The 57,671-nt window shown below is 70.8% G+C and carries 38 protein-coding genes, 19 tRNA genes and 1 pseudogene (2 of these 58 running past the window's edge); 17 read left to right on the top strand and 41 right to left on the bottom strand.

Annotation, left to right across the window (positions count from 1 at the left end; all coding sequences use genetic code 11):
• Window positions 1–327, bottom strand: the 5' portion of a protein-coding gene (locus AB0M36_RS17540; RefSeq protein WP_364158341.1) for a PadR family transcriptional regulator. 216 nt of this gene lie to the left of the window's left edge; only the first 327 of its 543 coding nucleotides appear in the window; it begins with the start codon at window positions 325–327; the stop codon falls past the left edge of the window.
• A gap of 33 nt (window positions 328–360) precedes the next feature.
• Here AB0M36_RS17540 and coaD point away from each other — a divergent pair, with 33 nt between their 5' ends.
• The 3 genes from coaD to AB0M36_RS17525 are packed head-to-tail and all read left to right on the top strand — an operon-like array spanning window position 361 to window position 3,110.
• Window positions 361–798 (top strand): pantetheine-phosphate adenylyltransferase, encoded by a 438-nt coding sequence (gene coaD, locus AB0M36_RS17535; RefSeq protein WP_364158338.1) that lies wholly within the window; start codon window positions 361–363, stop codon window positions 796–798.
• A 40-nt stretch (window positions 799–838) separates the two neighbouring features.
• Complete coding sequence (locus AB0M36_RS17530) at window positions 839–1,483, top strand: M23 family metallopeptidase (protein WP_364158335.1); 645 nt, start codon at window positions 839–841, stop codon at window positions 1,481–1,483.
• A 49-nt stretch (window positions 1,484–1,532) separates the two neighbouring features.
• A complete protein-coding gene (locus tag AB0M36_RS17525) occupies window positions 1,533–3,110 on the top strand; it encodes an FMN-binding glutamate synthase family protein (RefSeq protein ID WP_364158332.1) in 1,578 nt (525 codons plus the stop codon).
• Window positions 3,111–3,136: 26 nt separating this feature from the next.
• On the opposite strand, the gene AB0M36_RS17520 is transcribed toward AB0M36_RS17525, so the two are convergent.
• From AB0M36_RS17520 to AB0M36_RS17350, 35 genes and pseudogenes are all read right to left on the bottom strand, one after another.
• The gene (locus AB0M36_RS17520) at window positions 3,137–3,475 is read right to left on the bottom strand and encodes an STAS domain-containing protein (protein WP_364158329.1); all 339 of its coding nucleotides are present in this window, start codon (window positions 3,473–3,475) and stop codon (window positions 3,137–3,139) included.
• A 383-nt stretch (window positions 3,476–3,858) separates the two neighbouring features.
• Window positions 3,859–3,931, bottom strand: a tRNA-Arg gene (locus AB0M36_RS17515).
• Between the two features lie 18 nt (window positions 3,932–3,949).
• Entirely contained in the window at window positions 3,950–4,477 is a 528-nt protein-coding gene (locus AB0M36_RS17510) for a hypothetical protein (RefSeq protein WP_364158326.1), read from the bottom strand.
• A 36-nt stretch (window positions 4,478–4,513) separates the two neighbouring features.
• Complete coding sequence (locus AB0M36_RS17505) at window positions 4,514–4,990, bottom strand: macro domain-containing protein (protein ID WP_364158323.1); 477 nt, start codon at window positions 4,988–4,990, stop codon at window positions 4,514–4,516.
• Between the two features lie 57 nt (window positions 4,991–5,047).
• Window positions 5,048–5,128 (bottom strand) — tRNA-Tyr (locus AB0M36_RS17500).
• Window positions 5,129–5,183: 55 nt separating this feature from the next.
• A tRNA-Val gene (locus AB0M36_RS17495) sits at window positions 5,184–5,257 on the bottom strand.
• A 61-nt stretch (window positions 5,258–5,318) separates the two neighbouring features.
• Window positions 5,319–5,404: transfer RNA gene (locus tag AB0M36_RS17490), tRNA-Ser, on the bottom strand.
• 3 nt (window positions 5,405–5,407) lie between these two features.
• Window positions 5,408–5,480, bottom strand: a tRNA-Asn gene (locus AB0M36_RS17485).
• 70 nt (window positions 5,481–5,550) lie between these two features.
• Window positions 5,551–5,624 (bottom strand) — tRNA-Val (locus tag AB0M36_RS17480).
• A 2-nt stretch (window positions 5,625–5,626) separates the two neighbouring features.
• Window positions 5,627–5,702 (bottom strand) — tRNA-Met (locus AB0M36_RS17475).
• A 2-nt stretch (window positions 5,703–5,704) separates the two neighbouring features.
• Window positions 5,705–5,777: transfer RNA gene (locus tag AB0M36_RS17470), tRNA-Lys, on the bottom strand.
• A gap of 6 nt (window positions 5,778–5,783) precedes the next feature.
• A tRNA-Arg gene (locus AB0M36_RS17465) sits at window positions 5,784–5,857 on the bottom strand.
• Between the two features lie 48 nt (window positions 5,858–5,905).
• Window positions 5,906–5,980, bottom strand: a tRNA-Lys gene (locus AB0M36_RS17460).
• A 1-nt stretch (window position 5,981) separates the two neighbouring features.
• Window positions 5,982–6,069: transfer RNA gene (locus tag AB0M36_RS17455), tRNA-Ser, on the bottom strand.
• 8 nt (window positions 6,070–6,077) lie between these two features.
• Window positions 6,078–6,166 (bottom strand) — tRNA-Ser (locus AB0M36_RS17450).
• A 42-nt stretch (window positions 6,167–6,208) separates the two neighbouring features.
• A tRNA-Arg gene (locus AB0M36_RS17445) sits at window positions 6,209–6,281 on the bottom strand.
• Window position 6,282: 1 nt separating this feature from the next.
• Window positions 6,283–6,359 (bottom strand) — tRNA-Ile (locus AB0M36_RS17440).
• Between the two features lie 24 nt (window positions 6,360–6,383).
• Window positions 6,384–6,456, bottom strand: a tRNA-Ala gene (locus AB0M36_RS17435).
• A gap of 14 nt (window positions 6,457–6,470) precedes the next feature.
• Window positions 6,471–6,545, bottom strand: a tRNA-Leu gene (locus AB0M36_RS17430).
• Window positions 6,546–6,569: 24 nt separating this feature from the next.
• Window positions 6,570–6,642 (bottom strand) — tRNA-Thr (locus AB0M36_RS17425).
• A 22-nt stretch (window positions 6,643–6,664) separates the two neighbouring features.
• Window positions 6,665–6,734, bottom strand: a tRNA-Thr gene (locus tag AB0M36_RS17420).
• 6 nt (window positions 6,735–6,740) lie between these two features.
• Window positions 6,741–6,813 (bottom strand) — tRNA-Leu (locus tag AB0M36_RS17415).
• Window positions 6,814–7,414: 601 nt separating this feature from the next.
• Window positions 7,415–8,188, bottom strand: a complete 774-nt coding sequence (locus AB0M36_RS17410; protein WP_364158320.1) for an alpha/beta fold hydrolase — start codon at window positions 8,186–8,188, stop codon at window positions 7,415–7,417.
• 18 nt (window positions 8,189–8,206) lie between these two features.
• On the bottom strand, window positions 8,207–15,136 hold the full coding sequence (locus AB0M36_RS17405) for an amino acid adenylation domain-containing protein (protein WP_364158317.1): 6,930 nt from the start codon (window positions 15,134–15,136) through the stop codon (window positions 8,207–8,209).
• Window positions 15,133–20,022 (bottom strand): amino acid adenylation domain-containing protein, encoded by a 4,890-nt coding sequence (locus AB0M36_RS17400; RefSeq protein ID WP_364158314.1) that lies wholly within the window; start codon window positions 20,020–20,022, stop codon window positions 15,133–15,135. The genes AB0M36_RS17405 and AB0M36_RS17400 overlap by 4 nt, the downstream gene beginning before the upstream one ends.
• The gene (locus tag AB0M36_RS17395) at window positions 20,019–23,681 is read right to left on the bottom strand and encodes an ATP-binding cassette domain-containing protein (RefSeq protein WP_364158312.1); all 3,663 of its coding nucleotides are present in this window, start codon (window positions 23,679–23,681) and stop codon (window positions 20,019–20,021) included. The genes AB0M36_RS17400 and AB0M36_RS17395 overlap by 4 nt, the downstream gene beginning before the upstream one ends.
• A 17-nt stretch (window positions 23,682–23,698) precedes the next feature.
• A complete protein-coding gene (locus tag AB0M36_RS17390; RefSeq protein WP_364158309.1) occupies window positions 23,699–24,250 on the bottom strand; it encodes a DUF6817 domain-containing protein in 552 nt (183 codons plus the stop codon).
• Complete coding sequence (locus AB0M36_RS17385; protein WP_364158306.1) at window positions 24,250–25,212, bottom strand: TauD/TfdA family dioxygenase; 963 nt, start codon at window positions 25,210–25,212, stop codon at window positions 24,250–24,252. Before AB0M36_RS17385 ends, AB0M36_RS17390 begins: the two co-directional genes overlap by 1 nt.
• A gap of 34 nt (window positions 25,213–25,246) precedes the next feature.
• Entirely contained in the window at window positions 25,247–32,956 is a 7,710-nt protein-coding gene (locus AB0M36_RS17380; protein ID WP_364158303.1) for an amino acid adenylation domain-containing protein, read from the bottom strand.
• Entirely contained in the window at window positions 32,953–33,168 is a 216-nt protein-coding gene (locus tag AB0M36_RS17375) for an MbtH family protein (RefSeq protein ID WP_364158300.1), read from the bottom strand. Before AB0M36_RS17375 ends, AB0M36_RS17380 begins: the two co-directional genes overlap by 4 nt.
• Window positions 33,169–33,782: 614 nt before the next feature.
• The gene (locus AB0M36_RS17370) at window positions 33,783–35,099 is read right to left on the bottom strand and encodes a VCBS repeat-containing protein (RefSeq protein WP_364158297.1); all 1,317 of its coding nucleotides are present in this window, start codon (window positions 35,097–35,099) and stop codon (window positions 33,783–33,785) included.
• Between the two features lie 409 nt (window positions 35,100–35,508).
• On the bottom strand, window positions 35,509–36,165 hold the full coding sequence (locus tag AB0M36_RS17365; protein WP_364158294.1) for a DUF305 domain-containing protein: 657 nt from the start codon (window positions 36,163–36,165) through the stop codon (window positions 35,509–35,511).
• Window positions 36,166–36,271: 106 nt separating this feature from the next.
• On the bottom strand, window positions 36,272–38,323 hold the full coding sequence (locus tag AB0M36_RS17360) for a P-loop NTPase fold protein (protein WP_364158786.1): 2,052 nt from the start codon (window positions 38,321–38,323) through the stop codon (window positions 36,272–36,274).
• Window positions 38,324–38,404: 81 nt separating this feature from the next.
• Window positions 38,405–39,205 (bottom strand): annotated as a pseudogene (locus AB0M36_RS17355) (serine/threonine-protein kinase); the annotation flags it as partial.
• 116 nt (window positions 39,206–39,321) lie between these two features.
• Window positions 39,322–39,720 carry a cupin domain-containing protein gene (locus AB0M36_RS17350; protein ID WP_364158291.1) on the bottom strand — a complete coding sequence of 133 codons (399 nt, stop codon included), beginning with the start codon at window positions 39,718–39,720 and terminating at the stop codon, window positions 39,322–39,324.
• Between the two features lie 51 nt (window positions 39,721–39,771).
• Here AB0M36_RS17350 and AB0M36_RS17345 point away from each other — a divergent pair, with 51 nt between their 5' ends.
• Window positions 39,772–40,746, top strand: a complete 975-nt coding sequence (locus AB0M36_RS17345; protein ID WP_364158288.1) for a helix-turn-helix domain-containing protein — start codon at window positions 39,772–39,774, stop codon at window positions 40,744–40,746.
• An 87-nt stretch (window positions 40,747–40,833) separates the two neighbouring features.
• Here AB0M36_RS17345 and AB0M36_RS17340 read toward each other — a convergent pair whose 3' ends face one another.
• Window positions 40,834–41,421, bottom strand: a complete 588-nt coding sequence (locus AB0M36_RS17340; RefSeq protein ID WP_364158285.1) for a TetR/AcrR family transcriptional regulator — start codon at window positions 41,419–41,421, stop codon at window positions 40,834–40,836.
• A 102-nt stretch (window positions 41,422–41,523) separates the two neighbouring features.
• Between AB0M36_RS17340 and AB0M36_RS17335 the strand changes: the two genes are divergently transcribed.
• The 4 genes from AB0M36_RS17335 to AB0M36_RS17320 all read left to right on the top strand — a co-directional run bounded on the left by AB0M36_RS17335 (window position 41,524) and on the right by AB0M36_RS17320 (window position 45,110).
• Window positions 41,524–41,994, top strand: a complete 471-nt coding sequence (locus AB0M36_RS17335) for a GNAT family N-acetyltransferase (RefSeq protein ID WP_364158282.1) — start codon at window positions 41,524–41,526, stop codon at window positions 41,992–41,994.
• Window positions 41,995–42,080: 86 nt separating this feature from the next.
• Complete coding sequence (locus AB0M36_RS17330) at window positions 42,081–42,764, top strand: GNAT family N-acetyltransferase (protein ID WP_364158279.1); 684 nt, start codon at window positions 42,081–42,083, stop codon at window positions 42,762–42,764.
• A gap of 145 nt (window positions 42,765–42,909) precedes the next feature.
• On the top strand, window positions 42,910–44,508 hold the full coding sequence (locus tag AB0M36_RS17325) for an MFS transporter (RefSeq protein WP_364158276.1): 1,599 nt from the start codon (window positions 42,910–42,912) through the stop codon (window positions 44,506–44,508).
• Window positions 44,509–44,687: 179 nt separating this feature from the next.
• A complete protein-coding gene (locus tag AB0M36_RS17320) occupies window positions 44,688–45,110 on the top strand; it encodes a hypothetical protein (protein WP_364158273.1) in 423 nt (140 codons plus the stop codon).
• Here AB0M36_RS17320 and AB0M36_RS17315 read toward each other — a convergent pair.
• Window positions 45,107–45,970 (bottom strand): aldo/keto reductase, encoded by an 864-nt coding sequence (locus AB0M36_RS17315; RefSeq protein WP_364158270.1) that lies wholly within the window; start codon window positions 45,968–45,970, stop codon window positions 45,107–45,109. The two genes, AB0M36_RS17320 and AB0M36_RS17315, sit on opposite strands and share 4 nt — an antisense overlap.
• Before the next feature lies 1 nt (window position 45,971).
• Window positions 45,972–46,868, bottom strand: coding sequence for an NAD-dependent epimerase/dehydratase family protein (locus tag AB0M36_RS17310; protein WP_364158267.1), 897 nt, complete (start codon window positions 46,866–46,868; stop codon window positions 45,972–45,974).
• 78 nt (window positions 46,869–46,946) lie between these two features.
• Between AB0M36_RS17310 and AB0M36_RS17305 the strand changes: the two genes are divergently transcribed.
• The 8 genes from AB0M36_RS17305 to AB0M36_RS17270 all read left to right on the top strand — a co-directional run bounded on the left by AB0M36_RS17305 (window position 46,947) and on the right by AB0M36_RS17270 (window position 55,492).
• Window positions 46,947–47,840: a LysR substrate-binding domain-containing protein gene (locus tag AB0M36_RS17305; RefSeq protein WP_364158265.1), complete on the top strand. Its 894-nt coding sequence runs from the start codon at window positions 46,947–46,949 to the stop codon at window positions 47,838–47,840.
• 9 nt (window positions 47,841–47,849) lie between these two features.
• On the top strand, window positions 47,850–48,860 hold the full coding sequence (locus tag AB0M36_RS17300; RefSeq protein WP_364158262.1) for an AraC family transcriptional regulator ligand-binding domain-containing protein: 1,011 nt from the start codon (window positions 47,850–47,852) through the stop codon (window positions 48,858–48,860).
• Between the two features lie 71 nt (window positions 48,861–48,931).
• On the top strand, window positions 48,932–50,197 hold the full coding sequence (locus tag AB0M36_RS17295) for an acyl-CoA dehydrogenase family protein (protein ID WP_364158259.1): 1,266 nt from the start codon (window positions 48,932–48,934) through the stop codon (window positions 50,195–50,197).
• Entirely contained in the window at window positions 50,194–51,006 is an 813-nt protein-coding gene (locus AB0M36_RS17290) for an SDR family NAD(P)-dependent oxidoreductase (RefSeq protein WP_364158256.1), read from the top strand. Before AB0M36_RS17295 ends, AB0M36_RS17290 begins: the two co-directional genes overlap by 4 nt.
• The gene (locus AB0M36_RS17285) at window positions 51,003–51,749 is read left to right on the top strand and encodes an SDR family oxidoreductase (protein WP_364158254.1); all 747 of its coding nucleotides are present in this window, start codon (window positions 51,003–51,005) and stop codon (window positions 51,747–51,749) included. Before AB0M36_RS17290 ends, AB0M36_RS17285 begins: the two co-directional genes overlap by 4 nt.
• A complete protein-coding gene (locus AB0M36_RS17280; RefSeq protein WP_364158252.1) occupies window positions 51,746–52,876 on the top strand; it encodes a phosphotransferase family protein in 1,131 nt (376 codons plus the stop codon). The genes AB0M36_RS17285 and AB0M36_RS17280 overlap by 4 nt, the downstream gene beginning before the upstream one ends.
• Window positions 52,873–53,886 (top strand): NADP-dependent oxidoreductase, encoded by a 1,014-nt coding sequence (locus AB0M36_RS17275; protein WP_364158250.1) that lies wholly within the window; start codon window positions 52,873–52,875, stop codon window positions 53,884–53,886. Before AB0M36_RS17280 ends, AB0M36_RS17275 begins: the two co-directional genes overlap by 4 nt.
• An 85-nt stretch (window positions 53,887–53,971) precedes the next feature.
• Window positions 53,972–55,492: an AMP-binding protein gene (locus tag AB0M36_RS17270; protein WP_364158247.1), complete on the top strand. Its 1,521-nt coding sequence runs from the start codon at window positions 53,972–53,974 to the stop codon at window positions 55,490–55,492.
• Window positions 55,493–55,575: 83 nt separating this feature from the next.
• Here the strand turns inward: AB0M36_RS17270 and AB0M36_RS17265 are convergent, their stop codons facing one another.
• Window positions 55,576–56,022, bottom strand: coding sequence for a hypothetical protein (locus tag AB0M36_RS17265; RefSeq protein WP_364158244.1), 447 nt, complete (start codon window positions 56,020–56,022; stop codon window positions 55,576–55,578).
• A 374-nt stretch (window positions 56,023–56,396) separates the two neighbouring features.
• Between AB0M36_RS17265 and AB0M36_RS17260 the strand changes: the two genes are divergently transcribed.
• Window positions 56,397–56,657 carry a hypothetical protein gene (locus tag AB0M36_RS17260; protein WP_364158241.1) on the top strand — a complete coding sequence of 87 codons (261 nt, stop codon included), beginning with the start codon at window positions 56,397–56,399 and terminating at the stop codon, window positions 56,655–56,657.
• A gap of 194 nt (window positions 56,658–56,851) precedes the next feature.
• Here the strand turns inward: AB0M36_RS17260 and AB0M36_RS17255 are convergent, their stop codons facing one another.
• On the bottom strand, window positions 56,852–57,671 hold the end of the coding sequence (locus AB0M36_RS17255; RefSeq protein ID WP_364158238.1) for a phospholipase A2. The gene runs 3,572 nt beyond the window's last position; only the last 820 of its 4,392 coding nucleotides appear in the window; the start codon falls outside the window, past its right edge; it ends in the stop codon at window positions 56,852–56,854.

The following is a 57,671-nucleotide window of genomic DNA, read 5'->3' as shown; positions in this document are numbered from 1 at the left end:
CAGGGACAGGTTGGCGACGCCGACCAACAGTGGATGCGGGACGGGCCGCGCCTCGGCGACGAAGGCCAGCGCGTTGCGTGCCGCAACCTCGCGGCCCTCGGCGGTGGCATGGAAGACGCGGCGGGACTTCGCGGCGGCCGGAGCCTGCGGGACATGGAGCAGGCCGCGCTGCTCCAGCTTGGTGAGCAGGTAGTAGATCGAGGAGAACCCGATATCGGTCCACTGCCGTATGCCGCGCTGCTCGATCACCTGCTCCAGGTCGTACCCGTGCTGCGGCCGCTCGATGACCAGTCCCAACACAGTCAGCTCAGCGGGGGTCAACGTCACCTGCATACTCTAGCACTAGGATAGTATGTGCCGATGACTCAAGCTTCTGACGGCGGGCTCGGCTCGGCCCGAGCGGTCTACCCCGGGACGTTCGATCCCTTCACACCGGGTCACTTCGACCTCGTCGACCGGTCGCGCCGCATGTTTGAGCACGTCACCGTCCTGGTCGCCGTCAACGACGGCAAACGGCCGTCCCAGACGACTGCCGCGCGGGCGACGGAGATCCAACGCCTGCTGCCAGCGGAGTGGGAAAATGTCTCGGTGGCCGCTTGGCACGGGTTGACCGTGGATTACTGCCGACACCACGGTTTCGGGGTGATTGTCCGCGGAGTCAGGAACTCCACCGATTGCCACCGCGAGTTCGAACTCGCGGCGATGAATGAGGCACTGGGCGTGACGACGCTGTTCCTACCCACCCGGCCGGAACTGGCAGCGATGTCGTCCACCGCGGTACGGGCTCTGCGACTCTGACTTGATCTCGGCATTGTCGGGATATGCCATCGTGGGGACGGTGACAGCTCGTCCACGCACCTGGGTACGCCGCAGCACCGTCCTCGCGATCCTGGGAGTCGGCCTGATCGCCGCCGCCACGATCATCGTGCCGATGCTGCTGCCACCGGGGCCTCGCCCCGCCTTCCAGCTTCCGGTGCCGTGCGGCGAGACCTGGACGCTCGGCACCTACCCGGGACACGGCGACAACGACGTGGACCTGTTTCCCGACAAGGGCGAGGCGTGGGGTCGTCCGGTACTCGCGTCCGCCCCGGGCACCGTCACCGACGCCGGGATCAACGGGACCCTGGGCGGGCGCACTCCGGACAACCCGGACGGCCCTCGCGGCCGGGGCGGCGGCTACTGGGTCAGGATCGATCACGGCCGCAGGTGGGAAACGCAGTACCTTCACATGCTCGAACCGCCGCTGGTGCGCGAAGGACAGCACGTGCGGCGAGGAGAACAGCTCGGCCGCGTCGGCAGCACGGGCGATTCCGGCGCACCGCATCTGCACTACGAACAGCACAGAGGCTTCGAAAAGGTCGAGACCTACTTCGACGGCGCGCCCTCGGGAATCACTCGCGACGACCGGGAGTATTCGGTCTCTCGTCAGAGCAACAACTGCGACGCGGGCGCCAGCAAAACCGACCAGCACGCCCCGGCTTGAGGGACGCCTCGGCGTTTAGCCGCCCGGTGCGGCGGCAATATCATCCGGCATGAGGCGGGGCATCGGTGCGGCCACGGTAGCCGCAGTGTCGGCGCTGGCGGTGGTCGCCGTCCGTGATCTCCTGCAGCGCAACCATGCCCTGCTGCGGAACTTCCCGGTCATCGGTCACGGCCGGTACTTCATCGAGGCGATCGGCCCCGAGCTGCGGCAGTACGTGGTGGCCGGCAACAACGAGGAGCGGCCGTTCACCCGCGACCAGCGACGCTGGGTTTACGCGTCGGCGAAGAAAGAGAACAACTACTTCGGCTTCGGTACGGACAACGACATCGAGTACACCTCCGGATATCCGATCATCAAGCACCGTACGTTCGGACGGGCGGTGCCCCGGTCCACGCCGGCGTCCGGGTATGAGGCGTCCGTACCGTGTGCGAAGGTTCTCGGGGCGGCGCGCGGCCGGGAGCGGGCGTTTCGGCCGGACTCGGTCGTCAACATCTCCGGCATGAGCTACGGCTCGCTGTCCGGCAACGCGATCGAGGCGCTCAACCGAGGCGCGGCGCTGGCCGGCTGCCTGCAGAACACCGGGGAGGGCGGGCTGTCGCCGTACCATCGGCACGGTGGTGATCTGGTCTTTCAGATCGGGACCGCGTACTTCGGCTGCCGCGACGAGCACGGCCGGTTCGACCTCCAGCGGCTCAAGGACCTGGTGGCCGACGCTCCGGTCCGGGCGCTGGAGATCAAGCTCAGCCAGGGCGCCAAGCCCAGCCTCGGAGGGCTGCTTCCGGGCGCGAAGGTGTCCGCGGAGATCGCCGCCACCCGCGGTATCCCGCAGGGCGTCGACTGCGTGAGCCCCTCTCGACACGCCGAGTTCTCCGACACCGACAGTCTGCTCGACTGGGTGGAGCTGCTCGCCGCGGAGACCGGCCTGCCGGTCGGCATCAAGTCCGCCGTCGGCGACCTCGACTTCTGGGACGAGCTGACCTCGCTGATGACCACGACCGGGCGCGGCGTCGACTTCGTGACGGTCGACGGCGGCGAGGGCGGCACCGGCGCGGCACCCCTGATCTTCACCGACACGGTCTCCCTGCCGTTTCAGGTCGGCTTCGCCCGCGTGTACGCGATGTTCGCCGAACGCGGCCTGCACGAGCAGGTCGTCTTCATCGGCGCCGGCAAGCTCGGGCTGCCCGACAACGCCGTGGTCGCGTTCGCGCTCGGCTGCGACATGGTCAACGTGGCCCGCGAGGCGATGCTGGCGATCGGTTGCATCCAGGCACAGAAGTGCCACACCGACACCTGCCCGACCGGCGTCGCCACCCAGAACCGCTGGCTCACCCGAGGGCTGGACCCCGCGCTCAAATCCGTACGCGCCGCCAACTACGTCAAGACGCTGCGCCGGGACCTCCTCAAGGTCGCCGAGGCATGCGGCGTCGAACACCCCGGCCTGATCGGCACCGGCTCGGTGGAGATCCTCGACGGTCGCACCGCGGCCACCGGCCTGGACCAGGTGTACGGCTACCGGCCCGACTGGGGCCTGCCATCCGAGGCGGACCGGGAGGCCATTGCCGAACTCATGCGGGCCACCGAGCCGCAGGGCGGCAGCGCCCCACCGTCACGGTCGGCGCAAACCTAGGCGCGCATGTCCGTGACCTGCGACCGCTAGTGACCACGGTTCGAGTTCGCCACGGTGGCGACGGTGAAGAGACCGGGCCGGACGATCCGCAGGAGCCATTCCACATGCGGTTGCGGGTTGCATATCCGCCAGGACGCCCCGTGTGACAGGGCCAGTTGTTGACCGCATCCAAGGACGCGAGCACCGGCCGAGTCACAGAAACCGAGGGCGGAGAGGTCGACGACGACATGCCGAGGCTTGCTTTCGGAGAAGGCGTCGAGCAGAGCATCCAGGACGATCATGCGGTTCGCCGCATCGAGTTCACCGGAGACAACGACCGTCAGCACGTCGGCTGTCACGGCCACGATCGCGAACAGTCTCGGCATCACCGACTGTCGACAGTCCCACGCTCGAAGCGTCGTCATGGAGTTCGGCTCACGTAGCGGTGTGTTATCCCTCCGCAGGCGGGGGAAGCCGGCCCCGGCACTGCGACAGACAAGTGGGCTGACTGCTCATCCATGACCACGGAGTTCTCCTTGCGACGGACTAGCCCATCACGACAAGCCCCCGCAGCGACAACTCTTGTCTCATCGGTCCGGCCGGTCAACGGCAGACATGACGAAAAACCCCATCGATGACGCTAACCGTCCGATCGACCAAGGTGGGAGGGTGAAAGGTAGACATCGCCGACAAGGGGCGGCGGGCTTCAGCAGATGGCATGCACTCCGGCGGCCTCCAAAATGTCCGCGCGCGGTGCGAGACGGATAAGCGCCCCCGGCTGGACTCGAACCAGCGACCTCGACGCTCGGAACGTCGCGCTCTCTCCACTGAGCTACGAAGGCAGAGACCCACCACAGCGATCAGCCGCGGTGAACATGCCGGGCGGCGAACGCCTCGGCGGCATCCAGGTCCTCCGGCTGAAGGCCCCGCCGGGAAGACGGGGCAATAAGCAGCGCCCGCCCGTCGGCGGTCAACTCTCGGAAGACCGGACCGTCGAGGGGTATGGCCTCGTCGTCCGCCCAGATCAGTGCCCGGTCGGCAGCGAGGACCTGGCGGGCGGCGGCCAGCTTCCACGGGTGCGACGCGGCGCCGCGAGGCGCCGGGTCGGGTGCCGGCGCTCGGACCAGGGGCGGCAGGTGCCACAGCCGTTCCAGCAGGTGGGCCTCGGAACACCAGGTGGTGCACCAGCGCAGCTCCACCGTTCCGTCGGCGTGCAGATGCCGGAGCCGGTCGACGAGCGCCGGCGCCCACCGTAGCTGGTAGTCGTAGTGGTCGCGCGGCGAGTAGACGTGCGCCCGGCGGGGTGCGGCGTGCCAGCCGGGACGGGTGGCGTTGACGACGCCGTCGACGTCGAGCAGCCAGACCGGCGGCGACAGTGCACTGTCCATGCCGAATACCTCACCCTCGCCGGACGGACCCCGGTGTCAGTCGTGGTCGTAGACGGTCACCGGGATGTTCTGGACGCTCAGCGTCGACACGATGAGCGGTTCGATGCGCTCCCACCGGCCGCCGGCCAAGCCGCAGCCGATACGGGGCATATGCACCGACGCGCCCAGCTGGAGCGCGTGGTCGGCGAGGGTCGCGAGGCACCGCTCGATGGCGTCGTAGCGGATCGGTGGGCCGCTGCTCCCGCGTCGGATGCCGTGTTGGCCGACCAGGTTGGCCACCCACGTGTCCGGTCGCACCTGGACGAGCCGGACGGCGCCGAGAGCGAAGTCGTTGCCGGCGCGGCCGCGGTGCCAGGCGCGGTAGTCGCGTTCCGGTGCCGGCCAGCGACGCGAAACCGCCAGAACGAAGCCCTTGCCCCAGCCGCCGATGTCGTTGCAGACGTGAGCGATGATCTTCGGCCCTTTGGCCTGCGGGCTGGTCGCGTCACCCTTGATGATCGTCAGCGGCGTCATCCCGCGGAGTATGCCTCAGGGGTACGACACGACACCCCCGGTTTCGGTGGTGTGGAGTGCGGGCGGAGGGATTCGAACCCCCTCAGCAAGGCACCTGGTTTACAGCCAGGCCCGACTCTCCCACGTCGGCGCGCCCGCGCGAGGGTGACTGACCGATGACCTGATGAGCTACAGCCACCATGGGTGTCGTGCGTACCCGCGGAGGGATTCGAACCCCCAACCTCCGTCTTGTAAGGACGGCGCTCTTCCGGATTGAGCTACACAGGCGAAACCGTGGGGTGGGTACCCACGGCGGTGATGGAACCCGCGCCAACGACTCGGGTCGGTGCGGAGGAGGTGGGATTCGAACCCACGACACCCCGGTCAGGGTGTACGCCGCTTCCAACGGCGTGTCCGTAGCCAGCCGGCTCCTCCTCGCTCCGGCGGGTGGACTCGAACCACCACCGTACGGATTAACAGTCCGCTGCCCTGCCTATTGGGCGACGCCGGATCGACATGTTGCCCGTGCCCTGGGTGGGATTCGAACCCACGTCCCCTAGTCGACGGTGAGGCAGCTTGCGTGTTCCGGCCTGGACTCGAACCAGGGACCTCCGTCTTGTCGAGGCGGCGCTCTACCAAGCTGAGCTACCGGAACGGGAGCGGGGACCGGATTCGAACCGGCGACCTCGGGCTTATGAGGCCCGCGAGCACTGGAGAACTGCTCTACCCCGCACGTGCGCCGTCGGGGACTCGAACCCCGGACCCTCCGCTTAAAAGGCGGCAGCTCTACCCGCTGAGCTAACGGCGCGTGACGTCTCCCGGGCAGGACTCGAACCCGCAACCCGCGCGTTAGGACCGCGCTGCTCTCGTCCATTGAGCTACCGGGAGAAGATCGTCCCCGGGTCGGGCTCGTAGCCGCTTGATCCGGGGAAGATGTGCGCCGTCACAGATTCGAACTGTGGACCCGAGGCTTAAGAGGCCCCTGCTCTGACCAGACTGAGCTAACGGCGCGTGGCGGAGACGGCGCGGGTCGAACGCGCACGGGCGTGAACCCCGACGGCTTTCAAGGCCGCGGCCGGCACCAATCGGCTGGCGTCTCCGTGGAGTGCGGAGGAGGAGGGAGTCGAACCCCCAAGGCTGTTGAGCTCGTCCCGCTTCGAACGGGGTGCCGTCACCACATCGGCTGGCTCCTCCTCCACAGGTGGTTCGCCGCCCCATTGGCTGGGCGGCATTCTTGCGTACCCCTGGCAGGAGTCGAACCTGCGACCTTCCGGTTCGTAGCCGGACGCTCTTTCCACTGAGCTACAGAGGCATGGTCTCGCCGGCAGGGTTCGAACCTGCGCCCTCCTCGTTATCAGCGAGGCGCCCCTACCAGCTGGGCCACGGCGAGACGGCGGAGCTACATCACCATGCGTGGACCCGATCGGACTCGAACCGACCACCTTCCGTGTGCAAGACGGATGCTCTACCAGATGAGCTACAGGCCCAGGATCGTGCTGCGTGCCCGGAACAGGATTCGAACCTGCACTGCCCGCGCCCTGAACGCGGTGCCTCCTGCCAGTTGGGCTACCCGGGCATGGGGTGCGCCGTCGCGCACCAGAGCCAGCGGCCGGACTCGAACCGGCTACCTCCGCCGTACGAAAGCGGCGCACGACCTGTCGTGCTGCGCTGGCGTGTAAGCCGGCGAGGGCGTAGAGCCTTCGGCGGGGCTCGAACCCGCGACTCCCGCCGTACCAGGGCGGGGCCCGACCCGTCGGGCAAAGGCAAGGCGTACCGCGAGCGGGAGTCGAACCCGCACTGAGCCGAACTTGAACCGGCCGCCTCTGCCGTTGGGCTACCGCGGCGTGCTGGTGGTGCAGGACATGATGGCCCATCTTTCGCCCCGGCATGGGCACGAAGAATCACGTCGTGCCCATGCCGGATCGTCTCCGGCCGCTCACTGTCGAATGAGCGCCGGATATACATGCCATCCACTGTTGAGTTGATAGAGAACAATTCCGCTGAACGTATTCAGGGCACGCACAAGTGGCAGGTTTCGAACCTGCGAACCGTAGGTGTTAAGACAATTCCGGGCAACGAAAAAGCCGCCCGTTCCTCGAGGCGTGAGGTGGGCGGCGTAGGCGCAGACGCTGCTGCGCTAACCGCTCCACCGCTCGAGGCCGCGACTGGATTTGCTGCCTCGGACGTGCAGCTTCACCGTCACGAGGGACATGGCAGACCCATACGCCGCCCATGGCTGGGCGATCGCGCAATTCGGCTGCAACGACATGACGGTTTCACTCCCCTCGAGGCTCTGGTGCGGTGTCGGCAATCAGAATGACCGACACTGCCGCATTCGTCAACGCTTTTGTGAGCTGGATTTCCATCCCCCGCCGGCGTTGGTAGGAAGTCTGCCTGACTGGCGCTGACCGCGCCAGCGAATAACGGCAACGACCTTCCGCGTTCTTAAGATCCGGTGAGGTGCGAGCGGATGACGGACAGCACCGTCTCCCGCTCGCTCTCCACCGCGAAGTGGCCGCCGGGCAGCATGTGCCGACGGAATCCGCCGGTCGTCTGCTCGGCCCACGGAGCCATCCGGGCCGGCGGCACCTCGCGGTCCCGCTCGCCCGAGAAGGCGACGATCGGGCAGCGCAGCGGCGGCTCGGGCCGGTAGCCGTAGGTCTCGCAGACCGAGAAGTCGGCGCGGATCACCGGCATGAGCAGCTCCATCAGTTCCGGGTTGTCCGAGACCTCGGCCGGCACGCCGCCCAGCTCGACCAGCTTCTCGCGGACGATCGAGTCGGGCTGGTCGTGGATCGCCGGGAGGGCTCGCGGCAGCTGCGGGGCCGCGCCGGCCGAGACGAACAGGGTCTCCGGCTCGCCTTCGCCGCGGCGCCGCAGGGTGCGGACGAGTTCGAAGGCGACGAGCGCGCCCATGCTGTGCCCGAACAGGGCCCAGCGGCCGCCGAGCTCGCCCGACAGGGCTGTGGCGAGGGCGTTCACCAGCGGGTCGACCCGCTCGATGGGGCTCTGGTGCCAGCGGGTCTGGCGCCCGGGCAGCTCGATCGGGCACACCTCGACCTCGTCGGGAAACGCTGTCGTCCAGGACGAGTACGCGGCCGAGCTGCCGCCCGCCCACGGCAGGCAGAACAGCCGGACGGCGGGCGGGGTGCGCCGCGGGCGGGTCCCGGCGATCCAGCCTTGGGCCCGGGGCGGACGGAGGGTGGCGGTGCGATTCATGACGGGGCTCCGATCCGTCTAGTCGGCCAGCAGGGATGCGGCTTGTTCGTCGGTCATGCTGTCCATCTCGGCGAGCAGCAGTTCCTCGATGACGAGGGCGGTGTCGGCGAGCGTCGGGCTGTCGAACAGCACCCGGATCGGCACGTCCAGTTCGAGCTGCTTGCGCAGGTGCACGACGGCCCGCATGGCCATCAGGGAGTCGCCGCCGAGCGCGAAGAAGTTGTCGTGCACGCCCACGGCGTCGACCTGGAGCAGGGATCCCCAGACCTCCGCGACCGCCTCCTCGACCCCGGTACGCGGCGCCTCGTACGGGACCTGGTCCTGCTCGTCGACCTCGTCCGGCACCACCAGGGCCTTGCGGTCGACCTTGCCGTTGGCGGTCAGCGGCAGCTCGTCGAGCTCGTGCAGGACGCCCGGGACCATGTAGCCGGGCAGTTTGGCCGCGAGGAAGCCGAGCAGGTCGGGTGGCAGTCCGCCGTCGGTCTGCGGAACGACGAACCCGACCAGCCGCTTGGCGCCGCGGGGGTCGCCGTGGGCTACCACGACGGCCGCCCGCACTGCCGGATGCTGGGTCAGGGTCGCCTCGATCTCCCCCAGCTCGATCCGGTAGCCCTGCACCTTGACCTGGAAATCCTCACGGCCCAGGAACTCGATGACGCCGTCGTTGAACCGACCCAGGTCGCCGGTGCGGTAGAGCCGCTCCCCCGTGGCCGGGTGCACGATGAACGCGGCCGCCGTCTTCGCCTCGTCGTGCAGGTATCCCTGGGCGAGGCCGACGCCGCCGATGTAGAGCTGTCCGGGCACCCAGTCCGGGCGGGGCCGCAGCCGCTCGTCGAGGACGTGGAAGCTCTGGTTCCGCATCGGGTGCCCGTACGGGATGCTGGTCCACTCGGCCGGCACCGCGTCGATCGGATAGAGGATCGACCAGATCGACGCCTCGGTGGCGCCGCCCAGGCTGATCACGGCGGGTCCGCCGAGCGCGGCCCGGATCCGCTCGGGCAGCGTGACCGGGATCCAGTCACCGCTCATCATCACCAGGCGCAGCCGGGCCGACTCGCCGGTCACGACCAGGTGCTCGACCAGCAGTTCCATCAGGGCCGGCACCGAGTTCCAGATCGTCACGCCGGCGTCGCGCACCAGGTCGAGCCAGGCTGCCGGGTCGCGTTGCACGTCGGCGTCGGGCACGACCACGGCGCCGCCCACCGCGAGCGGCCCGAAGACGTCGTACACCGAAAGGTCGAAGCTGAGCGACGAGACCGCGAGCACCCGGTCGTGCGGGCCGACGGCGAACCGGTCGTTGATGTCGACCACGGTGTTGAGCGCGCCACGGTGGTCGATCATCACGCCCTTGGGCATCCCGGTCGATCCCGAGGTGAAGATGACGTAGGCCAGGTCGCCCGCGGTGGTCGCCGTCGGGCCGGTGGGCTTTCCGTCGGCGGGCAGAGTGTCCACCTCGTACACGGGATCGAAGCCGGCGAACCGCTCGGCGCCGACCCGGCTCTGGGTCAGCACCGCCCTGGCACCGCCGTGCTCCAGCAGGAACCGCACCCGCTCGTCGGGCAGGTCCGGGTCGATCGGCAGATAGGCGGCACCGGCGGCCAGGACGCCGAGCACCGCGGCGCACTGCTCCCAACCCTTTTCCATGACCACGGCGACCAGCTCGTTGGGGCGCAGGTCGAGGGGGCGCAGGCGTTCCGCGATTCCGTACGCCCGGGCGGCCAGCTCGCGATAGCTGAGCGTACGGGTCGTCGTGACCACAGCGGCGCGGTCGGGCTCGCGGGCCGCGATCGCGAAGAACGGCTCGTGCAGCAGCCCCGCCGGGAGCGGCCCCTCGGTCCGGTTGTAGGAGTCGCGGGCCGCCAGCTGGCCGGTCGGTGTCACCGGCGGCATCGGCTCGTCCCAGCGCGCCTCCTCCGCGGCCAGCCAGTCGAGCAGTTCGAGGGTGGCGGCATGCATGGCGGACACCATGCCGTCCGGGAACAGGTCGTCGACCGAGTCGATGTCGAGCACCAGCTCGCCGTCCGACTCGTAGACCTGGGCGTCGATCCAGATCTGCGGGGTCTGGGAGATGCTGTAGACCACCTCGCCGATCTGCGGGTGTTCGCCGATCGCCTGGAACAGGCTGGTGAACACGACCGGCATGGTCGCCGCCGCGTCGCCGCGCCGACGCTTGACCTCGCGCAGCATCCGTACCCCGCTGAACAGCCCGTGGTCGATGTCGCCGGCGAGCTGGTCGCGGACGGCGGCGGCCCGGTCGGAGAACGAGCCGGGGGCGGCGTCGATCTCGAGCAGTGTCACCGAGGTGAAGTCGCCCAGGATCGCGTCGACCTCCGGGTGCAGCGGCAACCGGTTGGCCATCGGCAGGTTGAGCGTGAAGCGGGGGCTCTTGGACCAGGCGCCGACCACTTCCCCGTACGCGGCCAGCAGCAGAGCGGTCGGGGTGAGTCCCCGCCGCGCGCTCTGGGACCGCAGCCGGGCCCACGCCCGCGCGTCCAGCCGGCCGGTGAGGCGACTGAACCGCACCTCGGCCATCGTCTGCGGGTCGGTCGCCAGCGGCAGCTCGGGCCCCGGCGGCAGGGTCGGCACCCGGTCGAGCCAGTAGCGCTCGGCCCGCCGATAGCGTTCGGTCTGCTCCACCCGCTTGCTCGCCAGCACGTAGTCGCGGAACGACAGGTCGAGTTCGGGCAGCTCGACCTCGGTGTCGTGGTAGAGCCGGGTCAGCTCACTCATCACGATCACCGAGGCCCACGCGTCGGTGATCAGCCCGTCGATGCTGTAGTGCACCCGGCCCCGGCCGCCGTCCAGCAGGGTGGCCCGCATCTCGAACAGCGGCCACCGGTCGGGCACGAAGACCTGGTGGGACATGGCGGCCCGGGTCTGCTCCAGACTCGCCCGCGCGGCCACCGGGTCGAGGCCGCGCACGTCCTCGGTGACGATCTCGTAGTCCGGCACGTCGTCGAGGATCTGCTGCTCGCCGTGGGGCAGCACGATGGCCCGGAGCATGCCGTGGCGCCGGATGAGGCGCCGGAACGCGCTCTCGAGCCGGGGCACGTCGAGGTCGTCGAGCTCGAACTCCTCGTAGCCGTGCATGCCCACGTTGCCCAGTTCGAACAGGCCGGTGCGGCCGATCCAGTACGCCTGCTGCACGTCCGTGAGCGGGAACGGCTCGCCGGCCGCGGCCGGGTCGGCCACCACGGCGGGCAGCGGCTCCAGGTCGTCGGGGACGGAGTCGCCGGCCGCGCGGACGGCGGCGGCCAGCCCGCGGATCGTGGGCGCGCCGGTGAAGGCGCGCAGCGCGACCTCCACCCCGCAGACCTCCCGCACCCGCGCCACCACCTGGGCCGCGAGCAGCGAGTGGCCGCCGAGCTCGAAGAAGCCGGTATCGGCTCCGATGCCTCTCACGCCGAGCAGGTCGGCGAAGATCTCGGCGACCAGCCGCTCGACCTCGTCGGCCGGTTCCTCGGCGAGCGCGAGCACCGGTTCGCCGAGCTCGGTGTCGGCCGGCCGCGGGTCGACCACGACGTGTCCGGCGCCGGGTGCCGCGCCGACAATGCGCGGGACGGCCTCGTCGAGCGTCTCCGGGGTGACGGCGGGCCACGAGTACGTGGTCGCCTGGGTCGCCGTCTCCCGCCGCAGCCGGGCCAGGTGTGTCTCCACCTCGTCGGCGAGGGTGTCGTCGCCGCCCACGAGGTGGACCTCCAGCGAGGACGCCGGCGTGATCAGCGTAGGCATCGCCGCGCCGCCCGACCGGCCGTCCAGAACGACGACGAGGTTGTCCGGCGTGCCGGCCCCGCACACGTCAGCGCCCGCGCGGGCCAGCGCCTTGGCGAACTGCGTCGCGAGCGGCTCGTCGCCGATGACCTGGCACCGCCAGCCGGCCGGACGGTCGGCCGCCGCGGGCGCCGGCTCGATGGCCGGGACGAACCGGTGGGCGCCGCGCAGCGCCACGATCGGCTCGTCGGCCCCCAGCTCCGCGGCCACGGCGGCGGCCAGCCGTTCCTCGGCCACGGCGGACCGGACGGCGGGCACGTCGATCAGGGTGCGCCGACCGGCCCTGGCCCAGGCCAGCAGCGCGGCCCGATCCGGGCGCAACTCCTCCTCGCCGGTCACGTCGAGGACGCCGGTCGTCAGCAGCACGGTACGGCCGTCCGGACGGTCGGCCGGCAGCTCGGTGGCCGTCGGGTCGAGCAGTCCGGTGTGGACGACCCCGGCCGGCTGTTCGGTGCCGGCGAAGGGCACCCGCGCGGTCAGCCCGGACGGTTTGCCGTCCACGAGCCATTCAGCGCCCGCCGCGTGCGGCCGGGTGGCCGTACGCCGGAAGGTGCGCACGGCCAGCTCACCGGCGACCGCCACGGCGGGCCGCCCGGCCGGCGGCGAGACCCAGTACCGCTCGCGCTGGAACGGGTACGTCGGCAGTTCGACCCGGCGCGGCCGGCTTGCGCCGTGGATCGTGTCCCACGACAGGCTCCCGCCGTGGCTCCACACCTCGCCGGCCGCGATGAGCGCCTCCACCTGCGCGTCGCCGCTCGCCGGCAGCGCGGGGACCGCGGCGCGGAAGGCACCCGCCGCGCGGGCCAGACCGCTGAGCGTACGGCCGGGACCGACCTCGAGCAGCAGCGCGTCGGGGTCGCCGGCCGTGGTAAGCGCGTCGCCGAAGCGGACGGTGGAGCGCAGTTGCCGTCCCCAGTAGGCCGAGTCGGTCGCCTCCGCCGCGGTGATCCAGGTGCCGGTCACGTTGGACACGAACGGGATCCGCGGTGCGGAGAGCTCGGCCCGGGCCACCTCGGCGGCGAAAGCGTCGGCGGCCCGATCCATCATCGGCGAGTGGAAGGCGTGCGACGTGCGCAGCCGGGTGAACACCACGCCGCGGGCGCGCAGTGACTCCTCGAGGGCTTCGACGGCCGGGACCGGCCCGGAGACCACGCACTCACGGGGCCCGTTGACCGCGGCCAGGGCGAGCCCGTCGATGCCGTCGATCAGCTCGGCGACCTCGGACTCGGGCAGCGGTACGGCCACCATGGCGCCCTCGTCCGCCTCCTGCATGAGTCGGCCGCGCACGGCGACCAGCCGGGCGGCGACCTCCGGTGACATCACGCCGGCCAGGCAGGCCGCCACCAGTTCGCCGACGCTGTGCCCGAGCATCGCCGACGGGCGTACGCCCCAGGACTCCCACAGGCGGGCCAGGGCGTATTCGACCGCGAACAGGGCGGGCTGGGCGTGGCTGGTGCGGCGGATCTCGTCGCGCTGCTCCGGACCGGCGTACAGCAGGTCCCGGATGTCCGCGCCGACCCGGTCGAACTCGGCCCGGAAGATCGGCTCGTGGTCGTAGAGGGCCCGGGCCATGCCGATCCGCTGGGTGCCCTGGCCGGGGAAGGCGAAGACCGTCCTGATCTCGCCCTCGCTGTGCACCGGCGTGACCGGCGCGTCCAGGGCGGCGGCGGCCCCGGCCGGGTCGGCACCGACCACGAACCGGCGGTAGGGCAGCTGCCACCGGCCCTGCTGCAGCGTGAAGGCGATGTCGGCGAGTGACTCGCCGGTTTCCCGCAGGTGCTCGGCGAGGCGCGCGGCGGCGGCCTCCAGGGCGGCCGGTGAGGCGGCCGACAGCGGCAGCAGGTGCCGGCGGCCGTCTCCTTCCGTCGCCGGTCGAGGCGGCGCCGACTCGAGGATCACGTGGGCGTTGGTGCCGCCGATGCCGAACGAGCTGACGCCGGCCCGCACCACCTCCCCGACCCACGGCACGAGCTCGGTGTTCACCCGGAACGGGCTGCCGTCCAGTTCGAGGCGGGGGTTCGGGGTGTGCAGGTGCAGCGAGGGCGGCAGCTCGCGGGCCTTCATCGCGAGCACCGTCTTGATCAGGCCGACCACGCCGGCGGCGGTGTCCAGGTGCCCGACGTTGGTCTTCACCGAGCCGAGGGCGGTCCGCCCGTCGCCCTCCGAGCCGTACACGCTGCGCAGGGCGGCCACCTCGATCGGATCGCCGAGCGGGGTGCCGGTGCCGTGCGCCTCGACGTAGGAGACCGTCTCGGGCTTGACGTCGGCGACCCCGAGCGCCTCGGCGATCACGTCGGCCTGACCGTCCACGCTGGGCGCGGTGAAGCCGACCTTGCGGGAGCCGTCGTTGTTGATCGCCGAGCCGCGGATCACCGCGTGGATCACGTCGCCGTCGGCGAGCGCGTCCGCGAGGCGCCGCAGGACGACCACGCCGGAGCCCGAGGCCGGGACGGCGCCGGTCGCGTCGGCGGCGAAGGCCCGGCAGTGCCCGTCGGCGGAGAGGATGCCGCCCGCCTCGTGCCGGTAGCCGCGCCGGGGTGCGATCACGGTGGCGCCGCCGGCCAACGCGATGTCGCACTCGCCGTTGAGCAGTGCCTGAGCCGCCATGTGCACCGCGACCAGCGACGTGGAGCAGCCGGTCTGCACGCTCACGCTCGGGCCGCGCAGGTCGAGCTTGTAGGACACCCGGGTCGGCACGAAGTCCTTGTCGTTGCCGAGCGCGGTCTGGAAGGCGCCGACCCGCTCGACCAGATCCCGGTTGGGCATGAGGTTGTGCATCAGGTAGGAGCTCTCGCCGACCCCGGCGTAGACACCGGTCACCGCCTTGCCCCGGTCGGCGGGGTGGCCGGCGTGTTCGAGCGCCTCCCACGCGCACTCCAGGAAGATCCGGTGCTGCGGGTCGAGCAGCTGCGCCTCCCGGGCCGAGAATCCGAAGAAGCCGGCATCGAAACCGGCCACGTCGGCCAGCACACCGGCGCGCCGCACGTAGTCCGGGTCCGCGATCTCCTCCGGCGTGGCCCCGTCGGCCAGCAGTTCCTCGTCGGTCAGGGTGGTGATCGACTCCACCCCGCCGCGAAGGTTGCGCCAGAACGCGGCAGGGGTATCGGCCCCCGGCACGCGCAGGGCCATCCCGACCACCGCGACGGCTTCGTCGTTCATCTCGCTCACGTCACTCATTCCGCATCCCCGTTCCCCGGCCGCGCTCGCCGGCGCGCACCCCGTCCGCCCGAACTCACCCTGCGTGCCTCCGCCCGCCGCCTGCCCTCCGAGCCGCCCGCCGGGATGTGCTCCGTGTCCTCGGTCAGCCGCCGGGCCAGCGACCGTACGGTCGGGTAGCGAAGCAGGTCCACCACCGCGACCGGCCGGCCCAGTTCCTCGGCCAGCCGGCCCTGCACCCGCAGCAGCAGCAGCGAGTGCCCGCCCAGTTCGAAGAAGTTCTCGTCGAGGCCGACCCGCTCGACGGCCAGCACATGGGACCAGACGTCGGCGACCGTGCGCTCCAGCACACCGGCCGGCTGCTCGGCGTCAGGCCGGGCCGTGGGCCGCGCCGGCGCCGGCAGCGCGGCCCGGTCGATCTTGTCGCGGTCGCCGCGGGGCAGCCGGTCCAGCACGACATAGGCCCTCGGCACCAGATAGCCGGGCAATCGCTCGGCCAGGTGGTTCCGCAGCCCGGTCTCGGTCACCTCGGGCGGCGCCGCCACATAGCCGGTGAGCACGGGCCGTCCCGGGACGTCCTCGCGCAGCATCGCAGCCGCCTCCCGCACCAGCGGGTGGGTGTTCAGCGCCGCCTCGATCTCGCCCGGCTCGATCCGGAACCCGCGCAACTTGATCTGCCCGTCGCTGCGCCCGAGGAACTCCAGGACGCCCGCCGCGGTGCGCTTTGCCCGGTCCCGGGTCGCGTACATCCGCGCGCCGGGCGGCCCCCACGGGTCGGGAAGAAACGACGCGGCGGTCTTGCCCGGGTCTCCGACGTAGCCCAGGGCCACACCGGGACCAGCGAGATAGAGCTCGCCGGGCACGCCGACGGGCACCGGGTTCAGGGCGTCGTCCAGCACGTACGCCCGCACGCCGCAAAGGGGTTCTCCGATGGGGACGGTGCCGGCACTCGCGGTCGGCGGTTCGTGCACCGTGGCCGTGATGGTCGCCTCGGTCGGCCCGTACGCGTTGAGCCAGCGCACCCGGTCCGGCACGGCGGCCTTCCACCGGGCCAGGCGGGTGCCGTCGACCCGTTCGCTGCCGACCACCGTGAGCCGCAGGTCCGGCAGCGCGGCCGCCGGATGACGGTCGAGCAGCGACACCCACTCGTGCCAGTAGGAGGCGGGCAGGTTGAGCACGGTCAGCCGTTCCCGGGCGGCCAGCGCGGTCAGCTCCGGGATGCCCGGCACCGGCCCGTCCGGCAGCAGCACCACGGTGCCGCCCCGGATCAGGGTGGCGAACAGTTCCTCGGCGGCCACGTCAAAGGTGAGCGCGGCGAACTGGAGAACCCGATCGTCCGGTCCGAGCTCGTAGCGGTCGGCGACCGCCCGCAGCGTGTGGGCCAGGTTGGCGTGGCTGACGGCGACGCCCTTGGGCTGCCCCGTGGTGCCTGAGGTGTAGAGCACGTAGGCGATCGACGCCGGGTGCGGCGCCGCGAAGTCCGCCCGTCCGTCTTGCTCGATCAGTTCCCCGGCCCGCAGCACCAGCCGGGCACCCGAGTCGCGCAGCAGGTGGGCGGTCCGCTCCGCGGGCGCGTCCGGGTCGACCGGCACATAGGCGGCCCCTGCCCGCAGCACCCCGAGCAGGGCCGCCGGCCAGTCCAGGGTGCGGCCGGTGGCCACGGCGACCCTGTCGCCCGGCCCGATCCCCCGGGCGGCCAGGGCGGCCGCGATCCTGGCGGCCCTGGCGTCCAGCTCGGCGTAGGTGAGCTCGCGCCCGTCCTGCCGCAGTGCGATCCGGCCCGAGTGCCGGGCCGCCGATGCGGCGAAGAGTGCCGTGAGGGTGGACGCCCGCTCGGTCTCGGTGCCCCGGTCCATCGCCACCATCGGCAGCCGGGCGACCGGAATCTCCGGGGTGGCCAGGGCCGCTTCCAGAACGGCCACATAGTGTGCGGCGAGCCGGTCCACGGTGGATCGGTCGAACAGGTCGACGTCGTATTCGACGCGCCCGCGCAGCTCGCCCGAGGCCAGCGGCGCCTCGTCCCAGGCGACGGTCAGGTCGAACTTGGCCACCCCGGCGTCCGGTTCGCTGACCTCGACGGCCAGGCCGGGCAGCACGCCGAGGTGCGGCGGCACGTTCTGCATCGACATCATGACCTGGAACAGCGGGCTGAGCCCGGGCTCGCGCGACGGCCGGACCGCCTCCACCACCTGCTCGAACGGCACGTCCTGGTGCTCGTACGCGGCGAGCACGCCGGTCCGCACCCGATCCAGCAGCGCGGCGAAGGTGTCGCGCGCCTGCCACCGGGTGCGTACCACGACGGTGTTGACGAAGAAACCGACCAGGTCCTCGAACTCGGGCCGTGTGCGACCGGAGACCGGGGCGCCCACGCTGACATCGGCGACTCCGGCATACCGCCCGAGGACCAGCTGCAGGGAGGCCAGCAAAACCATAAAGGGCGTTGCTCCGTACGCCCGTCCGACGCCACGGACAAGCGCGGCGGTCTGAGGTCGTAGCCGGATCTCGAAGGTCTCGCCCCGGTGGCGTGGCTCCGCGGGCCGCGGCCGATCGACCGGCAGCTCCAGCGACGGCGGCGCCCCGACCAGATGGGCCGTCCAGTAGTCGAGCTGCGCCCGGCGCACCGGCCCGTCGAGCAGGTCGCGCTGCCAGCGAGCGAAGTCGACATAGCGTAGGGCCGGAGCCGGCGGCGTCCGCCCGGCGTAGAGCGCGCCGAGGTCTCGCAGCAGCACGCCGACCGACCAGCCGTCGGAAACCGCGTGGTGCACGGTCAGGATCAGCAGGTGCCGGTCGTCGGCCACGCGGATCAGTGCGGCGCGCAGGAGCGGCCCGGCGGCCAGGTCAAAGGGTTGGGCGGCCGCGCGCCGCACCATGTCGTCGGCGGCGTCCGCACGCTCGCGCAGGTCGACCAGGGGCACGTCGACGCCGGCCGGCAGGTCGATCACCTGCCGGGGCTCGTCGTCGACGGTGACGATCCGGGTCCGCAGCGCGGCGTGCCGGCTCACCAGGGCCTCGATCGAGGCCCGCAGCGCCGGCACGTCGAGCGGCCCGTCGATGGTCAGCAGCAGCGGCACGTTGTAGAGGGCGTGGTGGGGCGCGAGCCGGTCGAGGAACCAGAGCCGCTGCTGGGCGAACGACACGGCGAACGGCCCGTCTCCGGCGACCGCGACGGGCGGTGGGAAAGCGGTGCGGGGCGCGGCCGCGGCCAGTTCGGCCAGGTCGCGGAGCACCGGCGCGGCGAACGCCGACCGCACGCCGAGCTCGACGCCGAGACGCGCGGCGATCCGTGCGACGGCCTGGGCGGCGAGCAGCGAGTGGCCGCCGAGCGCGAAGAAGTCGTCGTCGGCCGAGATCCGCGGGACGCCGAGCAGTTCGGCCCAGACGCCGGCGATCAGCTCGGCCACCGGGCCGGACGGGGGCGTGAAGACGGCCGCCCGCACGCCGTCGCCCGGTCCGGGGGCGGGCAACGCCCGCCGGTCGAGCTTGCCGTTGGGCGTCACCGGCAGTTCGGCCAGCGGCACGTAGAAGGCGGGGACCATCGCCTCGGGCAGCCGCGCCGCGAGCCAGGACCGCAGCTCGCGCCGGTCGATCTCGCCGTCGGGTACGACGTGGGCGACCAGGTGGCGGGCGTCGTCCGCACCGGCCACGGTGACGGCGGCGGCTCGGATGCCGGGCGCGGTGGCCAGCACCCCGGCGATCTCGTCGGGCTCGATCCGTACGCCCCGGATCTTGACCTGGTCGTCGGCCCGGCCCAGGAACTCGAGCTCGCCGCCGGGCCGCCACCGGGCCAGGTCACCGGTGCGATAGAGCCGGTCGCCGCCGGCCGCGGGCGCGAACCGCTGCGCGGTCAGGTCGGGTCGGCCCAGATAGCCGCGGACCAGCCCCGCGCCGCCGATGTGGAGCTCACCGGGCTCGCCGGGGCCGCTCGGACGGCCGTGCCGGTCGAGCACGGCCACGGTGGTGCCGGGGACAGGCCGCCCGATCGGCAGCCGCTCGTCGGCCTCTGGTGCGGCGGGCAGCTCGTAGGTGGTCGCGATGGTCGTTGCCTCGGTCGGCCCGTACGCGTTGACGATCCGCAGGCCCGGCGCGGCCCGTCGCAGCCGGGCGGCCCGCCGCGAATCGCCCGCCTCGCCGCCGAAGAAGAGGATCCGCATCGACGCGAACATCGCCGGATCGGCGTCCACGCACCGGTTGAAGAGCACGGTGGTCAGCAGCATCGCGGTGATGCCGTGCCGCTCGATCCGCGCGCGCAGGGCCGCCGGGTCGAGCACCTCGTCCTTGGCGACGCCGACCAGCCGGGCGCCGTTAAGCAGCGCACCCCAGATCTCGAAGGTGGCCGCGTCGAACGACACGTTGGCGACCTGCGCGATCGTGTCCCCGGCGTGAAAGCCGGTCCACTCGGCCGGTGCGGTCAGCCCGATGACGCCGCGGTGGACGATCTCGGCGCCCTTCGGCCGCCCGGTCGACCCGGAGGTGTAGAGCACACACGCCCGCTGGTCCGCGGAGATCGGCGCAAGCGCCGCGAGGGGTTCGGCGTCGACCTCGGCCCAGTCGACGACCGGCACGTCCGCGGCGAATCCGGTGTCGCGGTCGGCCAGAATCAGCGCCGCCCCACTGTCGGCGACCATGAAGCCCCGGCGCTCGGCCGGATGGTCCGGGTCGAGGGGAAGATAGGCGGCGCCGGTCGCGAGCACGCCGAGCATGGCGGTGACGAGCCGGGCCGAGCGGTCCATCGCCAGAGCGACCACGGTCTCCGGCCCGGCGCCGCGGGCGGCCAGGCCGGCCGCCACGCGCCGCGCCCGCTCCCACAGCTCGGCGTAGGTAAGGGTGGCGTCGGCGAACTCCAGCGCCACGGCGTTCGGCGCTTCGGCGAGCCGGGCGCGGAACGCCGTGACGATGTCGGTGCTCACGACACCGGCCCACCCAGCTCGATCAGCTCGGCCTTGTCGTCGCGATCCCTGGCGACGACCTCGGCGACCTTCCCCGAGTCGAGCCGCACCACCAGGTCGGCGCCGGTCAGCGTCTCCCGGCGGTGGGCGATGACGAGCACGGTGGCGCCGGCCAGCTCGGTGCGCAGCACCTGCTGGATCCGGGCGTCGGTCTCGGCGTCGAGGCTCGAGGTGGCCTCGTCGACGAGCACGATCCGGGAGCCGTTGAGCAGTGCGCGTGCCATGCACAGCAGCTGCCGCTCCCCCGCGCTGAGCTGCATGCCGCCCGCCGACAGGGGCTGCTCCAGCCCGTCCGGCAGCGACGCGATCTTGGCTTCGAGGCCCACCTTGGCCAGCACGGCCGCGACCTGGTCGGCGGGGAACTTGCCGAACGGATCGATGTTCTCCCGCACGGTGCCGGGCAGCAGCACCGGGTCCTGCGGAATGACCTCGATCGCGGCCCGCAGGTCCCGCAGTTTCAGCGTCGACACGTCCACCCCGTCGACGACGATCCGGCCGCCCTCCACCTCGACGAAGCGCAGCAGGGTCGCGAAGAGGCTCGACTTGCCACTACCGGTACGCCCGGCGATGCCGATCGTGCGGCCGGGCGGCGCGTGGAAGGTCACGCCGTCGAGGGCTGGCGGCGCACCCTCGGCGTACCGCATGGTGACGTTCTCGAACCGGATGTCGCCGGTGCCGGGCCAGCCCGCCGGCGCGCTCTGGCCACCGGCCGGTTCGGCCGGGAGCCTGGTGTAGTCGTGCACCCGCTCGAAGCTGGCCAGCGACAGGTCCATCGCCTGCACGGTCATCAGGCTCATCGCCAGGGTCTCGATCAGCATGTAGGCGAAGCTCAGCCCGGCGCCGGCGAACCCGGCGCCGATGTTGCCGTTGACCACCAGCAGCACCGCGTATCCGAACAGCACGAACACGCCGAGAATGTCCAGGCGCAGGTTGAAGTGCCGCGACAGGGAGTTCACGGTGTAGTTGGCGCTGTGCGCGAGACGGGCCCGCTCGGCGAATTCGCGCTCGAAGCCCCGCATCCGCGCGGGGCGGCCCTCGATCGAGGTGACGCCCTCGACGACCTCGCCGATCAGGGCCAGCACCGGCTCGGCGGCCTGCTTGGCCAGCCGGGACGCCTCGACCGTGCTCGACCGGGTGCGGCCCTGCCAGCGCAGGTAGAGCGCGAATACCGGGAGGACCAGCACCAGGGCCCACGGGTTGACGACGGCCAGCAGCACCCAGGGCACGACGAGACCGACGAAGATCGTCAGAGTGTCGATGGTGCTCTCGGGCAGTTCGAGGTCGATCGTCTCCATGTCGGCCGAGAAGCGGGTGGTGATCCGGCCCGACGGGGTGCGGTCGAAGAACGACAGGGGCGCCCGGAGCACGCTGCGCAGCATCCCGTCGTGCAGCTGGGTGCCGGCCCGCACGCCGCGCGAGAAGGTGAAGCTGAACAGGCCCCGGTCCAGCGCCAGCCCGGCCAGGCCGATGGCGGCGAAGACCGAGGCGTAGAGCAGCGTGTCCTGACCGGCCCGCTCGGTCCAGAAGCCCAGCCAGAACGACGAGCCGCCGACCGCACCCTGGCCGAGGACGGCGAGTCCGACCAGGACGACGGCGAGGATGCCCGGCGTCAGCACGCGCAGATAGCGGCGGTAGGTGGTGGTGAGCACCTTGCCGCTGCGGATCGGCTCGATCTCCTCCTCTTGCGCCTGAAGGACCTGAACCAGCGCCTCGGGCATGGTCCCGGTCACCGGTTCGGCCTCCGGCTCGGCCGCGAGCTCCGGGAGCAGCTCGGGCATGGAGAGCGCGGCCTGCTCGAACGAGCCGACGGCCACGATCCGGCCGTCGTCGACCACGATCACCCGGTCGGCCCGGCGGGCGAAGTCCAGGCGGTGGGTGGCGACGACGCGCGTACGCCCGGCCAGCACCGTGCCGAAGAGGTCGTCCATGATGGTCGTGGCCACGGCGTCGTCGACGGCGCTGGTCGGGTCGTCGGCCAGATAGACGTCGGCGTTCTCGTAGGCGGCCCGGGCCAGGGCGACGCGCTGCCGCTGACCGCCGGAGAGGGTGGCGCCGCGCTCGCCGATCAGCGTGCCGTCGCGCGCCGGCATCGCGGCGAGATCGCCGGTGAGCGCGGTCGCGCGCAGCACGGCCTCGTAGCGCTGGGGATCGTCCGGCGAATAGCAGCGGACGTTCTCGGCCACCGTGCCCTGCATGATCCAGGCCTGCTGCGGCAGGTAGACGACGCTGCCGGCCACCCGGACCTGCCCGGCCGTGGTGCGCATCATGCCGGCCAGCGCGTTGAGCAGCGCCGACTTGCCGCTGCCGACCCGGCCGAGCACGCAGACCAGCTCGCCCGGCTCGATGCGCAGGTCGACCCCGGTGAGGACCGGCGCCGGCTCCGCGTCGCCGGTCGACGGCCACGCCACCGAGGCGCCGGTCATCTCCACGGTGCCCGGAAGGGCCGGGTCGGCGTCGACGGCCTGCCGCCGGTCGGGCTCGGTGAGGAACGTGGTCATCTTGCTGAACGCGACGCGCCAGTCGTTGCGCATGTCCAGGTAGCGCACCAGCTCCGGCAGCTGCGACCGGAGCACCGTGAGCACCGCGATCGCGGCGAACACGTCGGCCGCCCGCAGCGTGTTGCCGAGCGCCGCGTAGACGATCAGGGTGGCCGTCACCATGAGCACGGGCGCGGCGGCGTTGACCAGGTAGAGGGTGGCGAGCCGTCGCTGCCGGCGGACGAGGAGCTGGTTGAGCACCGCCCGCTCGCGCCCGACCGCGGTCTCGGCCATGTCCTCCCAGCCGTGCGAGCGCAGCGTCCGGATGGCCGCCACGAACTCGCTGACCAGACCGATCCGGCGCCCGTTGACCTCACGGATCTCGGGGACCAGCTCGTAGACGCGGTCGTTGGTGCGGTTGGAGAGCAGCATGCCGCCGATCAGCAGCGCGATGCCGACCAGGCCGGCCCAGCCGAGCAGGAACAGCAGGATGGCGCAGGAGCCGGCCACGCCCAGGGGAACCGCCCAGGCCATGTGGATGAACGAGACCTTGCCGACCCGCAGGGCGTCCGAGGACGCGAGCGTGATCACCTCACCGGTCGGGTGGCCGAGCCGGGCGCTCTTGTCCATCCGCAGATATTTGGCGAGCACCCGGGTGCGCAACAGCGCGGTGATCGAGTGGGTGGTCTTCCACGTCTCCGACCACTGGTGCTTGTGCGCCACCGAGTCGATCAGGTGGAAGCCTGCCAACGCCGCCGCGATCAGCAGACCCTGGCCGACCAGACCCCGCGCGTCGCCCTCGAACCAGGACACCATCTCCCGGATGAACAACGGCCCGGCGACCGCGCACGCCTCGTACGCGAGGAAGATGAGCGCCGCCCACCAGAAACGCCTCTTGTACGTCTCGTAGAGCGAGCGGCGCAGCCCGTCCTTCTCGGCGTGGTGTCGTGCCCAGGCCCGGTCGAACTCCGGCCCGACCCGGTCCAGGTGGTCGTAGCTGGGCGGCACCAGGCTGTCGGACAGCTCGAGCGAGCGGGAGCGGGTTGTCGCGACGAGCGCGCCCGGCCAATGGATGAAGACGCGCGAGAGGATTCCCGCGCTCTCCTCGGCGCTCGGCTTGACTGGGGTGTGAGGGCTGACCACGTTTTCTCGTTCCGGTGTCAGTTCGCCGGTTCGGCGAGCGGGGTGAATTGGTACGCCTGCTCCAGAGCGGCCCGGACGGTCGCCGGCAGGTAGGCGCGCATCGCGTCGAACTCGCGGGCGCGGTTGAACTGGCTCGCCTCGGGGAAGCGAGGACGCTGCTCCAGCCAGTTCGCCACGGTCAGCGCCGCGAGGCCGGAATACTGCTCGTCGGTGACCGCCAGATATTCGCCGTCGCGCGACTCGAGCAGGAACGGCGCGCCGTCGAAGGCCGCGTCGAACAGGCTCGTCCGGGTCACGGCGCCGAACAGGTAGGCCAGGGTCTCGGCCTCGTCACCGATCAGCTCCCGTACGGCCGGGCGCAGCTCGGGCGGCACCGCGCCGGTCGGGAAGATCTCCGTCCCGTACACGGAATGGAAGAGCCCCGCATCGCACAGCGCGGTCCCGCATCCCCACGACGCGAGTAGGTCACGCACCCCGCACAGATGGTCGAGCAGGGACGCGTCGGAGTGCGCCAGCTCGCCGGTGCCGTGCTGCCGCAGGAAGGCGATCTTGTCGGCGTCCCCGGCCATCAGTGGCTCCCCACCGAGCCGGTCATCGCCACGAGCAGCTTGCGCGGCCCCTCGAAGGTGGACCGGCCGTGCGACATCGCCAGGTTGTCGACCATCAGCAGGTCGCCCGGCTGCCACGGAAACTTGAGCAGCTCGGCGTCGTAGGCGGCCCGGATAGCGGCGAGGTCGGCATCGTCGATCCGGCTGCCGTCACCCAGGTAGGCGTTGCGCGGCAGGTCCTCCTCGGCCATCAGCTCCATCAGCGCCTCCCGGGTGGCCTCGTTGAGGCTGGAGACGTGGAACAGGTGTGCCTGGTTCATCCAGACGACCTTGCCGGTGTCGGGGTGCGTGGTGATCGCCTGGCACGTCTCGCTGGTGCGCAGCGAGCCGTCCGGCAGCCACTCGTAGACGATGCCGCGCTCGGCGCAGAACTGCTCCACCGCCTCACGGTCCATGCCCTGGAACGTCTCCTGCCACGAGACGCCGAGGCCGGGCCGGTAGTTGCGGACGTAGCGCACGCCGTGGCGCTCGAAGCGTTCCCGCACGTCGGCCGGGATGCGCTGGTAGACCGCGTGGCTGTCGGCCAGTGGCGTCTCGCCGCCGCTGCGGGCCGCGATGTTGGAGTAGAACCAGAGCCAGCGCGGCCACACGCTGGTGTAGGCCATCTCGTTGTGCTGCGGGATGATCTCGGTGGCCGGGTATTCGGTCGAGGTGTAGACGTCGCCGACCTTGCTGCGCGGCGTCGAGCGATAGGTGTACTCGGCCATCTCCTCGCCGAACACCCGCACGAACCTGGCGAACACCGTGTCGTCGGGCACGTCGAAGCCGCGCAGCAGGCTCGCGCCGGCCGCGATCGTGGCCGCGGTCATCCTGTCGGCGTTGTTCTCGGCCCACGCCACCGGGTCGAGGCCGGGCGCGGTGGCCTCGAACAGGGCCACCCGGTCCTGGGCCGGAAAGAGGCGGGATTCCTTCACGTCGTTCATGGCGGGGTGCGTCCTTGTCGTGTCGTCGGCCATCTCAGGACTTCTCGGCGGAGATAAAGGAGCGAAGGGCGTGCAACGACCGGTCCGCGAAGCGCTGGATGCTCTCCGGGTCGTTGAGGTTGCGGCTGAACTTGAACTGCAGCGACAGGCAGCCGTCGGCGAACTGTCCCTGCACCTGCAGCTGATGCATGCGGGTGAGCTTCGGCATCGGCCACGGGTCGTCCAGCGGCGGGCCGAGCAGCGGCGACTCCTCGGGCTCGTGCTCGAACTCGCCCCAGTTGTTGAGCAGGATCGGCGGCTTGCCGAGCGGGGCCAGTGCGGCCGCGACGTCTGGCCGGGCGCCGACGTAGCGCAGCAGGCCGAAGGCGAGACCGCGCCGGGGAACCGCCTTCAGCTGGGCGGCGACCGAGCGCAGCAGCGCCTGGGGGCCGTCCTCGTCCGGCAGCTCGACGAGCCGCGGCGAGGTCATCGAGAACCGTCCGATGGCCCGGGAGAGGTCGAGGTCGTCGCCACCGAGCTCGCGGCCCCGGGCGACCAGGTCGACCAGGATCGATCGCTGGCCGCTCCAGTCGGCGAAGCCCCGCAGGACGGCGGCGAGGATGCCGTCGTTGACCGTGAGACCGTAGTCGCGCGGCAGCAGCCGCCTCAGCCGCGCGGTCTCGTCGACGTCCAGGCTGACCGTCGCCGTCTCCTCCGAGGACATGCAGTCCTCGCCGCCCTCGTGGTCGAGCGGCCACCGCGGCAGCGGCCGGCGGGCCAGCGCTGTCCAGTAGGCGATGTCCTCGTCGAGCTGGTTCGAGCGGGCGAGCCGGTCGAGGTTGCGCGCCCACTGGGCGAACGACGAGGTGGTCGGCGTCAGTCGCGGGTGGCGGCCGGCCTCCAGAGCGGCGTACGCGTCCTGGAAGTCCTCCATCAGCACGTCCCACGAACTGTTGTCCATGAGCTGGTGGTGGACGATGGCGATCAGCCGGTCCGGCCGGTCGGCGCCGAAGCGGACGAGCCCGAAGTGCAGCAGCGGCCCGCGTTCGAAGTCGAGCTTGGCGTGCAGGGTCTTGTCGAGCCGGTTGAACGCGACCTCCTGCGCCGCCGGCGGCAGCGCCGACAGGTTGACGCTGGTGAACGGCGTGCGGTCGAAGCTCTTGGCGACGTGCGTGCGGTGCCGGCCGTTCTCCCGCGGGAAGCTGATCCGCAGCGACTCGTGGTAGTCGAGGACGGCCGCCAGGGCCAGCTCCAGCAGCTTGGGATCGAGCTGCCGCATCGCGTCGAACATGAAGACGTGGGTGTAGTCCTCCTTGTCCGCGAAGTCCCGCTCCTCGAACGCCAGGTTCGACGGTACGGGCGGGATGGCACCCTCGTCGGCCGGCTGCTCGACCACAGTCGGCACCGAGGTGGCGACCGTGGCCAGCCCGGTGATCGTCGGGTTCGCGATGAACTGGGCCGGCGTGATCGTGATGCCCGCCTTGCGGGCCCGGTCGACCACCCGGATCAGGTGGAGCGAGTCGCCGCCGAGCGTGAAGAAGTCGTCGTCGCGCCCGACCACGTCGACCCGCAGGACGTCGCGCCAGATTCCGGCGAGTCGTTCGGCGACCGCCTCGTCGACCGCCTTCTCGACGATTCTCGGCCGCGGAGCCGGCTGTTCCACCGGCTTCGGCGCGGCCGCCGGCGCCCGCAGCGCCACCCGGTCGATCTTGCCGTTGGGCAGGTGGGGCAGTGAGTCGACAAGCACCACCGCGGGCACCATGTAGCCGGGCAGCCGCTCCTGCAGAACCGAGCGCAGCGCCGCTTCGGAGACCGCCGCACCCGGGCGCGGGGCCACGTACGCGATCAGGCGCCGCTGGTCGGGTCCGTCCTCGGCGACGTCGACGAAGCTCTCGGCGACCTCGTCGATCGCGGCCACCGCGGCGGCCACGTCGCCCGGCTCGACCCGATGCCCACGGATCTTGACCTGCTCCCCGATCCGCCCCAGGAACTCCAGCTCGCCGCTCGGCAGGAAGCGGCCGCGGTCGCCGGTGCGGTACCCGCGGGCACCGAAGCGCTCCGCGGTCAGCTCCGGGTCGCCCAGGTAGCCGCGGGCGACTCCCGAGCCGGCCACGATGATCTCGCCGGGCTGACCCGGCGGCACGGGGCGCAGACGCTCGTCCACCACCGACAGCTGTGCGCCGGGGATCGCCCGGCCCAGCGGCACCACGGTGCCGCGGCCGAGACGTTCGGCCGGAACCTCGGTCACCGCGACGATGCCGGTGGTCTCGGTCTGGCCGTACATGTTGACCAGGCGCGGGGCGTCGCCCGCGGCCCGGATCGTCTCGGGCAGGTCATAGAGCAGCGGCTCGCTGGCGGTGAGGATCACCTCGGGGCGCCATCCGTCGGCGCGGGCCAGCGCCGGCTGGGCCACCCGCAGATAGGAGGGCACGAGGTCGAGCACCTGCACCTCGTGGACGGCGGCATGGGCGAACAGGTCGTCCGGCGCCGCGAGCTGCTCACGGGTGGCGATGACGACCCGGCCGCCGAGGGCGAGCGGGACGGCCAGCTGGCGTACCGACGAGGAGAACGCGAACGAGGCGGTGTGCAGGTACACCGGCTCGGCGGGCAGCTCCAGCACGGCCGGCAGCGCGTGCAGATAGGCGGCCAGGCTGCGGTGATCGACCACCACACCCTTGGGCATGCCCTGGCTGCCGGAGGTGAAGACGACGTACGCCGGGTCGTCCGGCCCCGCCGCCACCGGTTCGGCGACCTCCCGCGTCAGGCCGGCCCGCTCGATCAGCAGCGGCTCGCCGGATCCGGCCGGGACGCTCGCGGCCAGTGCGGCCGACGTGATCACCAGAGTCGGTTCGGCCTGGGCGGCCATCGCCGCCAGCCGGTCCGGCGGATAGGCCGGGTCGAAGGGCACATAGGCCCCGCCGGCCTCGAGCACGGCCAGGATCGCGGTCACCAGGTCGATGCCGCGGTCGAGATACAACCCGACCCGTACACCCGGGCGGACCTGTCGGGCGGCGAGCACCCGGGCCAGCCGGCCGGAGCGGTTGCGCAGCTCGCCATAGGTCAGCCAGTTGTCGCCGCAGGCCACCGCGATCTCGTCGCCGCGCCGCGCCGCCTGCTCGGCGAAGTGCCGCGGGAACGTGAGCTCGTCGGCCCCGGCCGGCAGCGCCGCGCCCAGGCCGAGGGTGGCCAGCGAGTCGAGCTCGCCCGGCAACAGCATGTCGTCGCCGAACACCGGCGCGTCCGGTTGGGCCACCAACCGCCCGAGCAGCGCCTCGAACCGCTCCATGAGCCGGGCCACCGTGGCCGCGTCGAACAGGTCGGTGCTGTATTCGGCGTGCCCGGCCAGGCCCGACTCGGTCTCCCACAGGTCGACGAGCAGGTCGAACCGGGCGGTCACCTGGTCGGCCTCGATCTCGTCGAGCACCAGCCCGGGCCCGGGGTCGGGCAGTTCGCGCGCCAGGTTCTGCAGGGCGAAGCGCACCTGGAACAGCGGCGTGTGGCTCAGGTCGCGCACCGGTGCGACCGCGTCGACGACCATCTCGAACGGGACGTCCTGATGGGCGTACGCGCCGTGGGCCGTCTCCCGCACCCGCTGGAGCAGCTCCGTGAAGGTCGGGTCGCCGGAGAGGTCGACGCGCAGCGCCAGGGTGTTGGCGAAGAAGCCCACCAGGTGCTCCAGCTCGGTGCTGGGGCGGTTGGCGCTCGGTGTGCCGACCACGATGTCCCGCTGGCCGCTGAGCTGGGCCATGAGCACGTCGAACCCGGCCAGCAGCAGCATGAACAGCGAGACGTTCCGGCGGCGGGCCAGCTCGGTGACCGCCGTGGAGAGCTCGGCCGACCATTGCACCTCGTGCCGGTCGCCCCGGAAGGTCTGCACGGCCGGACGAGGCCGGTCGGTCGGCAGCTGCAGGGTGGGCAGGTCGGCCAGCTGCTGCTTCCAGTAGGCCAGCTGCGCGTCCACCTCGTCGCCGGTCAGCCAGGACCGCTGCCAGTGGGTGTAGTCGACGTAGCCGAACTCGAGCTCGGGCAGCTCGACCGACCGGTAGAGGGCCATCAGGTCCTCGAGCACGATGGACAGCGACCAGCCGTCCGAGACGGCGTGGTGCAACGTCAGCAGCAGCACGTGCTCGGTCGGCGCGGAGCGCACCAGAGTGGCGCGCAGCAGCGGCCCGGTGGAAAGGTCGAAGGGCCGGACCGCCTCCTCGGCGGCGACCGTCGCCAGGCGCTCGTGCGGGTCGTCCTCCGCGGTCAGGTCCAGCTCGGTGAAGGGGAACTCGTCGGCGGGCAGGATGCGCTGCAGCGGGTCGCCGTCGGGGGCCGGGAAGTAGGCTCGCAGCCCCTCGTGCCGCGCCCAGAGCGCGCCGACCGCGGCCCGCATCGCCGCGACGTCCAGCTCACCGGTGAAACGCAGCGCGATCGGGACGTTGTAGAAGGCGCTGTCCTCGGCGAGCCGGTTGAGGAAATACAGCCGTCCCTGGGCGTACGACAGGGGCGCGTCGCCGGTACGCGGCACGACCGTCAGGCCGGGGCGGGGCGCCTTGCCGCCCAGCTCGGCGATCCGCTCGCTCAGGTCGGCCAACGACTTGGCCTCGAGGAAGACCGCCAGCGGCAGCTCGATCTCGAGAGCCTTGCGCAGCCGTGCCATGGCCTGCACCGCGAGCAGCGAGTGGCCGCCGAGCTCGAGGAAGCCCGACTGCCGACCGATCGCTTCGAGCGGCAGGTCCAGCACCTCGGACCAGACCGTGGCGACGGCCTGCTCCAGGGGCGTGGCCGGCGGGTCGATCGCGGCCGCGGCGCCGACCGTGCTGGGCAGCGGCAGGGCCTTACGGTCCACTTTGCCGCTGCCGGTCAGCGGGAGTTCGTCGAGCACCACGATGTGGTCGGGAACCATGTAGTCCGGCAGTTCCCGGCGTAGGGCGTCGCGCAGCTCGGATTCCCTGACGGCTGCGCCGGCGGCGGTGACGTAGCCGACCAGGCTGGCGTCGCAGAGCAGCACCACCGCTTCGCGGACGGCGGACAGGCGGGTCAGCGCGGCCTCGATCTCCTCCAGCTCGACCCGGTATCCGCGCACCTTGACCTGGGTGTCGACGCGGCCGAGGCACTCCAGTTCGCCGTCGGCGCGCAGCCGGGCCAGATCGCCGGTGCGGTACATCCGGCTGCCGGGCTCTCGCGCGAACGGGTCGGGCAGGAACCGTTCGGCGGTCAGGTCGGGCCGGTTCCAATAGCCGCGGGCGACCCCGGCGCCGGCCACGTAGAGCTCGCCGATCGTGCCGCGCGGCACCGGCGAGAGGGTGCGGTCGAGCACGTACAGCCGGGTGTTGGCGATCGGCCGACCGATCGGCACGGTGGCGCTCAGGTCGGTGCCGTCGCCGACCTCGTACACACAGCAGCCGACGACGGCCTCGGTCGGACCGTATTCGTTGACGATCCGCAAGCCCGGCACGCGTCGGCGCCAGGCGGCGGCGGTGCCGCCGTGCAGCGACTCGCCGCCGACGACCAGATAGCCGTCGGCCCGCACAGTGGTCGGTGGGATCGACTTGTCGAGCGCCTCGAGGTGGGCCGGAGTGAGCTTCATCAGGCCGTGGCCGACGTCGCGCCCGAGCGTGTCGGCCAGCGTCGACAGCTCGTCGCCCTCGGCGACGAGCGTGACTGGGTGGCCGGCGAGCAGCGGGAGGAACAGCGTGGTGACGGACAGGTCGAATCGCAGCGGCGAGACCAGCGGCGCCCCGCCGACGTCGGCCACCCGGTAGGCGCGAAGCGCCCAGCCCAGATAGTTGCCCAGCCCGCGGTGGGTGACCGCGACGCCCTTGGGCCGCCCGGTGGAGCCGGAGGTGTAGATCAGATAGCAGATGCTCTCCGGGTGCGGGCGTTCCCGCGTGTACGACCCGGCGTCGTCGCCGTCCTCGTCGGCCCGCAGCACCAGGGCGGCACTCGCCGGCACCCGGTCCGCGTGCCGCTCGCCGGTCAGCACGACCCGGACGTCGGCGTCGGTCAGCATGAACGCGACCCGCTCGGCCGGCTCCCGCACGTCGAGGGGAACATAGGCGCCGCCCACCTTCAGCGTCGCCAGCACGGCGGCCACCAGGTCGGCGCCGCGCTCCAGGAACAGGCCGACCCGGGTCTCCGGGCCCACGCCGGCTCGCCGCAACCGGGCGGCCAGGCGGTCGGCCCGCCGATCGAGCTCGGCGAACGAGACGACCGTCTCCCCGTCGATCAGGGCGGGGTCATCCGGCGTACGCGAAACCTGCTGCTCGAAAAGCTCGATCGCCCTGACGTCGGCAAGCGAGGCGTCAACGGTCCGGTTCCACTCGGCGTCCGCGCGCAGTTCGTCCTCGGAGAGCAGCGCGGCCGCACCCACCGGGGCGTCGGCGGCGGTGCTCAGCTGGGCCAGCAACCGGCCCAGGTGGACGACCGTGCGCTCGACGGTCGCGCGGTCGAACAGGTCGGTCGAATACTCGAAGATGCCGTGCAACGAGTCGTCCTCGCCCGGCCACAGCTCGAGGGTGAGGTCGTACTTCGAGATGGGCAGGTGGTGGTCCACCGCGGTGATCCGCAGGCCGTCCCGCTCGACAGTCAGCGCCGGGTCCTCGACAAGGGCGAACATCACCTGGGCGAGCGGGGTGTGGCCGAGGCTGCGCTCCGGGTCGACGGCCTCGACCACCTGGTCGAACGGCGCGCCGCCGTGCGTCAGGCCCGACTGCGCCACCTCCCGGACCCGCCCGATCAGCTCGCGGAAGGTGGGCGAACCGGCGGTGTCCAGCCGCAGAACCACCGAGTTGACGAAGAAGCCGACCATGGACTCCAGCTCGAGCCGGGGCCGGTTGGCGACCGGCGTGATGACCGAGACCTCGTCCTGACCGGAATAGCGGCTCAGCAGCGCGGTGAAGCCGGCGAGCAGCACCATGAACGGGGTGGCCCGCTCGGTCCGGGCGATGTCGCGGACCGCCGGCCAGATGCCGGCCGGCAGTTGGAAGCGGTGCCGCTCGCCACGGAACGTCAGCTGGGCCGGTCGCGGCCGGTCGAACGGCAGCTCGATCACCGGTGGCGAGTCACTCAGGGTGGTGCGCCAGAAGTCCACGTCGGCGGCCAGCTCGGCGGCCCGCTCGGGACGGGCCTCCCAGGCGGCGAAGTCCGCGTACTGGAGGGTGAGCGGTGCCGGCTCGGCGCCGGTGCCGTACAGGTCGAGCAGCTCGTCGATGAGGATGGTGACCGACCAACCGTCGCAGACACTGTGGTGGATCGTCAGCAGCAGGACGTGGTCGTCGTCGGCGAGGCGGAACAGCTTTCCGCGTACGAGGGGGCCCGTCGCGAGCCCGAAGGGGCGCTGTGACTCGGCGGCGAGCGCGGCGTTCAGCCGATCGGCGTCCACCGGAACCGGGGTCAGCTCCACCGCCGCGTCGGGCAGGATGCGCTGGACCGGCTGGTCGTCCACCGCGGGAAACACCGTGCGGAGGGCCTCGTGCCTTTCGATCAGCCGGTTCAGCGCGTCGGCGAGCCGATCGATGTCGAGGGAGCCGGTCAGCCGCAGGGCGGTCGGCACGTTGAAGACGAAGCTGCCCGGGTCGAGCTGGTCCATGAACCACAGTCGGCGCTGAGCGGCGGAGAGCGGCAACTCGCCGTCGCGGGAAACCGGAACGATCGTGTCGCCGGCGGCGGCCTTGCGACCGGCGAGCCGCTTCGCCAGCAGGGCCCGCTTCGCCGGTGACATCGCCTCGATCCGGTCCGTCGAGGTCAGGAGCTTCTCCGGTGTGCTGCCCGTGTTCATCGGCCGCCCTCCAGGTGCGCGACGAGGCTCCTGGGTCGCATGTCCGACCAGTTCACATTCACGTAATCGAGGCACCCGGAACGCGTGTCGGCGCCGTGCACAACGGTCCAGCCGGCGGGGACGGCAGCGAAATCGGGCCAGATGGAATGCTGTCCCTCGTCATTGACGACCACCAAGAATTGGCCATCCACGTCGTCAAGCGGATTTGACACTGACCTCACCCTAACCCATATAAAACGGAACGTCCAAGTTATGGCCGGGCAGCGTAAACGCAACAGCTCACCCGGCGATAGCGATTTTCTTAATTGACGAGTGCCTCTAGTCCGCGCACGGCACGGTCGCAAGTGCACCGTCGGCGTTCACCAACGTTGACCACGGAACCGGGGGCGGCACAGTCGTCCAACTGGTTCAAGCCCAACGCCCAGACGGACGAGCTTCACGCCCAGTACGAAGGCCCGAGAAAGATACGATTCATTATTAACAATAAAACTGGAGTTCCCCCAGAATATAAACGCATTTGTTCCCCCCGTTAACTCACGGAGGACAGTAGCAAGGGCCCATCGGGCCCGCAAGGCTTCGACAGTGCTGGATCAGCGACACTGCTGAATGCCCGCACCGCCCGTATTGAACTACATTCTACTGACCTGCATCTATTCAAGATCCGGGCATTTCATGGAAACTGCCCTAAACCCGGCTGGCGCCCGCTTCCAGGATGGAGTTCCTCCGGGATGGACCTTGGGCCGGCCCGCGTCGAAGATGGACAAGCCGACCGCGCTCTACGAGTGCGACCTGCCCGATGAGGACACCGGGTCTCCGCTCGCGGTCGCTATCCGGCGAGGACGCGTGCCTCGGTCCGGCCGCTGGCCGTGCCGGACTTCTGCACCGCGAGCAGGTCGAGACGGCCGTCGCCGTTCCAGTCCGCGACCGACAGATCGTGACGGTCATCCGTCGCGCCCAGCGCGGTGACGGCCTTCAGCAGGTCGCGTCGGAAGCTCGACGCGCCGTCCAGGACCCGTACCTCGGTCTTGCGGCTTGCCGTGTCCGACTTCTGCACCGCCACCAGATCAAGGCGGCCGTCGCCGTTCCAGTCCGCGACCGACAGATCGTGACGGTCATCCGTCGCGCCCAGCGCGGAGACAGCTTCGAGCAGATAGCGCTGGAAGCTCGACGCGCCGTCCAGGACCCGTACCTCGGTCTTGCCGCTCGCCGTGCCCGACTTCCGCACCGCCACCAGATCAAGGCGGCCGTCGCCGTTCCAGTCCGCCATCGAGAACGACTGGTGCTGGTCGGTGGAGCCGAGCAGGGTGGTGGTTTCGAGCAGGTAGCGCTGATAGCCGGACGCTCCGTCGATCACCCGCAGCTCCGTCAGGCCGCTGGCCGTGCCTGATTTCTGGACGACCGCCAGGTCCAGCCGACCGTCACCGTTCCAATCCGCCATGGAGAACGCGTGGCGTTCGTCGGTGGGTCCGAGGGCGGTGGCAGTGTGCAGCAAGAGGTACTGGAAGCTCGAGGCCACGTTCGGGATCGTCGACGTCCCGTCCAGGATGAACAGCTCGGTCCGACCGCTGCCCGTGCCGGAGCGCTGCACCACCACCAGATCGGGGCGGCGGTCGCCGTTCCAGTCGGCCACCGACATGTCGTGTCGGGCGTCGGTCAGGCCTTGACCTGTCCCGGCGGTCATCAGTGAGCGCTGGAAGGGCCCGATCGGTTTCTTCGCCGGGGCCTTCGATTTCGGGGCGACCGCAGTCGCGAGGCTGGGTAGCCACAGCTCCGTCACGATCAGGTGCGCGTCGTGCGCCTCCGGCGCGTACGCCAGCGGATAGGCGGAGCCCTGCACCCGCTGGCAGATCTGTCCGATGTCGCCGGCCAGCCAACCGCCGGCCGGGTGCTTTCGGATCATCGAGTTGAGGAAGGCGTGGGTGGAATAACGCGGATCGACGAGCTGGCCCGGCTGGCCCCAGCCCTGCGAGGGACGCTGCTGGAAGAGTCCGAGGCTGTCGTGATCGACGGCGACGCTGTGGTTGTGCAGGGTGCTTTCGGCGATCGCCGTGGTCATGGCGATCACCGCCGCCCGCTGGGGCAGCCCGCGGGCCCGGACGTTGCTCACGATGGCTCGGGCGCAGGAGATGTTGTAACCGGTCACGGATGGACCGAGCCGTGGCCCGTTCATGAACGGCCGCAGGCGATCCGCGATCGCTTGGTCAGCCGGCGACACGCCGTCGGGTTGGCATGGCGCGGATGCGATCGCCGCTCTCGCGATCGCCGGTATTGCGGAAGTTGTCGGCCCGGCGGCATGGGCGGCGGGCGAGATCAGCGATCCGGCGGCGAGGGCGGCGGCCACGGCAACCGGCGCCATAACGCGACGTCTCACGACGCGTGCTCCCGGCGTGGAGAGCTCGCAGGAGTCAGCGGATTATCTGCCATGTTTGGGTCCCCCTGCGTGCTGACTGCCCTGCCGCCCCAAACCTGCCATATGCCGAGCCCGTCCGGAAGAGCGCTCAGGCTGGGAGCTGGCTGAGAAGTCGAATCCGGGGTCGTCCGCGCGTGCCCCCTCAGAGCCGCTCGAGGACCTTCTTCATCGTAGCGATCTCCGCCTGCTGATCCGTGACGATCTTCTGGGCGAGAGCCTTGGCATCGGCATTCGACCCCTGCGCCGCTTGCTGCTGGCCCATCTCGATGGCGCCCTCGTGGTGGGCGATCATCATGGTGAGGAACTGCTTGTCGAAGGCCGCTCCCTTGGCGTCCATCAGCTTAGCCATGTCCTTCTCGGACATCATGCCGGGCATCGAGCTGTGATCGGTGCCGTGGCCACCCATGCTGGGCATGGCGGCGGGCTTGCCCCAGGCGGTCAACCACTGGGTCATGGTGTCGATCTCCGGCTGCTGGGCCGCCCGGATCTTGGTCGCCAGGTCCTTGACCTCGGCGTCGGCGGCGCGACCGTCGGCCATCGCGGCCATCTCGATCGCCTGCCGGTGGTGCTCGATCATCGCCTGGGCGAACGTCACGTCCGCGTCGTTGGACACGGCCGCGCCGGCCGAAGCGCTCGCCGGGGCGTTGCTCGTCGCGCTCATGCCGCCGTGGTTCATGCCCGAACCGGAGGACTTACCGTCACCGCCACAGCCGGACAGGACCAGGGTGGCGGTGACGGCGGCGCCGGCGAGCAGGCCGCGGCGCAGGACGACAGAGGACAGGGCAGGACTGCTCATCATGGGTGTGTGACCTCTCGAGGACGCGGTAAGCGGCCAGTTCGGTGGCGGGCACATCGGTACGCACGTCTGCAGTACGCGCGGCCCCGTTGATCAGTTCAACGACACGTCAACCCGGACGGGGATGGAAGAGACGGATCGCGACGGCCTCAAGCTCGTCCCGATCACACTCGAGCAGTACCTCACGCAGCGACTTCAACGCCTTGGTGTGGCAAGCACGGTCGAGCCTGCTCGTCGCCAGCGCGCGATGCCAGCTGACGTAGTCCCCACAGTTCCTGCTGAGCGTCACGATCCCGAGCTCGCCGTTGCTGATGGCGGTCAGTGGCCTTGCCAGCGCCGGCCACCGGGTCAGCATCTCGGCCAGGATCACCAACGCCTTCGACGACCGGATGGCTCCCTCCAGGGTCATCGTCGGCATCTTCCGCAGCAGGATCCGGCCATAGAAGGTCCAGGTGTTGATGAGACGCTTGATCTCCCGGCCGGACAGTTCCTCCCTGGCACCGATCCGCTGCCGCATCAGGGCTCGCACCTCCGGATGCCGCTCCAGCGTGTAGAGGTGCAGATCCGGTATGGGCAGCGCCTTCGGCATCTGACGAACGGCTCTCGCCGAGGCTGCCCGGCGCTCCGCGGGCGCGGACCTCATCTGCTGCGACGGCACCGCAGGGACCGGGTCCAGGCGCGCGGTCAGCTCGGCGTGGCGGCGGGTCACGCCGGGGCTCAGCACGGTCGTCACCTCGCGGAGGATGGGCTTCTCGACATCCGCCTCGACCTCACCCAGCATCTCGGTAAGGAACATGTCGAGCGTGCTCTCTCCCACGGCGGGCAGCACCACCGGAAGGTGCGAGAGTTTGCGAAGGAAGCTCCACCCCGGGCTCGGGTCGTCCGTCGGCGTCGACGACCGCGCGGACTCGACGTGACGGTAGAACTCCTCGATCTGCGATGCCACGATCTCCTGATCGAGGCCGATCACCACGCGGCATCCGCGCAGGGTGCCGGACAGGAACAGGTTGAGGGCCTGCAGCGCCTCCATCGCGACCTGAGGCCCGCACCTGTCGAGATCATCGACGAAGATGACCAGTTCCCGCCCGGTGGTGCACAGGGTATCGAGGACCGTTCGCACGTCATGCTGCACCAGATACAGACTTCCTGACTGCGAATGGTGCAGCGGGTCACGGAGGTTCGGGTCCGGTGAGGAGGCACTCAGTGCCCCGCTCAGTACGGGACTCACGAAGATCTCCTCCGGCAGGAAGCGACTCGCCTTCCCGAAGAGGAACCGTGCCGCCGTATGCAGAACGCCGAGGCCGATCAGCACCGCCGGCACGGCGATCGCCCACACGTCCGCCGACTGGCCGTACCCGGTCCAGGCGTCGTCCTCCCGCAGGAACTGCACCGCCACGGGAATGGCCAGAGCTATGACGGCGACCCGTAACAGCGGGGACATCAAAGATCGCCACAGTGCACGGCGAAGAGACGTGGCGTCGAGACGTTCCGCGTTCCGGCGGAACCAGAACCTGCGCTGGGCGTTCCGGTAGTGAAACGTCGCCGGCACCGCCGCCTGGTTCACCGCCTTGGCGAGCGCCGCCCAGAACTGCTCGCTCGTCTGGTGCGCCCAAGGCTCCAGGATCGTGGTGACGGGAGGCTTGCGGGCCGGAGCGGCTCGCGTACGCGCGGAGTGAGAGTGCCCGGCCGCCCGGTCCCTGACCGAAGTGTGCCGTCGCCCGAGCCACATGGTCAGCAGGATCCCCGCCGGCGTGACGCGCCGCGCGTGCCACAGCTCGGCCACCCGTCCGCCGATCGGCAGCGACCGGCGCTCCCGCCGCTCCCACGCGCCGGCCTCGCTGTCCAGCCTCTGTTTGACCAGGTGCATCACGGTCGTCTTCCCTGATCCCCACGGCCCGTCGATGGTGATCACCTGAGGACCGGAGTGCGGCGCGGCTCCGACCGACAGCTCACCCTCCAGCAGGAGCTCACTCAAGGTCTCGACCATCGACGTACGACCGAGGAGATCCCGGCCGGCCGGCGCGTCGACGATGCCCTTGAAGTAGACCGCCGGCCGATTGGTCCCGCTCTTGACCCGTGGGACCCGAAGAAGATCAGGACTGGCCTGGTCGCCGCGTTCCTCCCCGGGAACCGTCGTCGTCTCCCGCTGAGGAGGCGCCAGGGCCCGGACGGCTCTGCGCAGCGCGCCGGGCCGTTTCTCCCAGTGGGGAGTTGCCGACGGCGGCGTACGTTCGACGACGGCGCGAAGCAGTTCCTCGACCGCGTCCGCGGTGAGCCGCTCGGCGGGATCGCGCCGAAGCAGGCCCGCGAGCGCCGTCGACAGAGGCCCCGCACGCACGGGCGGATCCGGCGGCTCGGTGGCCAGGGCCGTCAGCGTGGCCATCGCGCTCTCCCGCGCATAGGGCGAACGACCCTCGACCGCGGCGTAGAGGGTGGCCCCCAACGACCACAGATCCGACTCGACGGTGGACGCTCCATCGCGGGCGCGCTCCGGCGAGACGTACTGCGGCGAACCCACGATCAACCCCGGCCCGGTCACCGCGCCGTCGTCGATGAAGGTGGCGAGGCCGAAATCGGTCAACACGACCCGGCCCCGCGGCTCGATCAGCACGTTGTGCGGCTTGACGTCGCGATGCAGCACCCCGGCGCGGTGGGCGGCGGTCAACGCGTCCAGCAGATCCAGGCCGATGCGCGCGGCCGTCAGCGGATCGACCGGCCCGTCCTCGGTGATCACCTGGTGCAGCGACCGCGACGGGACGTACTCCATCACGATCCACGGCAGCCCGTCGCCGTGCACGACGTCGTAGATGCTGACCGCGTGCGGGTGGTTCAGGCGGGCCGCGCTGCGCGCCTCGCGAAGGGTGCGTTCGGTGAGGCGCTCCTTCTCCCGGTCGGTCATCCAGTCCGGTGGCACGAACTCCTTCACCGCGACGTCGCGGTCGAGCATCTCGTCGCGGGCCTTCCAGACCCGGCCCATGCCGCCGACCCCGACCGGCTCGCGCAGGCGGTACCTCCCCGCGATGAGCATCCGCCTGGTTGCCATCAGCCGCGCCACCCAGCCTTCCCGCTCGAGCACCGAGAACGGCCGATTGTCGCCTTGGTCCCGTCATGATCGCCATCGGTGGAACCGGGTGTCCGGTTTCGGACACTGCGCACTCATCACCGGGGCTCGAGCGGCCGGCCCCTGGTCGCATCGACGTGGTCGGGCACCTCGTCGTGACGGTCGCCGACCGAGGAGGTGCCGGTGGGCTCGAACAGCAGCAGGGCGGTGTCCACCGGCGCGTACGGCTTGTGCTCGATCCCTCGGGGCACGGTGAACACCTCGCCGCGGGTCAGCCGCACGGTCCGTTCACCGGCGGACTCGCGCAGGGCGATGTGCAGTTCTCCGTCCAGCACCAGAAAGAACTCGTCGGTGTTGTCGTGGGTGTGCCACAGGTGTTCGCCGCGGACCTTGGCGATGCGTACGTCGTAGTCGTTGACGCGGGTGACGACCCGCGGACTCCACAGCGTGTCGAAGGAGGCCAGCGCCGCGGCGAGGGAGATCGGTTCAGTGGGCATGCCACCATCGTCGCCGCGGTGGCACGGCGGCGTGAGTGCTAGAAATGGCCAATGACGCAAGGATCGTCGCAGACGGCTCCGCACCGGGTGGTGGTCGTCGTCGACGACAACTCCAACCCGTTCGAGCTCGGCTGCGCCACCGAGATCTTCGGACTGCGCCGCCCGGAGATCGGCCGCGACCTCTACGACTTCCGGCTCTGCTCCCCCGAGCCGCGCACGCTGATGCGCGACGGGTTCTTCACCCTCACCGGAGTCGGCGACCTCGACCTGGTCGACTCGGCCGACACGCTGATCGTGCCCAACCGGCCCGACGTCGAGGTGCCCCGCCGCCCGGCGCTGCTCACGGCGATCCGCCGGGCGCACCGCCGTGGCGCGCGCCTGGTGGGCTTCTGCAGCGGCGCCTTCACCCTGGCCGAGGCGGGCATCCTGGACGGCCGCCGAGCCACCGCCCACTGGCAGTGGGCGAAAGAATTCCGAACCCGCTTCCCATCCGTACGTCTCGAAGCCGACGTGCTCTTCGTCGACGACGGCGACATCCTCACCGCCGCCGGCAGCGCCGCGGCGCTCGACCTCGGGCTGCACATCGTCCGCCGGGACCACGGCGCCGACATCGCCAACGCCGTGAGTCGACGGCTGGTCTTCGCCGCGCACCGCGACGGCGGACAGCGACAATTCGTGGAGCGGCCGATCCCCGACGTGCCGGACGAGTCGCTCGCGCCGGTCCTCGCCTGGGCCCAGGCGAGGCTCGATCGGCCGCTGTCCGTCGCCGACCTCGCCGCGCACGCCGCGGTGAGCCGGGCCACCCTGCACCGCCGGTTCCGCACCCAGCTCGGCACCACCCCGCTGGCCTGGCTGACCGGCGAACGGGTCACGATGGCCTGCCGGCTGATCGAACGCGGCGAACCCCGCCTCGACGTCGTCGCCCGCAGCTGCGGACTCGGCACGGCCACCAACCTACGGGCGCTGCTGCGCCGCCACACCGGCCTGTCACCGTCGCAGTACCGCAGCCGCTTCGCCGCGCGGTAGCGGCTGCGGGCGTTGGATGCCGGGATCACCTGCCCGGGCGGTGTCGCCGCGGCAGCGGCGGCCCGTGCCGCTCGGCGCCCGCTCGGTTCAGACCAGCCCGAGGGCCTCGAGCGCGGCATCGAGCATGACCGTCTGGGCGGCGGTCGAATAGGTGTCCGGGTCGGCCGACGCCAAGGTCGCCGCACCCTCAACCATGGAGATCAGCGCGAATGTCGCCGTCGCCGCGCGCCCAACGGACCAGTCGGGCGCAGATGCCCGGACGAGCCGGGTGATCCGCTTGCGCCACGCACGGTTGTTGGCACGGTGCAGAGCCAGGAGTTCCTCGTCGCCCACGGCGGCGGCCAGGAAGCCCATCCACACAGTGCTCTCGGCGATCGCCTCATCGTCGGTCGCCAGGCCCTGGTGAAGCACGGCGCGCAGCGCTGCCCGGGGCGTCGCCGCCTCGGCCTCGATCGCTTCGACCCGGGCAAGGGTCCGCTGGTGCAGCAGTTCACGGGCATGTCGGAGCAAGGCCCGCCGGTTCGGAAACCGGTGCATCACCAACCCGGTGGTGCACCCCGCGGCGGCGGCGACGGCGCGGATCGTCAGCCGCTGCAACCCTTCGTGGGCCAACACGTCCCACACCGCCTGAGACAGTCGCGCCTCCTGCGCCGACACGTCGGCCGTTCTCGACATCCGTCCCCCACTCCGCAGCCGCACCCTCGCTCGTAACGGATGTTACCGTAACGCCCGTTACGGAGCCGCGCGGCGTGGACCGCTCGAGGAATCGGAGAAGGCATGCGGGATCCGGCAGGATGGACGATCGAGGCCCGGCCGTGGGACGACCCGGCCGGCGCGGCGCTACGGGCCCGGCAGCGAGCGGAACTCGACGCCCGCTACGGCACCACCGACCACGAACCAGGCCCCGCGCCGACCGACGACGACATCGCTGTCTTCGTCGTCGCCGTAGGCGCTGACGGCGAGGCAGTCGGCTGCGGCGCGCTCCGCCCGCTCGACGCGGCCTCCGCAGAGATCAAGCGAATGTACGTGACACCGCCCGCACGGGGCACCGGCGTCGCCACGCGGTTGCTGCAGACCCTGGAGACGACGGCCCTCGAACGGGGATGGTCCACGCTGCGCCTGGAAACCGGCACGGCCCAGCCGGAAGCACAACGGTTCTACCGGCGTGAGGGCTACCAAGACATCCCGCTGTTCGGCAGCTACATCGGCTCCGAACTCTCCGTCTGTATGGAGCGGCACCTGCGCTGACCGCCCTCCGCCGACTCCGCCATCCGGTTTCCGCGGCCACGCGACCCTTCCCCTCCCCAATTGACTGCGAGTGATCTACTCACTGCGTGAACGACCTGCGAGATCTCATCCTGCGTTGGCAACGTGGCTGGAGTGTGGCCCGCGCGCTTCGCGCCGCAGAAGACGTCGATGGCGGGTTGCGGTCGCACTGCGGGCAGCCCGGTCGTGAAGTCGAGTACGTCGCGCTCGACGCCGACCAGGACCCGACGTCGCTGACCAGACTTGCCGAACGAGTCACCGGCGAGCACGCCGTGACATGGCTGACCGTGCCCACCACCGACCCGGCGACGGCCGCCTCGACTCTCGCGGTCGCCGGCCTGACAGTCCTCAAGGACTCCGAGCTGTTGATGACCATTGATCTTTTCGGTCATCCGGAGACCACGCCTGCCAACGCGTACCGGGTCGTGACCCAGGTCGACTCGCGGCACGGCGCATCCGTGATCACAGCCACGGCACGACACGAGTCGGGAGAGGTCGGTGCCCGCGGGACGATGGGACTGGCCGGCACGGATGCCATCGCCGACCGGATCGAAACCCTGCCGGTACATCGCCGCAAGGGCCTGGCCAGCGCCATCATGAGCGCACTGGCCCGATCCGCGATCAACGAGGGCGCCGACCGCGGCATCCTCATCGCGAGCGAGGCCGGCCAACGCCTGTACACGGCGCTCGGTTGGAAACCCGTGGCGCAGGTGCTGATCGCCACGACGCCCGGCAACACGTACCCGTCCTGAACGGCGTAGCTGCAGCGGAAGGCAGCCGTCCTCTGTGGCCGGTGTTCCCGAGCAAGGCGTGCTGGCGTTACCGCAACTTGATCAAGTTCTACGTACGGTGGTGCCGGCGACAGCACAAGAACTCGAGGGATGTCGGGGGCACGGGGTGCACGAGAACGGTCAGGATCGTCGGGACGGCGCCTCACACGCTCGGCTGCGGGAGACGCGGACGCTGCTGTCCGCAGGTCTGGCGAACGGGCCGCGTGAGCTGCTCGACTTCATTCTGCCACTGTGGGCCGGCGCGGCGCTCGGCGCCAGCGCGACCCAGGTAGGCATCCTCGTCGCCGCGGAACTGGCCGTGTCCGTGGCGGCCCGCCCGGTCGCGGGCGTGCTCGCGGATACCCGCGACCGCCGCCTGGTCGCGGCCGCCGGGGCGGTGCTGTACGCGCTGTCCTGCGTCGGTTACGCGCTGGCGCCGGGACTGCCCGTCGCGTACCTGTCCGCGGCCTTGGGCGGCGTCGGTGGCGCGTTGCTATGGGTGACTGTCCGCGCGGTCATCGGCGAGCGGCTGGCCGAGGACACCGCGGTGTATCCGCGACTCACGGCCGCCGAGGAGACCGGGGCGTGGGTGGCGTTCGCCGCTGGCCTGTCACTGTTCGGCCTCGCCGACTTCCGGAGCGTGTTCCTGGCCTGCGCGGCGGCGTGTGTCGTCGCCGCGGTGTTGCTACTGACCGCCCCGGCCCGAATCGTTCCACCGGGCCCGGCCGTCGCCGGCGGGACCGTACGCCGGCTGCGGCCGATGTTGGTCACGGTGGCGATCACCATGGCGGCCGAGGCGGCGGTCGGTCTACTGCTGTTGCTGCATCTGCAACACCGCTTCGACTTGGAGATCGTGCAGATCGCGTACGTGTTCCTGCCTGGTGCCATCGTGATGGGCCTGTTGCCCGAACGTCTGCACCGCTTCGTGCTTCGCTTCGGTCGCACCCGGGTGCTGGCGACCGCGTCGTTGTTCAGCGCGGCCTTCGCGGCAAGCTTGGCCTGGGCGCCGAATCCGTGGGTGATCGCGGCGCTGTGGGTCCTCAGCGCGGCGGCATGGGCAGCGGTGATCCCCATCCAGCAAGCGGTTATCGCCGAGGCCTCCGGCGCTCAGGTAGGGCGCGGCATGGGCGTGTACGAGGCGGCCGCGCTGCTGGGCGCAATGACGGGTTCTCTCGCGGCCGGCGTGCTCTATGACGCGGGCTCGTGGACGGTGGCCTGCCTCGCCTTGGCCGCCGTGATCTCGTTGGGCGCCTTCCTGGTGCCGTGGTCGGTGCGCGCGGTAGGCGTCGCCGACATCCCGGTGACGTCGGCCGCGCCAGAGGTTGCCGTGACGTCGTCGCCGCTGCCGACGCTGGGCAATCCCGTCCCGCCCGGGCCGGAAGGCACGCCGGCGTCGCCTCGGTCCAGCGAAGCGCCACCACTCGGCGCGCGGGCCCAGACCGGCGACAAGCCACACGAGAAGCGGACCGGGCCGCCCCACCCGCGCTTGCGCAAGCTGGGCGAGCATACCGTCCTGTTCCTCGGCGTCCAGGTTGTCCTCGCCCTGCTCGACCTGTCCTGGCTGCGCGACCTGACGACCGGCAGCGTCGACCCGCTCAGCGGCGCTCGGGACGAGCCGTCGAACGCTCTGGTGGACGTGGCCTACGGCGCCGGGCGGATCTGGGTCATGGTCTTCGTCATCGACGTCATCTGGACCGTGGTGTCCGCGTCACGCGCCCGGCGATGACCACCTTGCCTGTCGACGTCAGCCCATTGGCCGCCCCGCTGGCTCCGGCCACCATCAGCCGGCTCCGTGGCGCGAGCCCCCGGCCCGCCACCGCTGCGGTCCCTGTCGAACGCCGAACGAGCCGATCCGTAACCTGAAAGCCAGCCGACCCACAGGGTCGCACTGTCAAGGGAGTACTCATGGACGAGGATGAAAGCCTTCACCGCTACGGCCTGCGCCCGTCCGCCGCCGACCTGCACGAGATACGAGACATCCTGCGCGCCCAAGCCCAGCTCATCCAGGACGAGCAAAACACCGAGCTGATGAAGCTGTGCTGCGTCCAGCTGTTCAACGCCGGCAACCTCGACGACGTACTGGCCATCTGGCAGGCCAAGGAATCCAGCTGGGACGCCCACTGCGCACTCGACGTCCAACTACTCTGCGGCGCCGGCCTGGACGCCGCCAAACGCCACCTGGCCGTCGACGGCTCGCAGGCAGCCACCGACGCGCTGCGCTATCTCACCGAATGCGAAGCCGCCGGCGACTTCGAAGAGTTCTCCGTCGACCAGCAAGCACTGTGGTGGGCCGAGTACTACCTCGAGGAGGAGGCGACAGAAACCTAGACCAGCTGTTTCAGCTCGTTCGCCTCCAGGATCAGCTCCATCGCGGCGGCCGAGTCACGGATCGTTTCCGGTCGGCTCGCTCCCGGGATCGGTACGAGCACCGGCGACAACGCCAACAGCCAGGCCAGTGCTACCCGCTGGGGGCTAATCCCACGGGCCCGAGCCACCGCGACGTACGGGGTGGCGACCGGATCCTCCTCCCGCCCGGGTGGACCGTCCAATGCGCTGCGGGACAGGCCGCCCAGGGGGCTCCACGGCAGGAACGCCAGCCCGAGCCGCTCGCACAGGGCCAAAACAGGTGCGTGCTCGCGTACGGCGGGCGAGAAGCGGTTCTGCACGGAGACGAGGCCTGGTCCCAGGATGTCGCGGGCCTGGAGAACCTGCTCGCATGTCACGTTCGAGATGCCGGCAGCCTCGATCTTGCCGGCGTCGAGCAGTGTGCGCAGCGCTCCGACGGAGTCGGCCCACGGCACCGCCGGGTCCGGCTTGTGGAGTTGGTACAACCCGAGGCGGTCGGTGCCCAGCCGACGCAGCGACGCCTCGCAGGCGCGTACCAGGTGCTCGGGCCGGCCGTCCACGGTCCACGAACCGTCGCCGGGTCGGCCGCGTCCGCCCTTGCTCGCGACGAGTACGCCGTTCGCCCCGGCCAACGCCTTCGCGATCAGCCGTTCGTTGTGGCCCACCTCGTCGGCGTGCCAATGGTAGGAGTCGGCGGTGTCGATCAGGGTCACCCCGGCGTCGACGGCGGCTCGCAGCGTGGCCACGGACCGCGCTTCGTCGGGTCGACCCTCGATGGACAGCGGCATCGCACCCAGCCCTACCGAGCCCACCTGCCACCGGCCCAGCTGTCGGGTCCGCATCTCAGGCCGCCTCGTCGATCACGTCGGGCAGCCATTGCGCCATGCTGCTGAAGTCGAACCCGTGCCGTGCGGCCCGGCTGGTGTCCATCGGCCGGGAACTCGAGAACGAAAAGGGCGAGGTGATGTCTTCGGTGACGGCGCGGTAGCGGGGTGTCCGCCCGAGTCGCTCACCGATCGCCTCGCACAGGGCGATCACGTCCCACGCACCGGCGGAGGCGGCGTTGACCGGGCCGGTCACCGTCGCGCCGGCGGCCCAGGACAGCACTTCAGCCACCTCGACGTCACGGATGAACGAGGCGGGCGCGGGCCGGGGGTGGACCGCCACCGGTTCCCCGCCGCGGATCCGGGACACGTAGTGCGCCAGCCGTCCGGTGAAGTCGGCCGTGCCGCCGCCGAGCACATGGGCGCAGCGTACGGAGACGAAATCGAGTTCGGACTCCCGGCTGAACACCGCCTCCGCCTGCCGTTTCCCCTCCCCGTAGTCCCAGGTGCCGACGTCCATGTGGATGGGCCAGGCGGCTGGATCGCGCAGTTCCTCCCTGAGCGGCGCCTCGCCACCGTCGTCGCCGACGAGCGGAAAGCCGCCGACGAGCGGAAAGTACACCTCGACCGTGGAGGTCAGTACGTACCGGCCGACCCGCCCGACGACGGCCCGACGCGTGGTCTCCGCCTGCCGTGGTGTGTAACAGACCTGGTCGACCACCACGTCGAACTCCCGGCCCGCGAGCGCCGCGCCCAGCGCCGCCCCATCGTCGCGGTCCGCGACCAGGTGGCGCACCCCCTCAGGGGGCGCGCTCGAACCCCGGTTCAACACGGTGACCTGGTCGCCGGCCGTGTGCATGAGCTGAACCAGCCGACGTCCGAAGTATCGGCTACCCCCGATGATCAAAACCTTCACGGGCCCGAGCCTGCCGCCATCCGGCTGGTAGCGGAAGTAATGATCTACTTACCCGCTATTAAGGAGAGGTTACCGCTGATGATCGATACCTCGCGGCTGCGCGTGCTGCACCAGGTCGCCCTGCAGGGCAGCTTCAGCCGGGCCGCGGCCGCCCTGCGAATCACCCCCTCGGCGGTCTCGCAGCAGGTCGCGGCGTTGGAACGCAGCGTGGGCGCCACCGTGGTGATCCGCACCAGTCGGGGTGTGACGCTGACCGACGCCGGCCGCCTGCTGGTGGAGGCCGCCGAGGCGGTCACCGCCGAGCTGACCACCACCCGCCAGCGCATCGACCGGCTCGTCGGCGGGCGTACCCCGCTGCGCATCGCCACGTTCGGCAGCGGCGGGCGGGCGTTGCTGCCGGCCGCCCTGACCAGGTTGCTCGCCGTGCACCCCGCGCTGGAACTCACCGTGCTGCAGCGGGAACCGGAGGACAGCCTGCCGCTGCTGCGGCAGGGTGCCGTCGACCTGGCGCTGGCGTACTCCTTTGACGAACCGCAACCACTCACCCCCGGCGAACAGCGCCGGCTGGTGTGGACCCCACTGCCCGATGACCCGATGTACGCCGTCCTGCCGCGCTCGCACCCCCTGGCCGCACGCGCGAGGCTCGACCTGGCCGAATTGGTCGACCAGCGGTGGGTGCTGGGGTGCCTGAAGACCGAGAGCCAGCTGCGGCGGCATGCCGCCCGGGTCGGCATCGAGCTGGACATCGCGGCCAGCACCACCGACTACTTCTTCGCCCAGGCCCTGGTACGGGCCGGAGTCGGCGTCTCGTTGATTCCGCGCGTGGCCCTGGAGGAGTCCCCTGAGCAGGAGGTCGTCGAGCTTGGTCCGTACCGGCCGGTCCGTCACGTCGCCGCGGTCACGACCCGCCGCGGCCTCGCGGCACCCCATCTCGCCCTGCTCGTGGAACTGCTGGCCGCCAGCGGCACATAGCCTGTAGGGGTGTCTCTGGTCCGCTCCGCCGGTTTGCAGAAGTTCCGTCAGGTCGTCGAGTCCCTCGGCGGTGACGCCGTCGGCTGTGCGCGGCGGGTGGGGCTGCCGGTGGAGGCGCTGGACACCGACGAGCTGCTGGTCGAGGACTCGAAGCTGGCGGCGGTGCTCGAGGTGGCGGCGGCCGACCTCGGCTGTCCCGATCTCGGGCTGCGGGTGGGCCAGGCCCAGGACATGAGCCTGCTCGGACCGCTGGCGGTCGCGATGCAGCATTCGCCGTCGGTGGCCGACGCCCTGGAGTGCACGTCGCGATACATGTTCGTGCACGCCCGCGACCAGAACGTCTCGGTGGCCGAGGACCCGGAGGGGGCCCGCGGTGTGATCGCCGTCCGCTACGCGTTCCCGGGGGTACGGCCACTGCCGCAGGCGACGGACATGACGGTGCTGTTCCTGCACCGTACGGTGATGTTCCTCGCCGGCGGCCGGTACGGCCTCAAGTCGGTCGACCTGCCGCACGATCCGATCGCGCCCCGGCAGCGGTACGAGGAGGCGTTCGGCGCGCGCGTGCGCTTCGGTCGTTCCGCGGCGGTGCTCCGGCTGCCGTCCAGCCTGCTGTCGCGCACGCTGGACGGTGTCGACGCGACCGTACGAGGCCTGGCATTGGCTTTCCTGTCGCGGCAGTCGCCCGAGGCGGGGAAGGCCGTGACTTCGCGGGTGCGCGCGGTGCTCGATCAGTCGCTGGGCACCGGGTCGACGGAGCTTGTCGACGTCGCCAGCGTGTTGTCCGTGCATCCCCGGACGCTTCAGCGGCAGCTCGCCGCGGAGGGCACGTCGTTCGGCTCGGTCCTCGACTCGGTGCGAAGGTCACGGGCGCGCTCCTACCTCACCACCACGACCATGCCCTTCGCGCAGGTGAGCAACCTGGTGGGTTTCGCCGAGCAGGCGGTGCTGACCCGGTGTGCGAAGAGATGGTGGGGACGTACGCCCTCGCAGCTGCGGCGTGAGGCTCGGAGCCGCGACTGACCTGTCGTGCAGGATCAAATTCTTGTCGCGTACGATCAATTTTTCGCCGGGCCGCCGCCTACGCTGAGGGCATGGATTTCAGTCCGTCTCCCCGCGCCGCCGAACTGACGGAGGCCGTCCGCGCCTTCGTCGAGGCCGAGATCGCCCCGGTCGAGCGCCACCTGCACGCCCGGGCGAGCGAGGCGCGCCGGCACGGCGGCGGAGCCGACCTGTGGCGCGTGTCCGACGACGTCCGCGAATTGCAGCGCAAGGCCCGCGCCCAGGGGCTGTGGAACCTGTTCCTGCCGGCGGGCCACGAGGGCCCGTACGCCGAGCGGTTCGGTACCCGCGGCGGCGCGGGCCTGACCAATGTGGACTATGCGCCGGTCGCCGAGGCGACGGGCTGGTCGTTCCTGGCCCCCTACGTGTTCAACTGCAACGCGCCGGACACCGGCAACGCCGAGCTGCTGCTGCGCTACGGCTCGCCGGAGCAGCGCGAGCGGTGGCTCGATCCCCTGCTCGACGGGCGGATCCGGTCGGCGTTCGCGATGACCGAGCCCGCGGTGGCGTCCTCGGACGCCACCAACATGCAGCTGACCGCCGTGGTCGACGGCGACGAGGTGGTGCTCGACGGCACCAAGTGGTGGACGACCGGCATCGGCCACCCGGACTGCGACGTCCTGATCGTCATGGGTCTCAGCGCCCCGGACGCCCCCAAGCACGCCCGGCACTCGATGGTGCTCGTTCCCCTCGACACCCCCGGCGTGAAGGTCGAGCGGATGCTCGACACCATGGGGTTCCTCGACGAGCCGTTCGGCCACGGCGAGGTGTCGTTCACCGACGTACGCGTGCCCGCCAGCCATGTCATCGCCGGTCCCGGCCGGGCGTTCGAGCTCGCGCAGGGCCGGCTCGGGCCCGGCCGGGTCCACCACGCGATGCGCATGATCGGCCTGGCCGAGCGGGCGCTGCACCTGGCGTGCGAGCGCGGCCTGTCGCGCCAAGCCTTCGGCAAGCCGCTGGTCGACCTCGGCGGCAACCGCGAACGCGTCGCGGAGGCCCGCATCGCCATCGACTCCGCCCGGCTGCTGATCCTGCACGCCGCCTGGAAACTCGACAGGTACGGCCCCACCGGCGCGTTCAGCGAGGTCAGCGCCATCAAGGTCGCCGCGCCGAACGTGGCACAGCAGGTCATCGACTTCGCCATGCAGCTCCACGGCGGCGTCGGGCTCTCCAGTGACCTCCCCCTGGCCGGCGCGTGGACCGCGGCCCGGGCGGTGCGCCTGGCCGACGGCCCGGACGAGGTGCACAAGGGCGTCGTCGCCCGCGTGGAGCTCGCCAAGCACGGAGCGGCCCGATGAGCGGGCGTCGCGTCCTGGTCACCGGCGGCGCCTCCGGCCTGGGCCGGGCCCTCGCCGAGCGGCTCACCGCCCGCGGGGACCGGGTGCTCGTCACCGACCTCGCGCCGGAGCGGGAAGTGCCCGCGGGCGCGCTCTACCAGCGCCTGAACATCACCTCCGGCGACGACTGGGCGGCCGCCCTGGACCGGGTCGAGCGGGATCTCGGCGGTCTGGACCTGCTCGTCAACAATGCCGGCATCGCCGCCGGCGGGCGGATCGACCGGCTCGACGACGCGCACTGGCGACGGGTACTCGAGATCAACGTCCTCGGAACGGTGAACGGCTGCCGCACCTTCGCTCCAAGGTTCAAGGCGCAAAAGCGCGGCCACATCGTCAACGTCGCGTCGATCGCCGGGCTCACCCATCCGGCCGCGATGAGTTCGTACGACGCCAGCAAGGCGGCCGTCGTCGCGCTGTCGGAAGGCCTCCGCCACGAGCTGCGGCCCTGGGGCGTCGACGTCAGTGTCGTGTGCCCGTCGTTCTTCCGTACCAATCTGGCCGCCTCCCTCGGCGGCGACGATCCGCTCATGGAGCGGATCGCCACCCGGCTGATCGCCCGCGCGCCGCTCGACGCCACCGAGATGGCCGCCCGGGTCCTGCGCGGTGTCGACGCCGGACGCTTCCTCGTCCTGCCGGACCGGCCGTCCCGCATCGCGTTCTGGACCAAGCGGCTGGCGCGTCCGCTCTACGACCGTCGGATGATCGCCGCCGGCGCCCGGATCCGCGAGATCGAGCTCAGCGAGGACGCCGCCGTTCAGGAGACGTCGTGACCGGCGGCGTCGTCCTGATCACCGGCGCGAGCGCCGGCCTCGGCGCGGAGATGGCCCGCCAGTTCGCCGCTCTCGGCTACGACCTGGCGCTGTGCGCGCGACGCACGGACCGGCTCGACGGGCTCGCCGAGCGGATCCGCGCCGAGACCGGACGGCGGGTGGAGACTGCCGCCCTGGACGTCACCGACGCCGAGGCGGTCACCAAGGTCTTCCACACCTTCGCCGCCACGTTCGGCAAACTGGACCGCGTGATCGTCAACGCCGGCCTCGGCAAGGGCGCCGCGCTCGGCACCGGCCGGCCCGACGCGAACCTCGCCACGGCGATGACCAACTTCGTCGGCGCCCTGTCGCAATGCGAGGCCGCCCTGGAGATCTTCCGCGAGCAGGGGCGCGGCCACCTCGTCCTCATCTCCTCGATGTCGGCGCTGCGCGGCATGCGCCGCTCGATGACCACCTACGCCGCGACAAAGGCGGGCGTGGCGGCGATCGCCGAGGGCCTGCGCTCGGAGCGCGTCAAGGGCCTCGACGTGTCGGTGATCTACCCGGGCTACATCCGCTCGGAGATGAACGCCCACGTCGAGCAGAAGACCCGCTTCATGGTCGACACCGAGACCGGGGTGCGCGCCATGGTCCGCGCCATCGAGAAGCGGCGCGTCAAGGCGTACGTTCCCCGGTGGCCCTGGGTGCCCCTGGGCGTCGCCATGAAGGTGCTGCCCCTGGGGATCGTCCGGAAGCTCACATGAGCGACCGGGAGGTTCGCGCGGAGGACGCCTTCGACACCCGCGCCATGGCCGCCTGGCTGGCCACGAACGCCACCGCCGCCGGGATCGACCTCGCCACGGTTCCCGAGGTGCGCCAGTTCTCCGGAGGCGTGTCGAACCTGACCTACCTGCTGCGCTACCCCGGCGGCGACCTCATCCTGCGCCGGCCACCGAAGGGCAACCACGTCAAGGGCGCGCACGACATGGCCCGCGAGCACCGGATCCAGACCCAGCTGACCCGACACCTTCCGTACGTCCCGGCCACCGTCGCCCTGTGCGAGGACACCTCGGTCATCGGCACCCCGTTCTACGTCATGCGGCGGCTCGACGGTCCCATCCCCCGCAAGGAGCTTCCCGCCGGCGTACACCTGGATCGTGAGCAGACCGCCGCACTGTGCCGCAACGTCATCGACCTGCTGGCCGATCTGCACTCGGTGGACGTCGCCGCCACCGGCCTCGGCGATCTCGGCAAGGGCGACGGTTACGTCGCCCGGCAGGTTGCCGGCTGGTCCGAGCGCTATCGCAGGGCCCGGACCCGCAATGTCGGCAGCTTCGAGGCGGTGATGCGCTGGCTGGACGAGCATCAGCCGGAGGACCGGCCGCACACGCTCGTCCACAACGACTTCCGGTTCGACAACGTGGTGCTCGACCCCGCCGATCCGACCCGCCCGATCGGCCTGCTCGACTGGGAGCTCGCCACCGTCGGCGATCCCCTGGTCGACCTCGCCAACTCGCTGGGGTACTGGATCCAGCCCGACGACGGGCCGCTGCTGCGGCTCTTCCGCCGCCAGCCCACGCACCTGCCCGGAATGATGACCCGGGAGCAGGTCATCGCCTACTACTGCGCCCGGACCGGCGCCACCGTCACCCGCGCCGAATGGGCCTGGTATCAGGTATTCGGCCTGTTCCGGGTCGCTGTCATCGCCCAGCAGGTCTACCAGCGTTATCTCAGCAAGCAGACCACGAACAAGCAGTTCCGGCTCTTCGGGATCGCCGTCGTGGTCCTCGAGCTGCGGTGCCGCCGCATCATCCGCCGCGCCCGCAAGATGTCCGCGCGATCCGCCGCCGTACGCATAGAACCGTCCACGACCGAGGAGCCGTCCAGATGAGTCGCATCAACAGTCAGTACCGGCTGGCAGCCCGCCCCGTCGGGTTGCCGAAGCCCACCGACTGGGAGTACGTCGAGGAACCGGCCGCCGAGCCGGGCGAGGGCGAACTGCTGGTCCAGACGACCTACCTGTCCCTGGACCCGGCCATGCGCGGCTGGATGAACGACGCCAAGTCCTACATCCCCCCGGTCGGGATCGGCGAGGTCATGCGCGCCGGCGGCGTGGGCCGTGTCGTCGCCTCCCGCCACCGGAGCTTCGCCGTCGGCGACCACGTGTCGGGCGCCCTCGGCGTCCAGGAGTACTCCCTGTCGGACGGCCGGGGCCTGACCAAGGTCGACCCGGCGCTGGCGCCCCTTCCGGTTTACCTCGGCGTGCTGGGCATGCCGGGCATGACCGCCTACTTCGGCCTGCTCGATATCGGCCTCCCCCAGCCCGGGCAGACCGTCGTGGTGTCCGGCGCGGCCGGAGCCGTCGGCAGCGTGGTCGGCCAGATCGCCAAGCTCAAGGGCTGCCGGGTGATCGGCATCGCCGGCGGCGAGCGCAAGTGCCGCCTGGTCGTGGAGGAATTCGGCTTCGACGCCTGCATCGACTACAAGTCCTCCGACGTACGCACCGCGCTGCGCGAGGCGGCACCCGACGGCGTCGACGTCTACTTCGACAACGTCGGCGGCGACATCCTCGACGCGGTCTTGACCCGGCTGGCCCGGGGCGCCCGCATCGTCATCTGCGGCGCGATCTCGCAGTACAACGCGACGGAACCGGTCAAGGGCCCGGCCAACTACATGTCGCTGCTGATCAACCGGGCCTCCATGACCGGCATGGTGGTCTTCGACTACGCCGACCGCTACGCCGAGGCCGCCGCCGAGATGTCCGGCTGGCTGGCGGCCGGGAAACTCCGGTCGCTGGAGGACGTGGTGGAAGGCGGCGTGAAGGCCTTCCCCGAGACCCTGCTGCGGCTGTTCCACGGCGAGAACACGGGCAAGCTCGTGCTCAAGGTGGCGGACGAGTAAAAACGGGCACGCGTCCCTTCCTCTGACTTGTGGGCGAACCGGTCGACGTAGCAAGGTGTGATTCGTCGAGCGAAGGGACTGTCACGTGTTCTTCGATCTTGGTGTACGCGACTTTCTGGACCGGGCCGAAGAGGTCTACGCCGACCGCGTCGCGATCGTCGACGAGCCCGACCAGCCTGCCCCGTCGTGGGGATCGCTGACCTACCGCGACGTGGCCAGGCTGGCCAGGGCCGAGGCGGCCAGCCTCGACGCACTGGGCGTGCCGAGGGGCGGCCGCGTCGCGATCGTGTCCCACAACGCGGCTCGCCTGCTCGTGTCGTTCTTCGGTGTCTCCGGCTGGGGCCGCGTCCTGGTGCCGGTCAACTTCCGGCTGTCGGTCGCCGAGGTCAAGTACATCGTGGAACACTCAGGTGCCGAGGTCCTGCTCGTCGATCCCGAGTTGAAACGCCTGTGTGACACGGTCACGGCAAAGCACGTGTTCGTGCTCGGCGACGACGAGATCTTCGGCGGCACGGCTGACCCGGCACCGTGGGCGGGTGACGAGTCGGCCACCGCCACGCTGAACTACACCTCCGGCACCACGGCACGCCCCAAGGGCGTCCAGCTGACCCACCGCAACCTGTGGATCAATGCCGTGACGTTCGCCCTGCACACCACCCTGTCCGACAATGACGTGCTGCTGCACACCTTGCCGATGTTCCACGCCAACGGCTGGGGCATGCCGTACGCCCTGACCGGCCTCGGCGGACAGCACATCGTGCTGCGCAAGGTCGATGGAGCCGAGATCCTGCGTCGCATAGACCGGCACGGCGTCACCATCCTGTGCGCCGCGCCCGCGGTCGTCACTGCCGTTCTCGACGCCGCCGCGGAGTGGGACGGGGAGATCCCCGGCCGGGATCGGGTACGCATCGTGGTGGCCGGAGCCCCGCCACCCACCCGCACCATCGAACGGGTCCGCGCCGATCTGGGCTGGGAGTTCATCCAGATCTACGGCCTGACCGAGACCGCGCCACTGCTGACGGTCAACCGCATGCGCGCCGAGTGGACCGACCTCGACCCGCACGAACAGGCACGCCTCCTCGGCCGGGCCGGCGCACCCGCGCTCGGCACCCGGATCCGCACCGACGCCGCCGGCCAGGTGCTGGCCCGGTCCAACACCAATCTCGACGGGTACTGGGACGACCCCGAGGAGACCGCCCGGGCGCAAGCCGGAAACTGGTTCCACACCGGCGACGGCGGCACGATGACCGACGGATACCTGACGATCTCCGATCGCAAGAAGGACGTCATCATCACCGGCGGCGAGAACGTGTCCTCGATCGAGGTCGAAGACGCGCTGATCTCCCACCCGGCGGTCCGGGAAGCCGCGGTGATCGGCATCCCCGATCACACGTGGGGTGAGCTGGTCACCGCGCTGGTGGTCACCGACGGCACACCACTCACCGCTCAGGAGCTCATCACCCACTGCCGGAAACTCCTCGCGGGCTTCAAGTGCCCGAAGCGGGTGGAGTTCCTCGACGCGCTGCCCCGCACCGCCACCGGCAAGGTCCAGAAATTCAAGCTCCGCGATCCGTACTGGTCCGGCCACGACCGCAAGGTCAACTGACCGTCCGCGTACGACGCACGCCCGCTGACCGGCCGGCACCGGATGGAGCCGGCCGGCCAACGCATGTTCAGGATCCTGCTATCTCAGCGGCGCACGCGCTCCATCTTCACGACCTTGCCCTGCCAGGGACAGAACCGCTCGGAACCCCACCAGTCCTCGCTCAGGAAGGACGGCTGACCGTCGCACAGCTCGATACTGATGTGTGCGAAGTCGACGTCGTTCGGATCGAGGTGCCAGTTGTAGCCGGGGTTGTACGGCGACGGGGTACGCACGATCTTGCCATTGACGTGGGCATTGCTGCGTCCCCGGAGGACCTCGAACGCATCCCGGATGTCCTGGCGCTCAACGAGCTGCACGCGGAACACCTCGCCGTTGGGAACCCCGGTGTCGTCGGTGACCATCTGAATGGTGGCAACGTAGCCGCCCTGTGGGGCGGGCGCTGCCACAGCGGCGGTCGGCGGCGCGATGGCTGCTGCCAGCCCGGCGGTGACCGCCATCGCGGACAGCACAGTCTTCATGGTGGTGCGCATACAGCTCTCCCAAGGTGTGGTGGAGACATGAATCGGGCTCGTGACCCGAAAGACAGCCAACCATCACCCTCCGTTGTGGATGGCAGCGCCCCGGACGCGTTCGATCCCTATTGAAGCTGTAGAAAAGACGGTTATCACCGGGCCGGATCCGGCCCGCGTCGTGGGCACGGCACCGCCTTCGTCGGAATCCAACGCCGCAGCGGGTGAGTGATGCGGAGCGGGTAGCCGACGTGGAGGCGTGCACAGACCCGACAAGCATCTGAGGTCATTAGTCACTGGCTCGGCACCGATCACCCCGCTCGCCGCTACGATCACCACATGCAGAGCTTTCTCGGATGTGGCGGTGCGTGCCTGCGCACCGGCGGTAGCATCCAGTGACCACCGGCCAGCAGGCGATGTTCGTCGTCGAATATCCCTGTGATTCGTTCTGCCGTATCGAGGTCGACCTGACCGGCGAACAGAGTCACGTCACGTTGCAGCAGATGCGGAAGAAGGCCGACGACTTACACCAGCGCGAACACGAACCAGAACCCGCCGCAGCTGACGAGCCGGTCGTCGATCCTGAGGCGGCGCGACGTCCTGCGGCCACCGTCTTCCTGTCCGCACCCGGACGCGAAAGTAACCGCCGACGCTGAACCTCGCCGATGAAGTGCTGGTGGCCGAGGCGTCCTCGTGGGCTGTAGCAGGGCCGGCAAGGATCGACAGCCCTTCCCCGTAGCCCGACGGTTCGATTCCCGGCAGGCGGCTCGGGATGGGGTCCTGGCCAGCCAGGCGCCGGCCAGGACCTCGCGCTCGCCTATTCGCGGCGCCGGGTCTCTCGCGGACGGACCTACTCCCAGCTCCGCCAGGCCGCGTCCCCCTCGCCGGTCTTGTTGACCCCCTGGTAGAAGAACCAGGCGATGTCCCGGCACAGCTGCGGGTCACGCGGGTCGGAACGGCACGCGTTCTGCATGTCCCAGTGGAACACCCCATCGATGAAATTCTTGTTCCCCATGAAGTACGTAACGGGGAAGCCCTGCGGCAGCTTGTGGTTCCGGTAGCCGAAGTCGTGGCGGCGGCACGGGACGTTGAAAAAGGTGTTGGAGTACTCGAGGTACCGCTGCCCCCACTGCGGCACGGAACAGCCGTCCTGGTCGAAATTGAAGTTGTACTCCCAGTACGCACCCGGATTGTTGCGCGCCGCGTTCCATGCCTCGAAACTCTCCGCGCTCATGCCGGTGAGCTGGTGATACACCTGCAGCTTCGGGGGTTTCGGCACCGCCGAGATCATGTGGGAGGTGGCGCTCCCGGACAAATTCGTAGCGGTCACCCGGAACTCGTACCGGTCGTTGCCGTACAGGTCCTCGAACTGCTCCATGGTGCTGTTGCCCGGGCTCGACCGGAACCACTCCCGCCACGACCCGCCACGGGAGGCGTTGCGCCCCTCGATCGTGAACCACTCGTCCCGGTCCTGGGCCTGCCATGACAGGGTTACCACGTTGTAGGCGGCGCCCTGCGCCAACCAGGTCGTGATCGAGAGCCCGCTCGGCGCGTACGGGGCCGGCGGCATCGGCTTCGCTGTGGCCACGTTGGTCGTCGCCGACTCGCCCGCGACGTTGAACGCCGAGACCTTGAACTCGTAGGTGTGCCCGTTGGCCAGTACCCCGGCG

The sequence above is a fragment of the Actinoplanes sp. NPDC051346 genome (assembly GCF_040682215.1).
In the GTDB taxonomy this organism is placed as follows: Bacteria; Actinomycetota; Actinomycetes; order Mycobacteriales; family Micromonosporaceae; genus Actinoplanes.
The sequence above is the reverse complement of the archived record's forward strand: the minus strand, read 5'-3'. Positions and strand labels throughout refer to the sequence as shown.

Coding starts and splice junctions, on each gene's coding strand:
- AB0M36_RS17290 (WP_364158256.1), top strand. CDS start 50,194: ATGAGCGGGCGTCGCGTCCTGGTCACCGGCGGCGCCTCCGGCCTGGGC.
- AB0M36_RS17365 (WP_364158294.1), bottom strand. CDS start 36,165: ATGATGAGCAGTCCTGCCCTGTCCTCTGTCGTCCTGCGCCGCGGCCTG.
- AB0M36_RS17350 (WP_364158291.1), bottom strand. CDS start 39,720: ATGCCCACTGAACCGATCTCCCTCGCCGCGGCGCTGGCCTCCTTCGAC.
- AB0M36_RS17520 (WP_364158329.1), bottom strand. CDS start 3,475: ATGCCGAGACTGTTCGCGATCGTGGCCGTGACAGCCGACGTGCTGACG.
- AB0M36_RS17275 (WP_364158250.1), top strand. CDS start 52,873: ATGAGTCGCATCAACAGTCAGTACCGGCTGGCAGCCCGCCCCGTCGGG.
- AB0M36_RS17390 (WP_364158309.1), bottom strand. CDS start 24,250: ATGGCCGGGGACGCCGACAAGATCGCCTTCCTGCGGCAGCACGGCACC.
- AB0M36_RS17295 (WP_364158259.1), top strand. CDS start 48,932: ATGGATTTCAGTCCGTCTCCCCGCGCCGCCGAACTGACGGAGGCCGTC.
- AB0M36_RS17335 (WP_364158282.1), top strand. CDS start 41,524: ATGCGGGATCCGGCAGGATGGACGATCGAGGCCCGGCCGTGGGACGAC.
- AB0M36_RS17340 (WP_364158285.1), bottom strand. CDS start 41,421: ATGTCGAGAACGGCCGACGTGTCGGCGCAGGAGGCGCGACTGTCTCAG.
- AB0M36_RS17265 (WP_364158244.1), bottom strand. CDS start 56,022: ATGCGCACCACCATGAAGACTGTGCTGTCCGCGATGGCGGTCACCGCC.
- AB0M36_RS17305 (WP_364158265.1), top strand. CDS start 46,947: ATGATCGATACCTCGCGGCTGCGCGTGCTGCACCAGGTCGCCCTGCAG.
- AB0M36_RS17380 (WP_364158303.1), bottom strand. CDS start 32,956: ATGAACACGGGCAGCACACCGGAGAAGCTCCTGACCTCGACGGACCGG.
- AB0M36_RS17410 (WP_364158320.1), bottom strand. CDS start 8,188: ATGAATCGCACCGCCACCCTCCGTCCGCCCCGGGCCCAAGGCTGGATC.
- AB0M36_RS17405 (WP_364158317.1), bottom strand. CDS start 15,136: ATGAGTGACGTGAGCGAGATGAACGACGAAGCCGTCGCGGTGGTCGGG.
- coaD (WP_364158338.1), top strand. CDS start 361: ATGACTCAAGCTTCTGACGGCGGGCTCGGCTCGGCCCGAGCGGTCTAC.
- AB0M36_RS17345 (WP_364158288.1), top strand. CDS start 39,772: ATGACGCAAGGATCGTCGCAGACGGCTCCGCACCGGGTGGTGGTCGTC.
- AB0M36_RS17315 (WP_364158270.1), bottom strand. CDS start 45,970: ATGCGGACCCGACAGCTGGGCCGGTGGCAGGTGGGCTCGGTAGGGCTG.
- AB0M36_RS17385 (WP_364158306.1), bottom strand. CDS start 25,212: ATGAACGACGTGAAGGAATCCCGCCTCTTTCCGGCCCAGGACCGGGTG.
- AB0M36_RS17320 (WP_364158273.1), top strand. CDS start 44,688: ATGGACGAGGATGAAAGCCTTCACCGCTACGGCCTGCGCCCGTCCGCC.
- AB0M36_RS17505 (WP_364158323.1), bottom strand. CDS start 4,990: ATGACGCCGCTGACGATCATCAAGGGTGACGCGACCAGCCCGCAGGCC.
- AB0M36_RS17510 (WP_364158326.1), bottom strand. CDS start 4,477: ATGGACAGTGCACTGTCGCCGCCGGTCTGGCTGCTCGACGTCGACGGC.
- AB0M36_RS17525 (WP_364158332.1), top strand. CDS start 1,533: ATGAGGCGGGGCATCGGTGCGGCCACGGTAGCCGCAGTGTCGGCGCTG.
- AB0M36_RS17280 (WP_364158252.1), top strand. CDS start 51,746: ATGAGCGACCGGGAGGTTCGCGCGGAGGACGCCTTCGACACCCGCGCC.